This is a genomic window from Aeromicrobium sp. Root495 (assembly GCF_001426755.1).
GTDB lineage: Bacteria > Actinomycetota > Actinomycetes > Propionibacteriales > Nocardioidaceae > Aeromicrobium.
In genome coordinates this window covers 42,634-97,014 of sequence record NZ_LMFJ01000001.1, presented here as the reverse complement: position 1 = coordinate 97,014, position 54,381 = coordinate 42,634, and the positions used below count along the sequence as shown (strand labels likewise).

Annotated in this window: 59 protein-coding genes (1 of these 59 only partly in view); 22 read left to right on the top strand and 37 right to left on the bottom strand. The window is 71.3% G+C overall.

Going from position 1 to position 54,381, the window contains the following annotated elements:
* The 3 genes from ASD11_RS00500 to ASD11_RS00490 all read left to right on the top strand — a co-directional run.
* On the top strand, window positions 1-452 hold the 3' portion of the coding sequence (locus ASD11_RS00500) for an SDR family NAD(P)-dependent oxidoreductase (RefSeq protein WP_056281795.1). Its footprint begins 304 nt before the window's first position; only the last 452 of its 756 coding nucleotides appear in the window; its start codon lies off the left edge, out of view; its stop codon occupies window positions 450-452.
* 74 nt (window positions 453-526) lie between these two features.
* On the top strand, window positions 527-1,075 hold the full coding sequence (locus tag ASD11_RS00495) for an NYN domain-containing protein (RefSeq protein ID WP_056281792.1): 549 nt from the start codon (window positions 527-529) through the stop codon (window positions 1,073-1,075).
* A 14-nt stretch (window positions 1,076-1,089) separates the two neighbouring features.
* On the top strand, window positions 1,090-1,401 hold the full coding sequence (locus tag ASD11_RS00490) for a hypothetical protein (protein ID WP_056281789.1): 312 nt from the start codon (window positions 1,090-1,092) through the stop codon (window positions 1,399-1,401).
* On the opposite strand, the gene ASD11_RS00485 is transcribed toward ASD11_RS00490, so the two are convergent.
* Window positions 1,398-2,366, bottom strand: a complete 969-nt coding sequence (locus ASD11_RS00485) for a hypothetical protein (RefSeq protein WP_056281786.1) — start codon at window positions 2,364-2,366, stop codon at window positions 1,398-1,400. The genes ASD11_RS00490 and ASD11_RS00485 overlap by 4 nt on opposite strands.
* Before the next feature lie 27 nt (window positions 2,367-2,393).
* Between ASD11_RS00485 and ASD11_RS00480 the strand changes: the two genes are divergently transcribed.
* Genes ASD11_RS00480 through ASD11_RS00470 form a run of 3 tightly spaced genes read left to right on the top strand, consistent with a single transcriptional unit; the run spans window position 2,394 to window position 4,937 of the window.
* Window positions 2,394-3,599 (top strand): DUF4185 domain-containing protein, encoded by a 1,206-nt coding sequence (locus tag ASD11_RS00480; protein ID WP_056281784.1) that lies wholly within the window; start codon window positions 2,394-2,396, stop codon window positions 3,597-3,599.
* 31 nt (window positions 3,600-3,630) lie between these two features.
* Window positions 3,631-4,152 carry a DinB family protein gene (locus ASD11_RS00475; RefSeq protein ID WP_056281782.1) on the top strand — a complete coding sequence of 174 codons (522 nt, stop codon included), beginning with the start codon at window positions 3,631-3,633 and terminating at the stop codon, window positions 4,150-4,152.
* A 29-nt stretch (window positions 4,153-4,181) separates the two neighbouring features.
* The gene (locus ASD11_RS00470) at window positions 4,182-4,937 is read left to right on the top strand and encodes an SDR family oxidoreductase (RefSeq protein WP_056281779.1); all 756 of its coding nucleotides are present in this window, start codon (window positions 4,182-4,184) and stop codon (window positions 4,935-4,937) included.
* Between the two features lie 19 nt (window positions 4,938-4,956).
* On the opposite strand, the gene ASD11_RS00465 is transcribed toward ASD11_RS00470, so the two are convergent.
* The gene (locus tag ASD11_RS00465) at window positions 4,957-5,847 is read right to left on the bottom strand and encodes a sterol desaturase family protein (protein WP_056281778.1); all 891 of its coding nucleotides are present in this window, start codon (window positions 5,845-5,847) and stop codon (window positions 4,957-4,959) included.
* A gap of 78 nt (window positions 5,848-5,925) precedes the next feature.
* On the opposite strand from ASD11_RS00465, the gene ASD11_RS00460 reads away from it, so the two are divergent.
* The 3 genes from ASD11_RS00460 (at window position 5,926) to ASD11_RS00450 (ending at window position 8,585) form a co-directional block, all read left to right on the top strand.
* Window positions 5,926-6,555 (top strand): TetR/AcrR family transcriptional regulator, encoded by a 630-nt coding sequence (locus ASD11_RS00460; RefSeq protein WP_056281775.1) that lies wholly within the window; start codon window positions 5,926-5,928, stop codon window positions 6,553-6,555.
* On the top strand, window positions 6,552-7,355 hold the full coding sequence (locus ASD11_RS00455) for an SDR family NAD(P)-dependent oxidoreductase (protein ID WP_056281771.1): 804 nt from the start codon (window positions 6,552-6,554) through the stop codon (window positions 7,353-7,355). Before ASD11_RS00460 ends, ASD11_RS00455 begins: the two co-directional genes overlap by 4 nt.
* A 129-nt stretch (window positions 7,356-7,484) precedes the next feature.
* Window positions 7,485-8,585, top strand: coding sequence for a Glu/Leu/Phe/Val dehydrogenase dimerization domain-containing protein (locus tag ASD11_RS00450; protein ID WP_056281768.1), 1,101 nt, complete (start codon window positions 7,485-7,487; stop codon window positions 8,583-8,585).
* 12 nt (window positions 8,586-8,597) lie between these two features.
* Here ASD11_RS00450 and ASD11_RS00445 read toward each other — a convergent pair whose 3' ends face one another.
* The 4 genes from ASD11_RS00445 to purF form a co-directional block, all read right to left on the bottom strand.
* Entirely contained in the window at window positions 8,598-9,215 is a 618-nt protein-coding gene (locus ASD11_RS00445) for an ATP-binding protein (protein ID WP_162246445.1), read from the bottom strand.
* On the bottom strand, window positions 9,215-9,397 hold the full coding sequence (locus ASD11_RS17655) for a DUF3073 domain-containing protein (RefSeq protein WP_082554065.1): 183 nt from the start codon (window positions 9,395-9,397) through the stop codon (window positions 9,215-9,217). Before ASD11_RS17655 ends, ASD11_RS00445 begins: the two co-directional genes overlap by 1 nt.
* A gap of 132 nt (window positions 9,398-9,529) precedes the next feature.
* Window positions 9,530-10,600 carry a phosphoribosylformylglycinamidine cyclo-ligase gene (purM, locus tag ASD11_RS00440; RefSeq protein ID WP_056281764.1) on the bottom strand — a complete coding sequence of 357 codons (1,071 nt, stop codon included), beginning with the start codon at window positions 10,598-10,600 and terminating at the stop codon, window positions 9,530-9,532.
* Entirely contained in the window at window positions 10,597-12,090 is a 1,494-nt protein-coding gene (gene purF / locus ASD11_RS00435; RefSeq protein ID WP_056281761.1) for an amidophosphoribosyltransferase, read from the bottom strand. The genes purM and purF overlap by 4 nt, the downstream gene beginning before the upstream one ends.
* Window positions 12,091-12,130: 40 nt before the next feature.
* Between purF and ASD11_RS00430 the strand changes: the two genes are divergently transcribed.
* From ASD11_RS00430 to ASD11_RS00410, 5 genes are all read left to right on the top strand, one after another.
* Complete coding sequence (locus ASD11_RS00430; protein ID WP_056281759.1) at window positions 12,131-12,814, top strand: ZIP family metal transporter; 684 nt, start codon at window positions 12,131-12,133, stop codon at window positions 12,812-12,814.
* Window positions 12,815-12,847: 33 nt separating this feature from the next.
* Complete coding sequence (locus ASD11_RS00425; protein ID WP_056281756.1) at window positions 12,848-13,300, top strand: SRPBCC family protein; 453 nt, start codon at window positions 12,848-12,850, stop codon at window positions 13,298-13,300.
* 108 nt (window positions 13,301-13,408) lie between these two features.
* Window positions 13,409-14,971 (top strand): long-chain-fatty-acid--CoA ligase, encoded by a 1,563-nt coding sequence (locus ASD11_RS00420; protein ID WP_056281754.1) that lies wholly within the window; start codon window positions 13,409-13,411, stop codon window positions 14,969-14,971.
* Between the two features lie 147 nt (window positions 14,972-15,118).
* Window positions 15,119-16,462 carry a glycoside hydrolase domain-containing protein gene (locus ASD11_RS00415; protein WP_056281752.1) on the top strand — a complete coding sequence of 448 codons (1,344 nt, stop codon included), beginning with the start codon at window positions 15,119-15,121 and terminating at the stop codon, window positions 16,460-16,462.
* A complete protein-coding gene (locus tag ASD11_RS00410; RefSeq protein ID WP_056281750.1) occupies window positions 16,459-17,142 on the top strand; it encodes a glycerophosphodiester phosphodiesterase in 684 nt (227 codons plus the stop codon). The genes ASD11_RS00415 and ASD11_RS00410 overlap by 4 nt, the downstream gene beginning before the upstream one ends.
* 15 nt (window positions 17,143-17,157) lie before the next feature.
* Here the strand turns inward: ASD11_RS00410 and ASD11_RS00405 are convergent, their stop codons facing one another.
* The 6 genes from ASD11_RS00405 to ASD11_RS00380 all read right to left on the bottom strand — a co-directional run bounded on the left by ASD11_RS00405 (window position 17,158) and on the right by ASD11_RS00380 (window position 23,093).
* Window positions 17,158-17,505, bottom strand: a complete 348-nt coding sequence (locus tag ASD11_RS00405) for a sterol carrier family protein (RefSeq protein WP_056281747.1) — start codon at window positions 17,503-17,505, stop codon at window positions 17,158-17,160.
* Between the two features lie 2 nt (window positions 17,506-17,507).
* The gene (gene purL / locus ASD11_RS00400; RefSeq protein WP_056281744.1) at window positions 17,508-19,778 is read right to left on the bottom strand and encodes a phosphoribosylformylglycinamidine synthase subunit PurL; all 2,271 of its coding nucleotides are present in this window, start codon (window positions 19,776-19,778) and stop codon (window positions 17,508-17,510) included.
* 66 nt (window positions 19,779-19,844) lie between these two features.
* Window positions 19,845-20,405 carry a hypothetical protein gene (locus ASD11_RS00395; protein ID WP_056281742.1) on the bottom strand — a complete coding sequence of 187 codons (561 nt, stop codon included), beginning with the start codon at window positions 20,403-20,405 and terminating at the stop codon, window positions 19,845-19,847.
* Between the two features lie 52 nt (window positions 20,406-20,457).
* Complete coding sequence (locus ASD11_RS00390; protein WP_056281737.1) at window positions 20,458-21,537, bottom strand: NADH:flavin oxidoreductase/NADH oxidase; 1,080 nt, start codon at window positions 21,535-21,537, stop codon at window positions 20,458-20,460.
* Between the two features lie 50 nt (window positions 21,538-21,587).
* A complete protein-coding gene (locus tag ASD11_RS00385; protein WP_156464512.1) occupies window positions 21,588-22,409 on the bottom strand; it encodes an ABC transporter in 822 nt (273 codons plus the stop codon).
* 60 nt (window positions 22,410-22,469) lie between these two features.
* Window positions 22,470-23,093, bottom strand: coding sequence for a hypothetical protein (locus ASD11_RS00380; RefSeq protein WP_156464511.1), 624 nt, complete (start codon window positions 23,091-23,093; stop codon window positions 22,470-22,472).
* A gap of 35 nt (window positions 23,094-23,128) precedes the next feature.
* On the opposite strand from ASD11_RS00380, the gene ASD11_RS00375 reads away from it, so the two are divergent.
* Entirely contained in the window at window positions 23,129-23,956 is an 828-nt protein-coding gene (locus tag ASD11_RS00375) for a DMT family transporter (protein WP_056281730.1), read from the top strand.
* 108 nt (window positions 23,957-24,064) lie between these two features.
* Here the strand turns inward: ASD11_RS00375 and ASD11_RS00370 are convergent, their stop codons facing one another.
* The 4 genes from ASD11_RS00370 to ASD11_RS00355 form a co-directional block, all read right to left on the bottom strand.
* Window positions 24,065-24,664 (bottom strand): zeta toxin family protein, encoded by a 600-nt coding sequence (locus tag ASD11_RS00370; protein WP_200940024.1) that lies wholly within the window; start codon window positions 24,662-24,664, stop codon window positions 24,065-24,067.
* Window positions 24,661-25,023 (bottom strand): TA system antitoxin ParD family protein, encoded by a 363-nt coding sequence (locus tag ASD11_RS00365; RefSeq protein WP_056281725.1) that lies wholly within the window; start codon window positions 25,021-25,023, stop codon window positions 24,661-24,663. Before ASD11_RS00365 ends, ASD11_RS00370 begins: the two co-directional genes overlap by 4 nt.
* A gap of 48 nt (window positions 25,024-25,071) precedes the next feature.
* The gene (locus ASD11_RS00360; RefSeq protein WP_442854190.1) at window positions 25,072-25,926 is read right to left on the bottom strand and encodes a DNA-formamidopyrimidine glycosylase family protein; all 855 of its coding nucleotides are present in this window, start codon (window positions 25,924-25,926) and stop codon (window positions 25,072-25,074) included.
* Window positions 25,927-25,989: 63 nt separating this feature from the next.
* Entirely contained in the window at window positions 25,990-27,045 is a 1,056-nt protein-coding gene (locus ASD11_RS00355) for an alpha/beta hydrolase (RefSeq protein WP_056288196.1), read from the bottom strand.
* Window positions 27,046-27,150: 105 nt separating this feature from the next.
* Between ASD11_RS00355 and ASD11_RS17650 the strand changes: the two genes are divergently transcribed.
* Genes ASD11_RS17650 through ASD11_RS00330 form a run of 4 tightly spaced genes read left to right on the top strand, consistent with a single transcriptional unit; the run spans window position 27,151 to window position 30,229 of the window.
* Entirely contained in the window at window positions 27,151-28,623 is a 1,473-nt protein-coding gene (locus ASD11_RS17650; RefSeq protein WP_082554064.1) for an ABC transporter substrate-binding protein/permease, read from the top strand.
* Entirely contained in the window at window positions 28,623-29,396 is a 774-nt protein-coding gene (locus ASD11_RS00340; RefSeq protein ID WP_056281720.1) for an amino acid ABC transporter ATP-binding protein, read from the top strand. Before ASD11_RS17650 ends, ASD11_RS00340 begins: the two co-directional genes overlap by 1 nt.
* 55 nt (window positions 29,397-29,451) lie before the next feature.
* Complete coding sequence (locus ASD11_RS00335) at window positions 29,452-29,832, top strand: hypothetical protein (RefSeq protein WP_056281717.1); 381 nt, start codon at window positions 29,452-29,454, stop codon at window positions 29,830-29,832.
* Between the two features lie 16 nt (window positions 29,833-29,848).
* Window positions 29,849-30,229 carry a VOC family protein gene (locus ASD11_RS00330; protein WP_056281714.1) on the top strand — a complete coding sequence of 127 codons (381 nt, stop codon included), beginning with the start codon at window positions 29,849-29,851 and terminating at the stop codon, window positions 30,227-30,229.
* Here ASD11_RS00330 and ASD11_RS00325 read toward each other — a convergent pair.
* The 11 genes from ASD11_RS00325 to ASD11_RS00275 all read right to left on the bottom strand — a co-directional run bounded on the left by ASD11_RS00325 (window position 30,226) and on the right by ASD11_RS00275 (window position 41,519).
* A complete protein-coding gene (locus ASD11_RS00325; protein WP_056281712.1) occupies window positions 30,226-31,443 on the bottom strand; it encodes an Nramp family divalent metal transporter in 1,218 nt (405 codons plus the stop codon). The genes ASD11_RS00330 and ASD11_RS00325 overlap by 4 nt on opposite strands.
* Window positions 31,444-31,468: 25 nt before the next feature.
* The gene (locus tag ASD11_RS00320; protein ID WP_056281709.1) at window positions 31,469-32,893 is read right to left on the bottom strand and encodes a DEAD/DEAH box helicase; all 1,425 of its coding nucleotides are present in this window, start codon (window positions 32,891-32,893) and stop codon (window positions 31,469-31,471) included.
* A 166-nt stretch (window positions 32,894-33,059) separates the two neighbouring features.
* Window positions 33,060-33,347 (bottom strand): GNAT family N-acetyltransferase, encoded by a 288-nt coding sequence (locus ASD11_RS00315; protein WP_056281704.1) that lies wholly within the window; start codon window positions 33,345-33,347, stop codon window positions 33,060-33,062.
* A 14-nt stretch (window positions 33,348-33,361) separates the two neighbouring features.
* The gene (locus tag ASD11_RS00310) at window positions 33,362-33,580 is read right to left on the bottom strand and encodes an SCO4848 family membrane protein (RefSeq protein WP_056281701.1); all 219 of its coding nucleotides are present in this window, start codon (window positions 33,578-33,580) and stop codon (window positions 33,362-33,364) included.
* A 36-nt stretch (window positions 33,581-33,616) separates the two neighbouring features.
* Complete coding sequence (gene purQ / locus ASD11_RS00305) at window positions 33,617-34,297, bottom strand: phosphoribosylformylglycinamidine synthase subunit PurQ (protein ID WP_056281699.1); 681 nt, start codon at window positions 34,295-34,297, stop codon at window positions 33,617-33,619.
* A complete protein-coding gene (gene purS, locus ASD11_RS00300) occupies window positions 34,294-34,536 on the bottom strand; it encodes a phosphoribosylformylglycinamidine synthase subunit PurS (protein WP_056281695.1) in 243 nt (80 codons plus the stop codon). Before purS ends, purQ begins: the two co-directional genes overlap by 4 nt.
* A gap of 102 nt (window positions 34,537-34,638) precedes the next feature.
* The gene (locus tag ASD11_RS00295) at window positions 34,639-36,192 is read right to left on the bottom strand and encodes a long-chain-fatty-acid--CoA ligase (RefSeq protein ID WP_056281693.1); all 1,554 of its coding nucleotides are present in this window, start codon (window positions 36,190-36,192) and stop codon (window positions 34,639-34,641) included.
* Window positions 36,193-36,257: 65 nt separating this feature from the next.
* A complete protein-coding gene (locus tag ASD11_RS00290) occupies window positions 36,258-37,121 on the bottom strand; it encodes a phosphoribosylaminoimidazolesuccinocarboxamide synthase (protein WP_056281690.1) in 864 nt (287 codons plus the stop codon).
* 332 nt (window positions 37,122-37,453) lie between these two features.
* Entirely contained in the window at window positions 37,454-38,875 is a 1,422-nt protein-coding gene (gene purB, locus ASD11_RS00285) for an adenylosuccinate lyase (protein WP_056281689.1), read from the bottom strand.
* 12 nt (window positions 38,876-38,887) lie between these two features.
* Window positions 38,888-40,138: a phosphoribosylamine--glycine ligase gene (purD, locus tag ASD11_RS00280; RefSeq protein ID WP_056281686.1), complete on the bottom strand. Its 1,251-nt coding sequence runs from the start codon at window positions 40,136-40,138 to the stop codon at window positions 38,888-38,890.
* 94 nt (window positions 40,139-40,232) lie between these two features.
* Window positions 40,233-41,519, bottom strand: a complete 1,287-nt coding sequence (locus ASD11_RS00275) for an adenylosuccinate synthase (protein ID WP_056281683.1) — start codon at window positions 41,517-41,519, stop codon at window positions 40,233-40,235.
* Window positions 41,520-41,609: 90 nt separating this feature from the next.
* On the opposite strand from ASD11_RS00275, the gene ASD11_RS00270 reads away from it, so the two are divergent.
* Window positions 41,610-42,500 (top strand): diacylglycerol/lipid kinase family protein, encoded by an 891-nt coding sequence (locus ASD11_RS00270; RefSeq protein ID WP_056281680.1) that lies wholly within the window; start codon window positions 41,610-41,612, stop codon window positions 42,498-42,500.
* Between the two features lie 84 nt (window positions 42,501-42,584).
* Here ASD11_RS00270 and ASD11_RS00265 read toward each other — a convergent pair whose 3' ends face one another.
* Complete coding sequence (locus ASD11_RS00265) at window positions 42,585-42,989, bottom strand: DUF3151 domain-containing protein (RefSeq protein ID WP_056281678.1); 405 nt, start codon at window positions 42,987-42,989, stop codon at window positions 42,585-42,587.
* A gap of 34 nt (window positions 42,990-43,023) precedes the next feature.
* A complete protein-coding gene (locus ASD11_RS00260; protein WP_056281674.1) occupies window positions 43,024-44,508 on the bottom strand; it encodes an MFS transporter in 1,485 nt (494 codons plus the stop codon).
* Between the two features lie 85 nt (window positions 44,509-44,593).
* Here ASD11_RS00260 and ASD11_RS00255 point away from each other — a divergent pair, with 85 nt between their 5' ends.
* Window positions 44,594-45,010 carry a MarR family winged helix-turn-helix transcriptional regulator gene (locus ASD11_RS00255; RefSeq protein ID WP_056281672.1) on the top strand — a complete coding sequence of 139 codons (417 nt, stop codon included), beginning with the start codon at window positions 44,594-44,596 and terminating at the stop codon, window positions 45,008-45,010.
* A 100-nt stretch (window positions 45,011-45,110) separates the two neighbouring features.
* Here the strand turns inward: ASD11_RS00255 and fbaA are convergent, their stop codons facing one another.
* The 8 genes from fbaA to ASD11_RS00215 all read right to left on the bottom strand — a co-directional run bounded on the left by fbaA (window position 45,111) and on the right by ASD11_RS00215 (window position 52,902).
* The gene (gene fbaA / locus ASD11_RS00250) at window positions 45,111-46,130 is read right to left on the bottom strand and encodes a class II fructose-bisphosphate aldolase (protein ID WP_056281668.1); all 1,020 of its coding nucleotides are present in this window, start codon (window positions 46,128-46,130) and stop codon (window positions 45,111-45,113) included.
* Between the two features lie 37 nt (window positions 46,131-46,167).
* The gene (locus ASD11_RS00245) at window positions 46,168-47,523 is read right to left on the bottom strand and encodes an FAD-dependent oxidoreductase (RefSeq protein ID WP_056281665.1); all 1,356 of its coding nucleotides are present in this window, start codon (window positions 47,521-47,523) and stop codon (window positions 46,168-46,170) included.
* A 9-nt stretch (window positions 47,524-47,532) separates the two neighbouring features.
* Complete coding sequence (locus tag ASD11_RS00240) at window positions 47,533-48,015, bottom strand: GNAT family N-acetyltransferase (RefSeq protein WP_056281662.1); 483 nt, start codon at window positions 48,013-48,015, stop codon at window positions 47,533-47,535.
* Window positions 48,012-48,665, bottom strand: coding sequence for a TrmH family RNA methyltransferase (locus ASD11_RS00235; protein WP_056281659.1), 654 nt, complete (start codon window positions 48,663-48,665; stop codon window positions 48,012-48,014). The genes ASD11_RS00240 and ASD11_RS00235 overlap by 4 nt, the downstream gene beginning before the upstream one ends.
* A complete protein-coding gene (pyrE, locus tag ASD11_RS00230; protein ID WP_235503218.1) occupies window positions 48,652-49,302 on the bottom strand; it encodes an orotate phosphoribosyltransferase in 651 nt (216 codons plus the stop codon). Before pyrE ends, ASD11_RS00235 begins: the two co-directional genes overlap by 14 nt.
* On the bottom strand, window positions 49,299-50,018 hold the full coding sequence (locus ASD11_RS00225; RefSeq protein ID WP_056281654.1) for a class E sortase: 720 nt from the start codon (window positions 50,016-50,018) through the stop codon (window positions 49,299-49,301). The genes pyrE and ASD11_RS00225 overlap by 4 nt, the downstream gene beginning before the upstream one ends.
* A 167-nt stretch (window positions 50,019-50,185) precedes the next feature.
* Window positions 50,186-51,439: a DUF1501 domain-containing protein gene (locus ASD11_RS00220; protein ID WP_056281648.1), complete on the bottom strand. Its 1,254-nt coding sequence runs from the start codon at window positions 51,437-51,439 to the stop codon at window positions 50,186-50,188.
* Entirely contained in the window at window positions 51,436-52,902 is a 1,467-nt protein-coding gene (locus ASD11_RS00215) for a DUF1800 domain-containing protein (protein ID WP_056281645.1), read from the bottom strand. Before ASD11_RS00215 ends, ASD11_RS00220 begins: the two co-directional genes overlap by 4 nt.
* 156 nt (window positions 52,903-53,058) lie before the next feature.
* On the opposite strand from ASD11_RS00215, the gene ASD11_RS00210 reads away from it, so the two are divergent.
* Window positions 53,059-54,213, top strand: coding sequence for a pyridoxal phosphate-dependent aminotransferase (locus tag ASD11_RS00210; RefSeq protein ID WP_056281642.1), 1,155 nt, complete (start codon window positions 53,059-53,061; stop codon window positions 54,211-54,213).
* Window positions 54,214-54,381 lie beyond the last annotated feature (168 nt).

Sequence of the window (54,381 nt, the reverse complement as noted above, 5' to 3'; positions counted from 1 at the left end):
CCGAGTACCCCGAGGACGCCTGGCGCAAGGTCATCGACGTGAACCTCAGCGGCGTCTTCTACTCGATGAAGGCGCAGATCCCCGCGATGGCGTCCCATGGTGGCGGCGCCATCGTCAACATGGCCTCGGTGCTCGGCTCGGTCGGCATCGCCGGCTCGTCTGCCTACGTCACGTCCAAGCACGCGCTCCTCGGCCTCACCAAGAACGCCGCCCTCGAGCACGCCGCCGACGGCGTCCGCGTCACGGCCGTGGGCCCCGGCTTCATCACGACCCCGCTGCTCGAGGCCAACCTCGACGCCGAGGCCCAGGCGGGCCTGGCGGCCAAGCACGCACTCGGCCGCCTGGGCACGGTCGACGAGGTCGCCGCGCTGACCGCGTTCCTGGTCTCCGACGCCGCCTCCTTCATCACGGGGAGCTACCACCTCGTCGACGGCGGCTACGCCGCCCAGTGAGGTCGAGGCCCTGACCCGGTCGCCGCGTCGGCACTGGCCAGCCACCGGGCCGGATGGGCAGTAAGGTCCTGAGCATGGCCCAGACCTACGTGCTCGTCGACGGTGAGAACATCGACGCCACGCTCGGACAGTCCATCCTGGCCCGGCGGCCACAGCCCCAGGAGCGGCCGCGGTGGGACCGTCTGCTCACGTGGGCCGAGGACCTGTGGGACCAGCCCGTCTCCGGACTGTTCTTCCTGGCCGTCAACGGCGAGATGCCCATGTCGTTCGTGCAGGCCCTCACGGCACTGGGCTACAAGCCCATCCCGCTGTCGGGCTCGCCGGACCAGAAGGTCGTCGACATCGCCATCCAGCGCACGCTCGAGGCGCTCAAGGAGCGCGACGGCGACGTCCTGCTGGCCAGTGGCGACGGCGACTTCATCCCCCAGATGACCGACCTCCTGGGGTCGCGCCGCACGGGGCTCATCGCGTTCAACGAGCTGCGCAACGGCGCGTGGGCCGGCCTGGCCGACCGCGGCCTCGAGCTCTACGACCTCGAGTACGACGTCCGGGCCTTCAACACCGAGCTGCCTCGCCTGCGCGTCATCGCGATCGACGAGTTCGACCCGCTCCAGTTCCTCTGAGCGGGAGCCCTGTCATGACGTCGGTCGCGGACGAGGAGCCCCTGGCGGGCGCGGTCCTCACGGTGTCCGTGGAGGCACCCACCTCCCGGCGCCGACGCGTCCTTCGGGTCGCCACCCTGCCGCTGCGCGTCTACGCCGCCGGCCTCGGGGTCCTCGACGAGCCCTCGTTCGGCGACGTGGTCGTTCGTCGGCGCGACGACGCGTCCGAGGTGCTGCGCGTGGCGGTGCACGGGTCCGAGGAGACGGCCATCCAGGTGGCCCACGTGCGGGCCCAGCTGGAGGAGCTCACCGAGGACGAGTTCCTCGAGCGCTGGAGCATCGACTAGAGCTCCACCCCGGCGCGCTGCCGTTCCCGGCGGGCCACCGTGAGCGTCAGCACCGAGCCGACCACCCACACCAGGAGGACCGCGGCGCCGTGCAGGCCTCGGTGGTGGAGTCCGAGGACCAGGCCGTCCGCGGCGTCGAGCGCACCGCCGTGCAGCAGGTAGGGCGTCAGCCCCGACCATGGGTCGGGGAGCATCTCGGTGGCCGCCCCGGTCAGCAGCGGCCCCGCGGACAGGACGAACAAGAAGGTCGCGACCGCGATCCCGTACACGCCCAGCAGACTCTCCAGGGCCGTGGTGGTGACGGCCGCGACGAGCGCAGACGCCGCCACGACGACACCGAGCCACGGCCCGGCGCCTGCGGCGAGGCCGACGACGAGCGCCACGACCCCCAGCCCCACCGAGCCCGCTGCCAGGCGGGCGACCCGGCCCAGCCCGGCCAGGAAGGTGTCGTCGACGGGGCCCGCCCGGACGGTCGCGACGATCGCGAGCAACCAGCCGAGGACCACGGCCGCGAGGACCGAGGTCCGCACGAGCCCGCGTGACGGCCCTTCGCCCGGCGGCTCGCCGACGTAGGCGACGTCGTGCGTGGAGGTGTAGCGCGCCAGGACGTCGAGTCCCTGGTCGCGGAGCTGCGCGTCGAGGCGGCCGCCGTTGGCCGCTGACAGGAGCACGCGGGTGCGGTCGTCGCGGAGGTCGATCACGTAGCCGGCGACCGCACGACCGTCGGCCACGGCTCGCTCGGCGTCCCGCGTCGAGGCCACCGCAACCGCGTCCAGGCGACCGCCGCCGCGCTCACGGAGGTCGTCGGCCGCGAGCCGGGCGACGGCGTCGGGGCCGGCCACGACGACGTCGGCGTGGTGCAGTGACGGGCGTCCGGCGGCGAGGCTCCAGACCACCAGGGCCTGCCCCAGGACGACCACCACGAGGACCGCCGCCGTCACCGTCGAGCGGGTGCCTGCACGCATGACACGCAGCGTACTGAGAATGGGGGCATGCCCCTCGCCCGCACGCGCGCCCTCCGCGTGCCGTGGCGACTGCGGGTGCTGCTCGTGACGGTGCCGGCCATCGCCCTCATGGCGGCCGCTCTCGCGGTGGCGCCCGACCCCGATGCTCCCGCCGCCGTCTCCACGACCCCGGCGGAGCTGAGCCCGTGCCAGCCCCTGCCCGCGGCCACGACGGTGGACCAGCTGAACCTGTTCGTGGGGGCGCTGCGCGGCAGCGGGGAGTTCGAGGGCGCCGACGTCGGAGCCGACACGACGCTCCAGGACGGCCGTCGGCTCTGGGTCTTCGGCGACACCCTCCGTTCCCGCGACTACGACGGGCAGCGCTTCGTGCGCAACTCGATGCTCCTCTTCGACCCCGCCTGCGTCCGGGTGGTGACTCCGGCCGACCGCGGCGCCCTCGTCCCGGACCGCAAGGACGGGGTGGGCTACTGGCCCATGTCCGTGGCGAGCATCCCTCGCGACGGCTACGACCTCGTGGGCGTCGGCCTGCAGCGGGTCAAGGGCTCCGACGCGCCGGACGGGCCGCAGGCCTTCGACAACCTCGGTCCCTCCTTCGCCCTGTTCATCGTGCGGCGCGGAGGAACGCCTCAGCTCGTCGACGTCGAGGACTTCGGGCGCGACAGCAGCGACCCCAGCCGTCCCACGTGGGGTGCTGCAGCGGCGGTGCACGACGGGTGGGTCTACCTCTACGGGACGGCCCGCCCCCGCGACGCCGCCAAGAAGCTGGTCTTCGGCTTCTCCCTCCGGGTGGCGCGGGTCCGTCCCGACGACATCACCGACACCTCCCGCTGGCAGTACTGGAACGGCACGCGCTGGCAGGGCTCGGCGTCCGACGCCGTCCAGCTCATCGACGCGGAGGGCGGGGTCTCGCAGACCCTCAGCGTGTTCGAGCAGGACGGCCGCTGGTTCGCCGTCAGCAAGCGCGACGAGTTCCTCGGCTCCGACCTCGTCATCTGGTCCGCGCCCTCGCCCACCGGGCCGTTCACGGCGAGCGCACCGCTGGCCTCCATCCCGTCGGACGCGGGCACGGGAGCGCTCCGCTACATGCCGCTGGCCCATCCCGACCTGCTGCCCGAGCCCGGCACGGTCGTGGTGTCCTACAGCCAGAACAACACCGACCTCGCCAAGGTGGCGGACGACCCGTTCCTCTACCGGCCGCGCTTCCTGCGCGTCCGCCTCCCGGACGTCCCCTAGATGTGTGGGTCGGGCGGCATACGGTCGAGGCATGAGTGAACGCACCGACCTGCTCGAGTCCCTGCGCAAGCATCGCGAGCTTTTCCTGCTCACGGTCCGGGGGCTGACGGACGACCAGGCCCGCAGCGCGCCCACGGCCAGCGAGCTCACCCTCGGCGGCCTCGTCAAGCACGTGGCCTCCACGGAGCAGGAGTGGACACGGTTCGTCCTCGACGGCCCCGCCGACCAGAACCAGGTCGACTGGCTCGACATCGACTGGACCGACCCGCCGCCGGAGGTCAAGGCACGCCAGGAGGGGTTCCGGCTCCTCGAGGGAGAGACGCTCGACGGCGTCGTCGCCGACTACCGCGCCGTGGCCTCGGTGACCGACCGGCTCGTCGAGACCACCGACCTCGACGCCACGCAGCCGCTGCCCGAGGCTCCCTGGTTCGAGCCGGGCGCCAGCTGGAGCGCCCGGCGCGTGTTCCTGCACGTCGTGGCCGAGACCGCGCAGCACGCCGGCCACGCCGACATCATCCGCGAGTCCATCGACGGCCAGAAGTCCATGGGCTGAGCCACTCCCCCCGCGCTAGGTTCGCAGGCATGGACCTCGGACTCTCTGGACGCACGTACATCGTCACCGGCGGGAGCCGAGGCCTCGGCCTGGCCACCGCAGAGTCACTCGTGGCCGACGGCGCCAACGTCGTCGTCTCGTCCCGCTCGCAGGAGTCCGTCGACGCCGCCGTCGAGCGGCTCGGCGAGCGCGCCGTCGGCGTGGCGGCCGACAACGCCGGCGAGGACACCGCCACGGCGCTCGTGGCCGTGGCTCAGGAGCACTTCGGAGGGCTGCACGGCGCACTCGTGAGCGTCGGCGGACCACCGGCCACGAGCGTCACCGACACGACCGACCAGCAGTGGCGCGACGCCTTCGAGTCGGTGTTCCTCGGCGGCGTGCGGCTCGCCACCACCGTGGCCGAGAACCTCTCCGACGGCGGATCCATCGCCCTCGTGCTGTCCACGTCGGCCAAGGCCCCCATGCCGGGGCTCGCCATCTCCAACGGGCTGCGGCCCGGACTCGCCATGGTGGCCAAGACGCTGGCCGACGAGCTCGGTCCGCGCGGCATCCGCGTCAACGCGCTGCTTCCCGGCCGCGTCGACACCGAGCGCGTCCAGGAGCTCGACGCCCTGAGCGGCGACGCCGCGGCCACTCGCGAACGGGTCGAGAGCAGCATCCCGCTGCGCCGCTACGGGCGCCCCGAGGAGTTCGGCCGCGCCGCCGCGTTCCTGCTCTCGCCCGCCGCCGGATACCTCACGGGAGTCAGCCTCCCGGTCGACGGCGGGATCACCCGCGCGCTCTGAGCCCCATCCCGGGGTGGGGCTAGCGGCGAGGAAGGACGGCGGGCTCGGGTGCTGCCTGGTCCGCGGGCGTCCAGCCGGGCGGACCGAACACGTAGCCCCACTTGGTGCGCCAGCCACGCGCGGACCGCACGTCGCGCGCGATCTCGACGTAGTCGCCGTACTGCAGCTTGAGCAGGTTGTACGTGTCGACCTTCTTGGTGAGTCCGTACGTGGGACGCTGCTTCTCCTCGGCGAACGACCTGAAGAGCCGGTCCCAGACGATGAGCATGCCGCCGTAGTTCTTGTCGAGGTACTCCGGGTCGCTCCCGTGGTGGACCCGGTGGTGCGAGGGCGTGTTGAAGACGTACTCGACGGGCCGCCACAGCTTGTCGACGAGCTCGGTGTGCACGTAGAACTGGAAGATCAGGTTCACGCCGAAGGCCACGTAGAGCGTCCAGGGCGCGAAGCCGAGGAACGGCAGCGGGAGCCAGAAGAAGAACTCGAACCACGGGTTCCACTTCTGTCGCAGCGCGGTCCCGAAGTTCATGAACTCGCTCGAGTGGTGGGCCTGGTGGCCGGCCCAGGCGATGCGCACGCGGTGGCTGAAGCGGTGGTGCCAGTAGTAGCCGAGGTCGACCCCCAGCACCACCAGCACCCAGTACCACCACGTGTCGGTGGGCAGCTGGAACGGCGCGAGGTAGGTGAAGACGGCGATGAAGGCGAAGAAGGTGACGATCTTGAACGCCGTGAGGAAGAAGAGCGAGAGCACACCCATGGAGATGGAGGCGCGGGCGTCCTTCAGGGCGTAGCCCGTCACGTTGTCGTCGTGGTCGAGCCACTTCAGGGCGGCCATCTCGATCACGATCGTGAGCAGGAAGAACGGCGCCGCGTACGTCACGGGGTTCTTGAGCGGGTCCAGCAGGTCCTCCATGCGTGCTCCTCACGTCCGTTCCAGATATGACCTTTCGGTAAGTTACCACGAGGTCATACTGTGCGCTAGCCTGTTCCCATGGCTCGTCCCAACGCCGGAACCAAGGGCGTCCCCCGGATCGACCGCGAGCAGCAGATCCTGGCCGCAGCGTCCGAGGAGTTCGGCACGCAGGGCTACGCGGGCACGTCGGTGGCCACCGTCGCCGACCGCGCCGGGATCTCCAAGCCTCTGGTCTACAACTACTTCGGCTCCAAGGACGGCCTCTACGCCGCCTGCCTCGACCGCGCCGGCGCCATCCTCGGCGACGAGATCGAGCGCATCGCCGGGGGCGACGCCGTCGGCATCGACCGGGGCATCCGCACGCTCGAGGGCATGTTCTCGGTGCTCGAGCCGCAGCCCTACCTCTGGCGGCTGTCCTTCGACCCGACCGCCCCCGCCACCGGCGACGTGGCAGGCATCGCCGCCACCCACACGGCACGGCTGGCCAAGCTGGCGCACGAGGGTGTCGCCGAGCTCCTGGAGCTGGCCGGGGTCACCGACGAGCTCGACGTCTCGGCCATGACCGGCGTGTGGCTCGGCATCGTCGACTCCCTCGTGAACTGGTGGCTCGACCATCCCGACCAGACGGCGGAGCAGATGACGCAGCGCAGCATGCGCCTCGTCGCTGCTCTCTTCGTCGACGCCGCCGGCCAGGACCTGTCCCGATGAGGTCGGCCGCCGGGCAGGTCGTCGTGATCACCGGCTCCTCCAGCGGCATCGGCGCGTCCGCCGCCCGTCAGCTGGCCGCACGCGGCGCCGTGGTGTGCCTGCTCGCCCGCCGCGCCGACGAGCTCGAGCAGGTCCGTGCCGCCATCCAGGCCGACGGCGGCGAGGCCTACGCCTACCCGGTCGACCTCACCGACGACGCCGCCACCCACGCCACTGTCGAGCAGGTCCTGGCCGACCACGGCCACGTCGACGTGCTGGTCAACAACGCGGGCCGCTCCATCCGACGCTCCATCAAGGCCTCGCTCGACCGGCTGCACGACCACGAGCGCGTCATGGCCGTGAACTACATCGGGTCGGTGCGCCTCACGCAGGCGCTGCTGCCGTCGATGCTGGCGCAGGGCCGCGGTCACGTGGTCTTCAGCTCCACGATGTCGACCCAGCTCCCCATCCCCCTCTTCTCCGCCTACCTCGCCAGCAAGAGCGCGGTGGAGTCGTACGCGCGCTCCCTGGCCGCCGAGCTGGGCCACGACGGCATCAGCACGACCATCGTCTACTTCCCCATGGTCCGCACCGAGATGTCCGGCGCCACCGACATCTACGCCGCCATGCGGATGATGAGCGCCGACCAGGCCGGCGGATGGCTCGTCAAGGCCGCCCTCGACCGCCCCACCCGCGTCACGAGCCTCGCCGGCGCCGTCACCGAGGCCGGCATGGCCGTGCTCCCCGGCGTCATCACCAAGGTCTCCGCCCCGCTCTTCCGTCAGATGGACCGCAACCTGCGGCGCCGCACCCGCTCCTGACCGACCTCGGATCGACCTATCGGCGGACCGCCACGGCGAGTAGCATCCGAGGGAGTCCGCACCACCCCGCGGGCCGACCCCGTGGAGCGCCCACCACCGCGCTCCAGAACCTCGACAGGAAGCACCACCGTGACCACTGCACCCACGCCCGACCCGGCCGGATCCGTCTTCGGCCACCGCCACGAGCAGGTCGTCTTCTGCCACGACGAGGCGAGCGGACTCCGCGCCATCGTCGCGCTGCACTCCACGGCCCTCGGCCCCGGACTCGGCGGGACCCGGTTCTACCCGTACGCCTCCGAGGCGGCCGCCCTCGCCGACGTCCTCGACCTGAGCCAGGGCATGGCCTACAAGAACGCCCTCGCCGGCCTCGACCTCGGCGGCGGCAAGGCCGTCATCATCGGCGACCCCAGGACCCTCAAGACCGAGGCCCTGCTGCGCGCCTACGGCCGCTTCGTCGAGTCGCTCGGTGGCCGGTACTTCACCGCGTGCGACGTCGGCACCTTCAGCCCCGACATGGACGTCATCGCCCGCGAGACCTCCTACGTCACCGGCCGCACCATCGAGCACGGCGGCGCCGGCGACTCCTCGGTCCTCACCGCCTTCGGCGTCTACCAGGGCATGCGCGCGAGCGCTCAGCACGTGTGGGGCAGCCCGTCGCTCGCGGGCAGGACCGTCGGCATCACCGGTGTCGGCAAGGTCGGCAAGCACCTCGTCGCTCACCTCGTCGAGGAGGACGCCCAGGTCGTCGTCACCGACCCCAGCCCCGAGGCCACCGCCGCCATCACCGCACGCTTCCCCCAGGTGCGCGTCGTGGAGTCCGCCGAGGCGCTCGTGGCGGAGCAGCTCGACGTCTTCTCTCCCTGCGCCCTCGGGCACGCCCTGAGCGACGAGGTCGTGGCCGCGCTCTCGGCCACCGTCGTGTGCGGCGGCGCCAACAACCAGCTGGCTCACGAGGGCACCGCCAAGCTCCTGACCGAGCGCGGCATCTCCTACGCGCCCGACTACTGCGTCAACGCGGGCGGCGTCATCCAGGTGGCCGACGAGCTCGACCCCCACGGGTTCTCGTTCGAGCGCGCCCAGGCCCGTGCCACCGGCATCTTCGACACGACGCTGGCCGTCCTCGAGCGCGCCTCCTCCGAGGGCATCACCACGGCGGAGGCCGCCGACCGCCAGGCCGAGCAGCGGATGCACGCCGTCGGCCGTCTCGGTCAGATCCACCTGCCGCGCTGAGGCAGGAGCCGCTCAGGAGCCGGCTGCGTCGTCGATCGTGAGGTCGACGGCGTGGCCGGCCGCGGCCCCGCGGCACAGCGCACCCACCTGCCCGGCACCTTCGAGGGACACGAGCGACGGGTCCGGCAGGAACCGGACCAGCGTGCCTGACGTGCCGTCGGGCTCGATGCTCTCCGGGTCGCCCACCGGCAGTCCGCTCTCGTACCGCGTGCGCCAGGCGCCGTCGTCCCGTCGGTTCTCGTGGACGAGCCACGCCGACGCAGCCGTCACGACCGACATGCCGGAACGCCGGAAGCCGTCGGCCAGCACCTCGTCGCTGCCGGCGTCGAAGAACCTCAGGTCGGGCGTGGCCATCACCGGCTTGACCACCGGGACCCCACGCGCGTCCAGACGGGTGTCGGTGCCGCGGCCGTCGTCCTGCACCGACCACGAGCCGTCGTCATGACGACGCACGTGGACAGCCCGCGTGCTGCCGTGCACGGCCTCGTCGAGCGCATACGCCAGCACCTCGAGCACGAGGTGCTCGAGGCTGTCGCCCTGCCAGTGCGAGAGATCCTCGCGAACCTGCCGCACATGATCTGGATCGACGTAGGTCGTCCAGTCATGCGTGGTGCGCAGGCCCGGCAGCATCAGCTGGCGTCGCGGTCCTTGTACCGGTCCGGATCTGCGAGATCGGCATACTGCTCGGGGATCGGTTCACCCGAGTCACCGTGGAGTTCTCGTTGCAGGTTCCCGAAGTCGGTATCAGGTGTCCGATACTTCAGGTCGCGTGCAACCTTGGTCTGCTTTGCCTTTGCACGGCCGCGCCCCATGGGTCGACCCCCTCGCACAGAATAGTCAGTGATGTCGTGCTGCTCAGCCTACCCAACATCTCCACGGAACGACGCAGTACCCCCAGGTCCAGCGTGTTTCCCGGGGGTTCGGTCCTGCGGTTCAGGGCCGGATCAGGCGTGGTCCCCCGTGAGGGTGACGGTTCCGCCGGCCCCGTGGACACCGGCATCGGCGACGTCGCCGGCCACCCAGGCCTCGATGCCGTGCTCGGCGAGGAGGCGGATGGAGGCGTCGGCGTCGTCGGGTGCCACGAGCGCGACCATGCCGACGCCCATGTTGAGCGCCTGCTCGAGGTCGGCCTGCGCGACCGACCCGACCTCGGCGACGAGCGAGAAGATGGCCTGCGGCGTCCAGGTGGTGCGGTCGATGCGGACCGACACGGAGTCGGGCACGACGCGCTCGAGGTTGGCCGCCAGCCCGCCGCCCGTCACGTGGGACATGGCGTGGACGTCGAGCTTCCTGACCAGGTCGAGGCTCGGCAGCGTGTAGAGGCGCGTGGGCACGAGCAGGGTCTGGCCCAGCGCGCCGCCCAGCTCGGGGACCTCGCGGTCGAGCTCCCAGCCGGCGTGCGTGAAGAAGACGTGGCGCACGAGCGAGTAGCCGTTGGAGTGCAGGCCCGACGACTTCATGGCGATGACGACGTCGCCCGGCCGGACGAGCTCGGCGCCGATGACCTGGTCGGCCTCGACGACGCCCGTGGTGGAGCCCGCGATGTCGTACTCGTCGGGAGCGAGGAGGCCCGGGTGCTCGGCGGTCTCGCCGCCCAGCAGCGCGGTGCCGGACTCGGCGCACGCCTGGGCGATGCCCTTGACGATCTCGGCGATGCGCTCGGGCACCACCTTGCCGGTGGCGATGTAGTCGGTCATGAAGAGCGGCTCGGCCCCGCAGACCACGAGGTCGTCGACGAGCATGCCGACGAGGTCGAAGCCGATGGTGTCGTGCTGGTCCATGCGCTGGGCGATCTGGACCTTGGTGCCCACGCCGTCGGCCGACGTGGCCAGCAGAGGACGGCGGTACGACTTGAGCGAGGTGGCGTCGAAGAGTCCGGCGAACCCGCCGATGCCGCCCACGACCTCAGGACGGCGGGCCTTCTCGACCCACTCCTTCATGAGCTCGACCGCGCGGTCGCCCTCCTCGATGGAGACACCGGCAGCGGCGTACGACGCGCCGGCCTGGTCGTTCACTGGATCACCTTGAGGGGCTTGGCGTCGGTCTCGAGCAGGTGCTTGCCGATGAGGTCGTCCTCGGGGAGCGCGACGGGGTAGATGCCGTCGAAGCACGCCCGGCAGAGGTTCTCCTTGGGCACGTTGGTGGCCTCGACGAGGTTGTCGAGCGAGACGTAGGCGAGCGAGTCGGCTCCGATGGAGCGGCAGATCTCGTCGACGCTGATGCCGTTGGCGATGAGCTCGGCACGCGAGGCGAAGTCGATGCCGTAGAAGCACGGCCACTTGACCGGCGGGCTGGAGATCCGCACGTGCACCTCGGCCGCACCGAACTCGCGGAGCATGCGCACGAGCGCGCGCTGGGTGTTGCCGCGGACGATGGAGTCGTCGACGACCACGAGGCGCTTGCCGGCGATCACGTCGCGCAGGGGGTTGAGCTTGAGCCGGATGCCGAGCTGACGGATGGTCTGCGACGGCTGGATGAAGGTGCGGCCCACGTACGAGTTCTTGACGAGCCCGTGGCCGAACGGGATGCCGGACTCGGCGGCGTAGCCGATGGCGGCGGGGGTGCCGGACTCCGGCACGGGGATGACGAGGTCGGCGTCGACCGGGAACTCACGGGCGAGCTGGCGGCCAATGTCCTGACGCACCGTGAAGACGCGCTGGTCGGCGATGGTGGTGTCGGGCCGCGCGAGGTAGACGTACTCGAAGATGCAGCCCTTGGGCGCGGCCTCGGCGAAGCGCTCGGTGCGCAGGCCGTCCTCGTCGATGGCGATGAACTCGCCGGGCTCGATCTCGCGGATGTACGAGGCGCCGACGATGTCGAGGGCGGCGGTCTCGGAGGCGACGACCCAGCCGCGCTCCAGGCGGCCGAGCACGAGCGGGCGGATGCCCTGCGGGTCGCGCGCGGCGTAGAGCGTGTTCTCGTCCATGAAGACGAGGGAGAAGGCTCCGCGCAGGCGCGGGAGCACCTCGAGGGCGGCCTCCTCGACGGAGCGGTCCTGGTACGAGGCGAGCAGGCTGGCCATGACCGACGTGTCGGTGGTGGCGGTCTCGCCCTCGCCCTTGCGACCCTTGGCCTGGTCGGCCGTGCGCTCGAGCAGGAGCTGCTGGAGGTCGTGGGTGTTGGTGAGGTTGCCGTTGTGCCCGAGGGCGACCGAGCCGTTGGCGGTGGGCCGGAACGTGGGCTGCGCGTTCTGCCAGACGCTGGCGCCGGTGGTGCTGTAGCGCGCGTGGCCGATGGCGATGGAGCCCTTGAGCGACTCGAGCGTGGACTCGTCGAAGACCTGCGAGACGAGGCCCATGTCCTTGTAGACGAGGATCTGGCGCCCGTTGCTCACGGCGATGCCTGCCGACTCCTGCCCACGGTGCTGCAGCGCGTACAGGCCGTAGTACGTGAGCTTGGCGACCTCCTCACCGGGAGCCCACACACCGAAGACGCCACAGGCGTCCTGGGGTCCGACGTCCTGGGGGTCGATGTCGTGCGTCAGCCGACCGTCACCACGTGCCACGGGTCCAGTGTAGGGGGCTCGCAAGGCTTACCGTGACCACATGGTGCTTGCACTCGCCTATGGCCTCGCCACGGCCGTGCCGCTCGTGGGCGGCGCGGCGATCGGGCTGCGCTGGAAGCTGCCCCAGGAGGTGCTGGCCGCGCTCATGGCCTTCGGCGCCGGGACCATGGTCGCCGCGGCCGGCGAGGAGCTCTTCGGACCGGCCTTCGAGGCCCTCCCGCACCTGGAGGCGGGAGGCGCGCTGCTGCTCGGCGCGGGCGTCTACGTGACCGCCAACCACTGGCTCGACCGGCGGGCCGCCGGCGGGGCCGTGGGCCTCGGACTTCTCCTCGGTGCCGTGCTCGACGGCGTGCCGGAGAACGCGGCGCTCGGCGTCAGCCTCTCGGACGGCGGTCTCGCCCTGCTCGTCGCGATCGCGGTCGGCAACATGCCGGAGGCCATCGGGAGCGCGTCGACCCTGCGCGACGACCCGAGCATGGGCGCCCGCAAGGGGCTGCTGCTGTGGACCGTGACCGGAACGGTCCTGGTCGTCGTCACGGTGGTCGCCCACGCGGCCGCCGACGTCGTGAGCCCGGACGCGATCGCGCTCACCCAGGCCTTCGCGGGAGGGGCCACGATCGCGGTGCTCGCCGACACCCTCATGCCCGAGGCGTACCGCGACGGTGGCTGGTGGGTCGGGCTGGCCACCGCGGCCGGGTTCCTCGCCGCGTACCTGCTCGGCTGAGCCGACCGGGCCGACCTCGGCCAGGATGGGGTCATGGACAACGACACCCTGAGCGTGGAACGGACCATCGCAGCGCCGGCCTCGGCGATCTTCGCCTATCTCTCCGACGCGGCCAAGCACCAGGAGATCGACGGGTCGGGGACCGTGCGGGGAACGCGCGGGGACTCAGAGCCGCTCTCGATCGGGTCGGTGTTCGGCATGGCGATGCACATGGGCGTCGGCTACCGCACCAGAAACACCGTCATCGAGCTCGTGCCCGACCAGCGCATCGCGTGGCAGACCACCGGCCTGGGCGGACTCGTCGGGGGCCGGATCTGGCGCTACGAGCTGGAGCCGGCGGGCGAGGGCAGCACTCTTGTCCGGGAGACCTGGGACGTGAGCCGGGACAAGCAGAAGTTCTTCCTGAAGCGCAGCAAGATCCCTGCCGCCAACCAGGCCGGCATGCGGAGGACGCTCGAGCGGATCGCCGGTCTCGTCGAGCGCTGACCGCAGCGCATTCCTGTGCGGCGGGCAACGACCATGGCGCCGGTCGTGCCGCGCGGCCTAGGGTGGGCGTGACCCCCGTCACACCGCCCGACCACGAGGAGCCCCTCCATGGCCGACCTGCCCGCCGCGACGTTCCTGACCGACTTCCACGCCTACCGCGCGGAGCACCAGCCCGACGACCCGTGCTGGACGTACCTGGAGCGCACCTGGACGTGGGCCGAGGCCTGGGACGACGTTCGCGCCTTCGCCGGCGCCCTGCAGGCCGAGGGCATCGGCCGGGGCGACCGCATCGCCTTCCTCGACAAGAACAACCCCGCCACGCTCACCGCCACCCAGGCCGTGTGCCTGCTCGGCGCGGCCAACGCCATCGTGAACTGGCGCCTCGCAGGTGACGAGCTCGACTACGTCATCAACGACGCCGGCGCACGGATCCTGTTCGTCGGCCACGAGCTGCTGCCCTCGATCGAGCTGATCCGCGACAAGCTCACGACCGTCGAGCGGATCATCGTCGTGGGTGGGGAGTCCGACGAGCTCGAGGCCTGGGTCGCAGCGGCGTCGCCGGTCGAGCGCCAGGACGACGTCGACCCCCACGACACGTGCCTCGTCATGTACAGCTCGGGCACCACGGGGCGCCCCAAGGGCGTCATGCTCAGCCAGCACAACATGGTGGTGCACACCCGCTACGCCGGCGGCGACGTCGAGTACGGCGAGGGCGACATGATGCTCATCGCCATGCCGATGTTCCACGTCGGAGGCTCGTCCTACGCGCTGTTCGGCCCGGCCACCGGCACGCACGGCTTCATCATCCGTGAGGTCGACGCCACGCTGCTCGCGGGCGCCATGATGGCCGGCGTCACGCACGCGTTCCTCGTGCCCGCCGTCGTCGCAGGTCTCCTGCAGGCCGGACCGCAGGCCATGGGCCTGTTCAGCCGGCTCAAGGTGTTCAGCTACGGAGCGGCGCCCATGCCGCTCCCGGTGCTGCGTGGGGCGCTCGAGCACTGGCCCACCACCACGTTCATGCAGGTGTACGGCATGACCGAGATGGCTGGTGTCGTCACGATCCTCGACGACGCCGCGCACCGCGACGCCGACCACCCCGAGCGGCTCGTGAGCGCCGGCAAGCCCATTCCCGGCGTCGAGGGACGCGTCGTCGACGCCATCACCCTGGAGGACGTCGCCCCCGGCGAGTCCGGCGAGCTGTGGTGGCGCACCGAGCAGGCCACGAGCGGCTACCTGGGCCGGCCCGAGGCCACCGAGGAGCTCCTCACGCCCGACGGGTGGCTCCGCTCCGGCGACATCGGCCGCGTCGACGACGAAGGGTTCGTCTTCATCGAGGACCGCGTGAAGGACATGATCATCACGGGCGGCGAGAACGTGTACTCGCCTGAGGTGGAGCGGGTCCTGGCCGAGCACCCGGCCGTGCTCGAGCTGGCCGTCATCGGCGTCCCCGACGACCGCTGGGGCGAGACCGTGAAGGCCGTCGTGGCGCTCAAGCCCGACCAGAGCGCGTCGGCGGAGGAGCTCATCGCCTTCGCGCGCGAGCGGCTTGCGCACTACAAGGCGCCGTCGTCGATCGACGTCATCGAGGCCCTCCCCCGCAACCCCTCCGGGAAGATCCTCAAGCGCGACCTCCGCAAGCCCTACTGGGCCGACCGCGACCGCCAGGTCTGACCCCCGGACGGTTTACCACGGTGTGTTGGCAACCTGACCCATACCTCCGGAAGCTTCCGGAGGTATGGGCATGTCTACCGACTTACCGTGGTAAACCGTCTCGCCAGACGTGTGACAGGTGGGACTCGTGGGACGTACCCTCGGTCCATGCGTCTGGTGCCTTCCCCCACCGCGCGGCTCGTCGGAACGCTCGTCGCCGCGCTGTTGACCGCTGTCCTGACCCCTCTCGGGTCCTCCACCGCGTCGGCGGTCACCCCTCAGGCCCCCGGCAGCCACCGCGGCTACGCCTTCGACGCCTGCCAGGCGCCGAGCCAGAAGGTCATGGACGCGTGGGGCCAGTACTCGCCGTACCAGGCCATCGGCATCTACGTCTCCGGCAACTCGCGCTACTGCGGCGACAAGTACCAGCCCAACCTGAGCAGGACGTGGGTCATGGCCAACGCCGCCAAGGGCTGGCAGTTCATGCCCATCCACGTCGGCTACCAGTCGCCGTGCTTCAAGAACAACCCCAGCAGCCGGGTCCAGAAGAAGAAGCTCCCCACCAGCACGGTCAAGGCGCGTGAGCTGGGCATCAGCGACGCCAACGAGACCATCGCCGCGTTCGCCAAGTACGGCCTCGGCAAGAACAGCGTGAGCTACCTCGACCTCGAGTGGTACGCCCGCACCACCACGTGCGACAACGCGATCCTCGCCTTCATCGACGGCTGGACCGACCGCCTCCACGCCAAGGGCTTCCGTTCCGGCGTGTACTCCAGCGGCTCCGCGGCCATCGCCCTGCTGAACGAGGTCCGCGCGGGCAGGAAGAAGGTCTCGTTCGTCAAGATGACCAACCCCGACCAGGTGTGGGTGGCCTGGACCAACAAGAAGGCCGACACCGACGCCGGCCCCTACCTCGCCGACAGGTACTGGGCCAAGCAGCGCATCCACCAGTTCCACAACGGCACCGACGAGACCTACCGCGGGCACACGATCAACATCGACCGGAACTTCATGGAGGTCGGGAACGGCTGGCAGTACTCGGCCGACCCCAAGGCGTGCGGCAACGTCACCATGACCTACAAGACGTACCCGCTCCTGGCGAAGGGTTCCACGGCCCCGCAGGTCCGCGCCCTGCAGTGCGCCCTGAAGCAGCTGGGCCTCAAGAAGGACGTCACGAGCGAGGTGGGGGCAGGCACGATCGCCGCCGTCAACGCGTACCGCAGGAAGAAGGGCTGGGCGCAGACCGGCCAGACCACCCCCGGCTTCTGGACCGCCCTGCTGGCCGAGGGAAGCACGCCCTACGTGCTCAAGTACGGCGCGACGGGTGAGCGCGTCTGGCGTCTGCAGCGCTCGCTGCGGGCCGCCGGGTGCGACTACATCTCCACGGGCGTCTACGACCACGCCACCGAGCGCTGCGTCTCCCGGTACCGCAAGGCCAACGGGCAGACCGGCTACATCACGGTGACCACCGACGTCTGGGCCAAGCTGCGGGCAGCTCACCGCCTGTCATGACCGTCCTGGTGTCGGCGCACCGCGGAGGCTCCGGCAACAACCGCCCGGGCGAGAACACGATCGCGGCGGTCGAGCGGGCCGTGCGGATGGGTGCCGACTACGTCGAGTTCGACGTCCACCGGTCCCCCGCCGGTCGACTCGTCGTCGGACACGACGCACCGGTGGACGAAGGCGGTGTCCTGCTCGCCGACGTCGTCGCAGTCCTCCGCGCCGGTGAGAAGGTGGGCGCGCACGTCGACCTCAAGCTGGCCACGGGCGAGCACGAGGCGGTCGCCCTGGTCGTCGCGGCGCTCCCGCTCGAGCGCATCGTCGTCACCACGTCGGAGGACGCGAGCATCCCGCGGCTGCGGGCCTGGTCGGCCGCCCACGCACCGGGCCTGAGGCTGGGCCTCTCCACCGCGGCGCGCTCGCACCGCGGCACGCTCCCGTCGCGCTGGCTCGCGCGGACCGCCGCCTGGTTCCCCCGCGCCCGCATGCGCCGGGCCGGGGTCGACGTGGTGGTGAGTCACCAGCTCATCGCGCGGTACTGGCTGCGCTCCTGGGCCCGCCGACGCGGCCTGCCACTGCTCGTCTGGACCGTCGACGGCACCGACGCCCTCCGCTACTGGACGTCGGACCCGCACACCTGGATGGTCACCACCAACCACCCCGACGTCGCCCTGGCCCTCCGCCCCCGCTGAGTGTGGTGGGGTGAGTCAGGTGAGGGGGAGGTGGGGGCTGAGGTCGGAGCGCTCGCCGCTCGCGCGGACCGAGGCGTCGGCCCATTCGAGTGTGCCTCGGGCCAGGCCGATCCAGGTGAGGGCGTCGGTCTCCACCACGGCCGGCGGCGTGCCACGGGTGTGGCGGGCTCCCTCGATGCACTGCACCGCCGAGTAGGGCGGGACGCGGACCTCGACGCTGCGACCGGGCGACCTCTGCGCAAGGACGGCGAGGAAGTGCTTCACGAGGGGCTTGAGCACCTCGCGCCCGGACTCTCCGGCGTCGAGCCGAGCGAGCAGGTCGGCGACCTCGGCGTCGGGCAGGGGCGTGAGGAGACGGGCCATGCTCAGCCCAGCGTGGCGCCGAGCACGGCGGGCAGCGTGGCCTTCCACTCCGCCATGAGCTCGTTGACCGGGACGGAGAACTGGCCCTCGACGGTGATGTCGGTGCCACCGGTGCGACCGATCGACGTGAGCGTGACACCGTGCTTCTCGGCCAGGGCGACCAGCTCGTCGTGCCGGTCCTCCACGACCGTCACGACCGCGCGGGCCGTGGACTCGCTGAAGAGCTCGACGAAAGGGTCCTCCAGCGCGACCGTGACGCCGACACCGTTCCGGAACGACGCCTCCGAGATGGCCTGCGCCAGGCCGCCGTCGGAGAGGTCGTGCGCACTCGTGACGAGGCCCAGCTTCGAGGCCTCCTGCAGGACGGCCGCGAGAGCCTGCTCGGCCTCGAGGTCGACGACCGGCGGCAGGCCACCGAGGTGGTCGTGCACCACGCCCGCCCACGCCGAGCCGGAGAGCTCGTCGCGCGTCTCGCCCAGCACGACGACGTGCTCGTCGGGGCCGGCGAAGCCCTGCATGACGCGGCGACGGACGTCGTCGATCACGCCGAGCACGCCCACGACGGGGGTCGGCAGGATGTTCGTGTCGCCGGTCTGGTTGTAGAAGCTCACGTTGCCGCCGGTGACCGGGATGCCGAGCACGGCGCAGGCGTCCTTGAGGCCGTGGGTGGCCTGCTCGAACTGCCACATGACGTCGGGGTCCTCGGGCGAGCCGAAGTTGAGGCAGTCTGTGACGGCGAGGGGCAGCGCGCCGCTCACGGCCACGTTGCGGAAGGCCTCGGCGAGCGCCAGCTGCGCGCCCGCGTAGGGGTCGAGCTTGGCGAATCGGCCGTTGCAGTCGGTGGAGATGGCGACCCCGAGGTTCGTGTCCTCGTCGACGCGGACGATGCCGGCGTCCTCCGGCTGCGCGAGGACGGTGTTGCCCTGCACGTAGCGGTCGTACTGGTCGGTGACCCACGACTTGTCGGCCAGGTTGGGCGAGGAGACCATCGCCCGCAGCGCGGCCAGCAGCTCGTCGCCCGAGGCGGGACGGGCGAGGGAGTCGGCCGTGTCGGCCTGCAGGGCGTCCTGCCAGGAGGGGCGGGCGTAGGGCCGGTCGTAGGTGGGGCCGTCGTGCGCCACGGAGCGCGGGGGCACGTCGACGACGGTCTCTCCGTGCCAGTCGATGACGAGGTGGTCGCCGTCGGTGACCTCGCCGACCACGACGGCCTCGACGTCCCACTTCTCGCAGATGGACATGAACGCGTCGAGGTGCTCGGGCTCCACGACCGCCATCATGCGCTCCTGGCTCTCGCTCATGAGGATCTCCTCCGGCGAGAGGGACGAGTCACGCAGCGGCACGGTGTCGAGCTCGACGTGCATGCCGCCGTCGCCGGCGGAGGCGAGCTCGGAGGTGGCGCAGGACAGGCCCGCTCCGCCGAGGTCCTGGATGCCGTTGACGACCTTGGCCGCGAACAGCTCGAGGGTGCACTCGATGAGGAGCTTCTCCATGAACGGGTCGCCGACCTGCACCGCGGGACGCTTGGACGGGCCGGTCGACTCGAAGGTCTCCGACGCGAGCACGCTCACGCCGCCGATGCCGTCGCCGCCCGTGCGGGCGCCGTAGAGCACGACCTTGTTGCCCACGCCAGATGCGAACGCCAGGTGCAGGTCCTCGTGGCGGAGCACGCCGACGCACAGCGCGTTGACGAGCGGGTTGCCGAGGTAGGTCTCGTCGAAGACGACCTCACCGCCGACGTTGGGCAGGCCGAGGCAGTTGCCGTAGCCGCCGACGCCCGCGACGATGCCCGGCAGCACGCGCAGGGTGTCGGGCGCGTCGAGCGGGCCGAAGCGCAGGGGGTCCATGACGGCGACGGGACGCGCGCCCATGGCCAGGATGTCGCGGACGATGCCGCCGACACCGGTGGCCGCACCCTGGTACGGCTCGACGTAGCTGGGGTGGTTGTGCGACTCGACCTTGAAGGTGACGGCGTAGCCCTGGCCGATGTCGATGACTCCGGCGTTCTCGCCGATGCCGGCGAGCGTCTTGCCGAGCGGGGTCTCCTGCGGCAGGTCGCCGAACTTCTTGAGGTGCACCTTGGAGGACTTGTAGGAGCAGTGCTCGCTCCACATGACCGAGTACATGGCCAGCTCCGCGCCGGTGGGGCGTCGACCGAGGATCTCGCGGATGCGCTGGTACTCGTCGGGCTTGAGTCCCAGCTCCTCCCACGGCTGCTCACGATCGGGGGTGGTGGAGGCATGCTCCACGGTGTCCAGGGTGGGGGCGTCAGGCACGGGGCCAGCCTACCGGCGTGGGCCCCGGCGGAAGAATCTGCACCGGGCCGCGAGCACGGGGGACGGTCAGGCGCCCATGCCCGCCCACGTGGCCTCGATGCTCGCCCCCACGTCGACGAGCTGGGTCTTGGTCACCTCGGGCTTCTCCAGCTCACGCTCCACGTACTTCACGACGAACCGCTTCACCTCCGCGTCGATCCCGGCCACCTTCTGGAGCATCGACGCGCGCAGCCCGGACGCCTTGAGGTCCAGCTTCACGTCGCGGGCCTTGGGCGGCTCGATGTCGATCACGATCTTCAGGTCCTCCGTGGCGCGGGCCTGGATGTGGAGCGGGATGACCATCTCGCCGTGGAACCGGTGCTTGTCGACCTGGAGGTTCACCTCGAAGTCGAGCGAGACGGGGATGGTGACGCGGTAGCGGATCATGTCGCCGTCGAGGCGCTCCGCCGAGGCCTCGCCCATCTGCCCGGTGGCCGTGGCCTCGGCCGCGCGGCCGGGCCCGACGCCGATGGGACCGAGCTCGACGGGGGCGCCTGCCATGCCCTGCACGACACCGAGGATGCGCTCCTTGCTCACGGCTTCCTCGAAGAACAGCCGACCGAACTCCTCGTACGTGCAGGGCTTCATGCCGAGACGCTACCGCCGCGAGCACCTGGGTGTCTCGGCTCGATGGGAGCTGTCAGTGCCAGGCGCCGCGCGTGTACTGCTCGGGGTACGGCGCCTCACGCCAGGGGACTCCCAGCTCGTGGGCCGCGCGCAGCGGCCACGCCGGCTCGCGCAGGGCGACGCGGGCGAGCAGCACGACGTCGGCGGCACCGTCGACGAGCAGCTGCTCGGCCTGCTCCGGCTCGGTGATGAGGCCGACCGCGCCGGTGGTGAGGCCCGAGGTGGCGCGGACCTCACGGGCGAACGGGACCTGGTAGCCGGGCCCGACCTCGATGGGAGCGGGCAGCAGTCCGCCGGAGGAGATGTCGACGACGTCGACGCCGCGGGTCTTGAGCGTGGCCGACAGGCGGGCCGTCTCCTCGACCGTCCAGCCGTCGTCGAGCCAGTCGCTGGCGGAGAACCTGACGATGACGACCTTCTCGTCGTCGAACGCCTCGCGCACCGCGTCGACGACCTCGAGGACGATCCTGGTCCGGTTCTCGAAGGATCCGCCGTACTCGTCGTCCCGCCGGTTGGAGAGCGGCGACAAGAACTCGTGGAGCAGGTACCCGTGGGCGGCGTGGACCTCGACGGCGTCGAAACCGGCCTCGTCGGCGCGGCGGGCGGCGGCCGCGAAGTGGCCCGGCAGCGCCTTGACCTCGTCGAGCGTGAGGGCGCGCGGCTCGTCGTAGCCGGGGAACGCGACGGCCGACGGTGCGACCGCGGTCCATCCGCCGTCGGCCTCGGGCACCGTGCCCTCCTCGCCCGCGAACGGGGAGAACGTGGACGCCTTGCGACCTGCGTGGGCCAGCTGCACGCCGATCGGCACGCCCTGGGCATGCACGAAGTCGACGATGCGGCGCCAGGCGTCGGCCTGGTCGTCGTTCCAGAGGCCGGTGTCTTCGGGGCTGATCCGGCCCTCGGGGACGACGGCGGTGGCCTCGGTGAGGATCAGGCCGAACCCGCCGGTGGCACGGGCGCCGAGGTGGGCGAGGTGCCAGTCGGTGGGCACACCGTCCTGCTCCGTCACGGAGTACTGGCACATCGGGGCCAGCCAGATGCGGTTGCGGGCGGTGACGCCGCGCAGGGTCAGGGGCTCGAGGAGTCGGGGCACATCAGGTCAGAACGCGGCCGACGCCGAGCGTGTTCCCGGCCCTGCTCGCTTCAGTCGCCGTAGGGCTCCGCCTCGGGGGTGGAGCCGACGGCCAGGGTCCGTCGACGTCCGCCGGGCAGCCGCTGGGCGAGGTGGCCGAGCGGCTCGACCGCTCCGCTGAGGATCGCGACGGCGGAGTTGAGGTTGGGGATCGCGGCACCCAGCGCCTCGAGGCGCGGCAGCAGCTGGTCGAAGGTGTTGCCCAGCTCGACGAGCTGGTCGAGCGTGCCGCCGGGCTGGAGGAGCTTCTCGAGCATCCCCTCCTCCTTGACGAGCTGCTCCAGGAGGCCGCCCGGCTCGAGGATGCGCTCGACGGCGCCGTCCGCAGCGAGCAGGTGGTCGAGCGGACCGTCGGGCGCGAGCATGCGGTCGATGGGGCCGCCGTCGACAAGGAGCCGCTCGAGCGGGCCCTCCGGCGAGAGCAGCTTGTCGAGCGCACCGCCGGGCGCCAGGAAGCGGTAGAGCGGGCCGTCCTCGGAGAGCGCACGGTCCAACGCACCGCCCTCCTCGAGGAGCCGGACGAAGGGCCCCTCCTCCGAGGCCATCCGGTCGACGAGACCGTCGCGCGCGAGCGCCTTGCCGAGCGGCCGGTCGTCGGCGGTGAGGTCGGCGATCATGTTGCCGAGCGCGACCACACCGTGCTCGTCGGACAGCAGCTTGGCCACCTGCTCGAGGAGCCCGCCCTCGCCGATGAGCTCACCGATGCGACTGCCGTACCCGCCCTCGCGAAGGATGGGACCGTCCGGCGCCGCGAGCTGGCCGAGGGCCAGGGTCGTGCGCGTGGCGGAGATCGTGATGCGCAGCGGCAGGGTGGCGAGACCGACGAGGTTCATGCCGGTCAGCATGGACCATGCCATCGGCCGTTGTCACGGTATGGCCGCAACGGCGCCCGGTCAGGCGCGCGCGACGGCCGCGATGATGGTGAAGACGGCCGCGACGAACGAGACGGGGAGCAGCCACAGGGCCGCCACCACGACGGTCACGGTGGTGCCGATCTTGGGCGGCAGGAAGTAGCGCGCCCGGGGCAGGTCGCCGATCCCGTCGATCCAGCGGCCCGTCATGCCCACGCCGCTCCACAGGCCCTTGAGCCGGGAGAACGCGCGCCAGCCCCCGCCACCGGCGACGGCCTCGAGCACGCCCCGGGTCTCGTCGGCGCGGCCGCTCAGGTTCACGGCGATGCCCAGCTCCGTGGCCAGTCCGACCGGGTCCTCGACGGCCTTCAGGACCTTGTACCTGCGCCCCGCGAAGGCGGCGGAGACCAGCGCCATGGCGATGCCGACGGCGAGCACCACGAACCGCCCCGGTCCGTCGAAGGTGGGTGCGAGCGCCAGCACCGTGATGATCAGGGGCAGCGGCAGGACGAGCAGCGCGAGCGTGGGCCAGCGCAGCACGCGCGCGGCGAGCACGATGACCTGCGTCGCCCGCTGCGCCGCCTGCTCGGTCTGCCCGTCGACGCGCGACGTGACACCGTCCACGGCGCGGTTCGCCCGCGTTCCCCACGACTTCCTGCCTGCCATGCCACCACTCTAGGCAAGCGCCCTAGGCTCCTGCTGTGGCTGTCGTCCTCTCCTTGCTCTCCGCCCTCGCGTACGGCGTCTCGGACTTCCTGGGCGGCCTGTTCTCCAAGCGGTCGGGGCCGTGGCAGGTGGGCGTCGTCGGCCAGTCGTCCTCCACCGTGGCCAACCTCGTGGTGGGCCTCCTCATCGGCGGGACGGTCACCGGCCAGGACTGGGCCTGGGCCGCCGCAGCAGGTGTCGGCGGCGGGATCGGCACGGCCTTCCTCTACCGCGGTCTCGCGGGCGCGCGCATGGGCGTCGTGGCACCGCTGTCCGCCGTCGGCACGGCGCTGCTGCCCGTCGTCGTGGGAGTCGCCACCGGCGACCGGCCGTCGACCCTCGCCGTCTTCGGTGTCGTGTGCGCCTTCCCAGCCATCTGGCTGATCTCCCTGGTCACGGAGGAGGACCCGTCGCACCGCGGCGGCGTCGTCGACGGGATCCTGGCCGGCCTCGGGTTCGGCCTGCTCTTCGCCTGCCTGGGGCGGATCGGGGAGGACGCCGGCATCCTGCCCCTCGCGCTCACACAGCTCGTGTCCGTGGGTGCGATCATCCTGACGGCGGTGTCGTTCCGACAGGCCTGGGTCCCCCGCGACCGGGCCGCCTACCGCGCCGTCCTCATGGGACCGCTCGGCGCCGCAGCCACGGGCTGCTTCCTCTTCGCGACCCACCACGGCCTGCTCTCGGTCGTCGCCGTGATCTCCGCGCTCTACCCCGCCTCGACGGTGCTCCTCGCCTCGCTCGTCCTGAAGGAGCGGATCCAGGCGTGGCAGGGCGTCGGCCTCGCCCTCGCCGCTGCCGCCGTCACCCTCGTCGCCCTGGCCTGACCCGCCGCCACGCATCGGGTGGCGCAGAGTGGGTCCCGACTGGCGCACATTGGTCCGACACGCCGTCTCGAAAGTGCCCTTTTGCGCCACTCGCGGGGGTTGGGGGGGTCAGAGGAGGGCGGACGGGGTCCAGGCGGGCCAGCGCGCCGGGCTCACGAGCACGCCCGCCTCGTAGACCGCGACGACGCGGTAGGGGTCCCGCGCGCTGGTGTTGTCGTAGAACGTCGTGGAGGTGGCGAGGTCGCGGGCCAGGGCCACGAGCGACCAGAGCCGTTCGTACCGCTCCCGGATCTTGCGCTCCGGCACCGAGTGCCCGCCGCGGGCCACGCGGAAGCCGACCCGGGCCACCGACGTGCCCTCCGGCACGAGCACGACGTGCAGCTCCACCAGGTACCCGGCGGCCAGGGCGCGCCGCACCAGGTCGACCTTGCTGGGGTGGCTGAAGACGGTCTCGGTGATGAATGACGACCGCGCCGCGAGCAGCCGGTCGCGTTCCTCCGCGGCCAGCTGGGAGGCGTCGTACGCGTGGGACTCGGCGTCGTCGGGCCAGAGACGGGCGGCGATGACGTCGGCGTTGACGAACGGCAGGTGCGTCCGAGGCTCCAGGACGCGCTCGGCGTAGGCGCTCTTCCCCGACCCGTTGGGTCCGGCCAGCAGGTGGAGGACGGGGGCGGACGGCGGGGCGCCCGGTGGCAGGGGCTCGGTCACTCCTCGGAGGCTGCCGAGCCGTGCACGACGGTGACGCCGGCTGCATCGGCCTCGACCCAGCCTGTGATCCCGGCCGCCTCGTACTCGGCGGCGAAGTCGAGCTCCTCGCGAGACTCGGCGATGCGCTCGACCCACTCCGCGCGGACCAGCGCCTGCTCCTGGCCGTTGAGGTCGTCGTAGGGCTTGAGACCCGCAAGGACCCGTCCGACGTCGCGGTGACTCACGGCGCCGGAGGCCTCGAGCTCCCGGCCGATCCGCGCCCAGTGGTTGAGCTGCTGCGCAGCGCTGCGGCTCATCACCGCGCCGACTGCCTTGGCAGCGTCGTACAGGTCGTTCTCGATGCGCATCGGTGTCGCCATGGCAGAGCCTCCTGACGGCAAGCGTAGCACTCTGCTACACCGCGTGGCTCACTTGAGGAACTTGCTCGTGCTGCGGTCCTTGAGCGCCTTTCCACCGGTCTGGCAGGTGGGGCAGTACTGCAGCGAGGAGTCGGCGTAGACCACCTCGGCCACGGTGTCGCCGCAGACGGGGCAGGCCTCGCCCGTGCGTCCGTGGACACGCATGCGGGTGCGCTTGCTGTCCTTCAGCTCGGACGCAGGCTTGCCCGCAGCCTCGGCCATGGCCTCGGTGAGGACGTCGTGGATCGCAGCCTGGAGCCGCGCCACCTCGTCGTCGGCGAGCTCGGAGGCCAGGGCGAACGGGGACATCCTGGCCGCGTGCAGGATCTCGTCGCTGTACGCGTTGCCGATGCCCGCGAGGATCTTCTGGTCGCGCAGGAACCGCTTCACCTGCATGCGTCGGCCCTCGAGCAGCGGTCGGAGCTCGAAGCCGTCGGCCAACGGGTCCGGGCCGAGCGCGGCGATGCCCGGGACGTCCTGCGGGTCGCGCACGGCGTAGATGGCCAGGCCCTTGCGGGTGCCCGCCTCCGTGACGTCGAAACCCGTCTTGGGTCCGTCGCCGACGTCGAAGCGGACCCGCGCCGCGATGGGACCGTTGCCGATCTTGAGCCGCTTGTCCGCGAGGTTCTCCGACCACCGGAGCCAGCCCGCCTTGGCGAGGTGGATCACGAGGTGGAGCCCGTCGACGTCGATGTCGATGAACTTGCCGTGCCGCGTGACGTCGGTGACCTGCAGGCCCGCGAAGGCCGACACGGGCGGGTCGAACGTCTTGAGCACGGCGAACGACGCCGGCTCCACCTCCACGAGCACCGCTCCGTCGAGCTTCTCGCGCAGGAATCCGACGAGCGCGTCGACCTCCGGCATCTCGGGCACGGTCCCAGCCTAGCCCCGCCCGACGCCGCCCCGCCGGCAAGATCTGCGGACCGCCTAGGCGTCGTGACGGGCGAGGAAGCCCTCGATGGCGGGCCACGTGGTGCGGCGGGCGCCCCGGCCCGAGAGCACGCCGAGATGACCTCCCGGCGCCTGGACGAGCTGGACGTCGGGCGAGCCGGTGAGCAGGTCCACGAGGTGCCGGACGGCCTTGAGCGGGGCCAAGGTGTCGTTGAGCCCGGCCACGACGCACACCGGCTTGTCGACGGCGGCGAGCCGGACCGAGCGTCCGCCCAGCTCCATGGCGCCCGTCGCGAACTCGTTGCTGCGCATGATCACGTGGTAGAGCTGCCCGAACGTGCGGCCCGGGTAGGCGTACATGTTGGACATGAACCGGTCCACGCCCTCCAGCTGGGCGAGGAAGTCGCGGTCGTCGGCGTGCATGAGCATCGAGACCGGCTTGGTGAGGTACTTGTCGAAGGCCGAGAGCTGGAAGCCCAGACGCGTGAGGGGCGCCGGCACGCCGCCCAGCGTGCGGTACGTGGCGCCGACCAGCTGACCGCCCACGGCGTCGAGAGGCCTCGCGAGGGCGAGCAGCGGCACGGCCCGGAGGTCGAACGGGCTGGCCACGGCGGTGGCCGAGGCGATGGGCAGCAGCGGGTGTGCCGCCGTGGTGAACATCGTGAAGATGCCGCCCAGGCTCCAGCCGGCGAGGTGCACCGAGTCGGCGCCGGAGTGCTCCACCGCCGTCTCGACCGCGGCCGGGATCACGGTGTCGACCCAGTGCTCGATGCCGAGGTCCTTGTGGCGGAAGTTCACCGGCCCGTAGTCGACGAGGTAGACCGTGCGGCCCTGCTGCACGAAGTACTCGACGACGCTCCCGCCACGGCGCAGGTCGAACGCGAGGGCCGGCGCGGCGAGCGGCGGCACGAGGAGCAGCGGCCGGCCGTGCGTCGTGACCCCGGGCGCGGAGTCGTAGCGGTAGAGCGTGGCGTGCTCGGTGCGCTCGATGCGGGTGCGGGGCATGGGGCGGAGGTCGGCGATGGGCCTGCGGCGCACCTTGTCCCCCAGGTTCGCCGCAGCGGCTCCGAGGTCGCGCGGGAAGCGAGGCATGAGGTCCACGGGTGCATCCTCCCAGGAAGGTCCGCATCGTGGGCACGAGAGGCGTGCGGCGGACGTCGGCCCTAGGTTCGAGGGATCGTGAAGACAGGGGAACGCATGAGACGCCTACTGGTCCGCTCGCTGGCGGCCGTCGTGGTGGCACTCGCCGTCACCGCCGGCCTCGGCGCTGCCTCACCGGCCTCCGCCGCCGACGAGCCGGTCGTCGTGGTGGGCACCGAGGGCACGTACCCGCCCTTCACGTTCCACGACCCCGACACCGACGACCTCACGGGCTACGACATCGAGGTCGTCAAGGCAGTCGCCAAGGAGGCCGGCTGGCGCCTCACGTTCGTCGAGTCATCCTTCGACTCGCTCTTCGTGGCGCTCGACTCCCAGCGCATCGACGTCATCGCCAACCAGATCTCGATCAACCCCGAGCGGGAGGCGAAGTACGGGCTCAGCACGCCGTACACCTACTCGCGCGGCGTCATCGTCACCCCGTCCGACGTCGACGACATCACCACGCTCAAGGACATCAAGGGCCTGCGGGCCGCACAGTCCACCACCAGCAACTGGGCGGGGGTGGCCAAGGAGGCCGGGGCCAAGATCGAGGCCGTCGACGGGCTGTCGCAGGCCGCCAAGGTGCTCGAGCAGGGCCGTGCCGACGTCATCGTGAACGACAACATCGCGATTCTCGACTACCTCGCCACGAGCGGCACGAAGAAGATCAAGATCGCCGGCGAGGCCGAGGGACAGCAGACCCAGCAGGCGTTGATGTTCCGCAAGGCCGACTCCCAGCTCAAGGAGCAGGCCGACGCCGCGCTCCAGACGCTGCGTGACGACGGCACCCTCAAGCGCATCTCCGAGGACTACTTCAAGGCCGACGTCTCCATCGAGGACGGCGGCGAGGCGCAGGCCGAGGGCCGAGCCGGACGCAGCGCGCTCGACGTCGTGAAGGACCAGGCCTGGCCGGTGCTCAAGGCCCTCGTCAAGGTCACCATCCCTCTCACGGCCATCAGCTTCGTCGTCGGCCTCGCGCTCGCGCTCGGCGTGGCCCTGGCCCGCATCTCGCCGCGGAGGCTCCTCTCGGTCCCGGCCGGTGTCTTCATCTCGATCGTCCGCGGCACCCCGCTCCTGCTGCAGCTCGCGATCGTGTTCTACGGACTGCCGGAGATCGGGCTCAACTTCGACCGGTACGTGGCGGCCGTCCTCGCGTTCAGCATCAACATCGCCGGGTACGCCGCCGAGATCATCCGGTCCGCGATCCTGGCCGTGCCGAAGGGACAGACCGAGGCCGCCCGCACGATCGGCCTCGACTACCGCCAGACCCTGCGTCGCGTCGTCCTTCCCCAGGCCCTGCGCACGGCCGTCCCGCCACTGTCCAACTCGTTGCTGTCGCTCGTGAAGGACACGTCGCTGGCCTCGACGATCCTCGTGGTCGAGGCCTTCCGCGTCACGCTCAACGCCGCCAACGAGAGCACCGAGTACCTCGCCCTGCTCATCCTTCTGGGCTTCTACTACTGGGTCGTGTGCTGGATCCTCTCGATCGGACAGCGCCGGCTCGAGACCCGATTGGACCGGTACGTCTGATGACCACTCCCCTCGTCCGCGTCAGCGGACTCACCAAGACGTTCGGCGACACGGCCGTGCTCAAGGGCGTCGACTTCGAGGCGGCGGCCGGCACGTCCACCGTCCTGCTCGGACCGTCCGGCTCGGGCAAGACCACCGTGCTGCGGAGCCTCGACACCCTCGAGATCCCCGACGCAGGCGTGGTCGGGATCGGGGACGTCGAGGTCGACTTCGGGACGCTCCCCGCCCAGGGTCGCGACCGCGAGGCCCGGCTTCGGGCGCTCCGGGCGCAGTCCGGCATCGTCTTCCAGCAGCACCACCTGTTCCCGCACAAGACGGCACTCGAGAACATCATCGAGGGCCCGCTCGTCGCCCAGCGACGCCCGCGGGACGAGGTGGTCGCCGAGGGGCGCGCCCTGCTCGCGCAGGTGGGCCTCGAGGACCGCGAGGACTCCTACCCGTCGCAGCTCTCGGGCGGCCAGCAGCAGCGGGTGGGCATCGCCCGCGCGCTCGCCATCAAGCCACGGGTCGTGCTGTTCGACGAGCCGACGTCGGCGCTGGACCCCGAGCTCGTGGGCGAGGTGCTGGCGGTCATCAAGGACCTGGCGACGCAGGGGTGGACCACGCTCATCGTGACGCACGAGATCCGCTTCGCCGAGCAGGTGGCCGACCAGGTGCTCTTCCTCGACGGCGGCGTCGTGGTGGAGCACGGCCCGCCCGCCCAGGTCATCGGCGATCCTCAGCAGGAGCGGACCCGCACGTTCCTCCGCCGGGTCCTTCACCCCGGAGCCTGAGGTCCGCTAGCCTCGTCTCAAGTGGTACGGCCGTCCAAGACCAACGGGGGATGACATGGGACTGCTCGACGGGATCGGCGGGTTCCTCACCGGAGCGAGTCGCTCCGCCTACGGCTGGATGGACGTGCCCGGCACGACGACCCTCGACCTCCCGGCGGGGGAGGTCAGCATCTACTACTGCGAGGTCGGTCAGCGCAGCGACAACGGGCGGCGGTTCGAGCCGCCGTCGTCGCTCGAGGTCGGCCTCGGTCCCGAGGGTGGCCAGCCCGTGCCCATCGTCCCCGGCCGGATGCCGCTCAGCGGCGAGCAGCCCACGCAGGACGGCGTCTACCAGTTCGTGAAGCTGGGCGAGGTCGTCGTCGACGCCCCGGGCCGCTGGGTGGTCACGGCCACCGGCGGTGAGGGCGGCCGCCCGCACCTCCGTCTCGGCACCTGAGGAGCGTGGCCCAGCCATGAGCACGTCCGACTACAGCCTCCAGGGACTGCACCACGTCCAGCTCGCGGTCCCGGAGGGCGCCGAGGACGAGTGCCGACTCTTCTGGGGCCAGGTCCTGGGCATGACCGAGGTGCCGAAGCCGCCGGTCCTGGCCGCCCGGGGCGGCTGCTGGTTCCGAGGCGGAGGACTCGAGGTGCACCTCGGCGTGGAGCGCGACTTCGCACCCGCACTCAAGGCCCACCCCGGGATCCTCGTCGGCTCGATCCAGGCCCTCGCCGACCGGCTCGAGCGGCACGGACACCAGGTCACGTGGGACGACCACTTCCCCGGCCACCACCGGTTCTACGCTGCCGATCCCTGGGGGAACCGGCTGGAGTTCCTGGAGCCTCACGCCTAGCCGAAGGTCAGCACGAGCAGCGCCACGTTCAGCGTGATCACGATGGCGGCCACGACGCTCGCCGCCAGGGTGGTCGAGCGCCGGTTCACGTGCTGGCCCATGACCGAGCGCCGAGCGGTGAGCACCACGAGGGGCACGAGCGCGAACGGGATCCCCATGGACAGGATCACCTGGGAGACGACGAGCGCCCGGCTGGGATCGACGTCGAGCAGCAGCACGACCAGCGCCGGGATCACCGTGATCACCCGCCGGACCACGAGCGGGATCCGAAGACCCAGCAGGCCGTCCATCACCTCCGCACCGGCGGCCGCACCCACCGACGTGGAGGCGAGGCCCGACCCCAGCAGCGCGACGGCGAAGAGGAGCGCCACCCCCGCCCCCAGCTCCGAGGACACGACGTCGTGCACGCCGGTCAGGGTGTCGGTGCCCGGCAGGCCCGCGAGCGAGCGCGCGGCGACGAGCAGGAGCGAGAGGTTGAGCAGCCCCGCCACCACGAGGGCGGCCACCACGTCGACACGCGTGATCCGGAGCAGCTGCGGGACGTCGTAGCCGCTCCCCCACCGCTCGACCCGGTGGCTCGTGAGGCTCGAGTGCAGGTAGATGACGTGCGGCATCACGGTGGCGCCGATGATGCCGGACGCGAGCAGGACGCTCTCGGACCCGTCGAACCGCGGCACCAGGCCGGCGACGGTCTCGCCCGCGTCGGGCGGCGCGACCACGAGGCCGGCGAGGAAGCCGACCGCGATCAGGGCGAGGAAGCCGATGATCGTGCGCTCGAGGACCTTCTGCCCCCGGGCGTCGCCGACGAGGAGGAGGACGAGCGAGACCGAGGCGGTCAGCACGGCCCCGACCACGAGCGGCAGGTCGAAGATCAGGTACAGCGCGATGGCGCCGCCCACGACCTCGGCGAGGTCGGTGGCGATGGCGATGGCCTCGGCCTGGCCCCAGAAGGCCAGCCGTGCCGGCCTCGGGAGCCGGTCACCCAGGTTGCCCGCGAGCGAGCGTCCCGTGACGAGGCCGAGCTTGGCCGACAGGTACTGGACGAGCACCGCCATGACGTTGGCGAGCACCACGACCCAGACGAGCGTGTACCCGAACTCGGCCCCCGCCGTGACGTTGGTGGCCACGTTGCCGGGGTCGACGTACGCGACCGCAGCGATGAACGCGGGGCCGAGCAGACCGAGCCGGACGGCCAGGCGGGACGGGACGAGCACGCCGACAACCTAGCCAACCGGCACGTCAGCGGTAGGAGGGGCGTCCGCCCTGCGAGCTGCCACGCGAGGACGATCCGGCCGCGGATCCCTGGCTGCGACCTCGGCCGCCACCCTGGCCGCGGGACTGTCCGCCGCCCTGGCTGCGCGGCTGGCCGCCGCCCTGGCCACCGGAGCGGCTGCGGTTGCGGTTGCGGTTCTGGCCCTGCGAGCCGCCGCCGGAGCTGCGGCCCTGGCCACCGCCCGACGAGGGCTGCACGGCGACGATCTCGCCGGACTCGGCCAGCGTCGAGGCCGTGAGCGTGGCCGGGAGACGGTCGGCGCGGTGCTGACGAGCAGCGACTCCGGCCTTGCGCTGCAGCGCCACGACCTCGCGGAGGTCCTCGGGCGTGGTGAGCGTGATGACGGTGCCGGCCTCGCCCGCGCGCGCCGTGCGGCCGGAGCGGTGCGTGTAGGCCTTGTGCTCGGCCGGGGCGTCGTAGTGCATGACGAGCTTGACGTCGTCGACGTGGATGCCACGGGCCGCGATGTCGGTGGCCACGATGACGGCCGCGTCGCCCTTGCTGAACCGGGCGAGGTTGCGCTCGCGGCGCGACTGGTTGAGGTCGCCGTGCAGGTCGACCGCGTCGATGCCGCCGGTGGTGAGCTGACGCGCCAGGCGCGACGCGCCGCGACGGGTGCGGGCGAACACGATGGTGCGCGGGTTCTGCTCGAGCAGACGGTGCGCGGTCTGGAACTTGTTGGTGCGCTCGGCCACGATCAGGTGGTGGTCCATGGGGCCCTCGAGGTCCTTGGACGACTCGATCTCGTGCAGCACGTGCTCGGGCAGGTGGCGCTTGACGAGACGGTTCACGTCGCCGTCGAGGGTGGCCGACAGCAGCAGGCGCTGGGCCGCGCGCGGCGTGGCGGCCAGGAGCGCGTCGACGGGCTTGAAGAAGCCGAGGTCGCACAGGTGGTCGGCCTCGTCGAGGACGGTGATCTCGACCTGGTCGAGGCGGCAGTCGCCGCGCTGCACCAGGTCGCCGAGGCGTCCGGGCGTGGCGATGACGACGTCGACGCCCTCGCGCAGGCGCTGGGCCTGACGGTTGATGGGCATGCCGCCGAGGACGGTCATGAGGCGCAGGTGCAGCGGCTCGGCCAGCGGCGAGAGCGCGCGGTGGACCTGGGTGGCGAGCTCACGGGTGGGCACCAGGATGATGGCGCGCGGCGACTTGGGCTGACGCTTGCCCTCGGCGAGGCGCGCGAGCACCGGGAGGCCGAACGAGAGCGTCTTGCCGGAGCCGGTCTTGGCACGGCCCAGGACGTTGCGGCCCTTGAGCGCGGGCGGCAGGACGGCGATCTGGATGGGGGTGGGCGCGGTGATCTCCTGGCGGGCGAGCGCACGCTCGAGCGGGACGGAGAGACCGAGGGAGGAGAAGGTGGGCACGGCGGTGCCGGGGACGGACGGATTCATGGAAGAGCTCTCAGACAATGTTGTGTGCCCGAGATTCCGAACGTCGCGCGATTCGCGACACGTGGTCGGGCCGAGCGCCTCACCGACGGTGACGTCGGGGCGGTCGTGACTCATGCAGTCTAGCGGGCTGCGCGCGGTTCCGACGAATCCCTGGGAGGGACGTTGGTCACGCCAGGAGGTCGGCGTACTCGCTGTGCTTCTCCACGAAGCGAGCCACGTAGGGGCACTCCGCGACGATCTTCTTCCCTTGCGCCCGCACGTCGTCGAGCGCCCCGGAGACGAGCTTCGAGGCGAGACCCTGCCCCTCGAACTCGTCGAAGACCTTGGTGTGGGGGAAGACCAGCACGTCGGCGTCGTCGGCCGACGGGACCGCCTCGGTGAGGCCGGCGAAGGTGCCGTCGACGGCGATCTCGTAGCGGTGCTTCTCGGCGTTGAACGTCACGGTGTGGCTCATGCCTGCCACAACGTTCAGACGAGGGTGAGGATTCCCAGGACGCCCACCGCCACGGCCAGCACGAGGGACACCCCGATCAGGACGGCGTGCACACGGAAGAAGGCCGTGGGACGCCCGTCCGCGTCGCGGGCGCGACCGTCCTTCGTGACGCGGCGCCAGAACTGGGGCCAGATGAACAGGTTCCAGGCGGCGACGACGAGCAGGAGCAGCGACCAGGCGACAGGAAGTTCCACGCCGGGAGCCTATCCGCGCCGTGGGAGCGACAGCGGTCAGGCTGACGCCAGCACCTGCCGGACGGCCGACGTGAAGAAGCCCAGCCCGTCGGTGCCGGGACCGCAGAGGTCCTCGACGGCGTGCTCGGGGTGGGGCATGAGTCCGACCACGTTGCCGCGCTCGTTGGTGATGCCGGCGATCCCGCGCAGCGACCCGTTGGGGTTCACGTCGACGTAGCGGAACACCACGCGACCCTCCCCCTCGAGCATGTCGAGCGTGGCGTCGTCGGCGACGAAGCCGCCCTCGCCGTTCTTCAGCGGGATGGTGATGCGCTGGCCCACCTCGTAGTCGGAGGTCCAGGACGTGGAGGCGTTCTCGACCTCGAGCACCTGGTCGCGGCAGATGAACGTGCGGTGGTCGTTGCGGATGAGCGCACCGGGCAGCAGGTGCGACTCGCAGAGGATCTGGAAGCCGTTGCAGATGCCGAGGACCGGCAGGCCTCCCTGTGCCGCCGCGATGACCTCGGTCATGATCGGGGCGAAGCTCGCGATGGCTCCGCAGCGCAGGTAGTCGCCGTAGGAGAAGCCGCCGGGCAGGATGACGGCGTCGACGCCCTGGAGGTCGTGGTCGCCGTGCCAGAGAGCGACGGGCTCACCGCCGGCCAGACGGACGGCGCGCTGGGCGTCGGTGTCGTCGAGCGACCCGGGGAACGTGACGACCCCGACCCTCTGGCTCATGCATCCACCCGGACGGCGAAGTCCTCGATGACGGGGTTGGAGAGCAGCGTCTCGGCGATCGTGGCGATCTCGGCGAGGGTGGACTCGTCGACGTTCTCGACCTGGAGCTCGAAGCGCTTGCCCTGACGGACGTCGCTGATCCCGGAGAAGCCCAGACGGGGCAGGGCGCCGTGGACGGCCTTGCCCTGCGGGTCGAGAATCTCAGGCTTGGGCATGACGTCGACGATCACACGAGGCATGGCTTGATCCTACTGGTCGGCGTCGAGGGGCCGGAACGCGGAGAGGAACGCGCGGGCTTCCACGCCCGGCGTCCGACTCACGCCCCTGCTGCGCGACCGGTCTCAGAGCTCGCGCTTGAGGATCTTGCCGGTGGACGTCATGGGCAGCTCGTCGCGGAACTCCACGACGCGCGGGTACTTGTAGGCCGCGAGCTGCTCCTTGCCCCACGCCACGAGGTCGGCCTCGGAGACGTCGTCGTGGTCCTTGTTCTTGACCACGACGGCCTTGATCTCCTCGCCGTGCGACTCGTGCGGCACGCCGATGACGGCCACGAGCGAGACGGCCGGGTGGCTGATGAGGATCTCCTCGATCTCGCGCGGGTACACGTTGAAGCCGCCCCGGATGATCATGTCCTTGGAGCGGTCGACGATGAAGTAGTAGCCGTCGGCGTCCTTCTTGGCGAGGTCGCCGGAGCGGAACCAGCCGTCGTGGATGGCCTCCGCCGTGGCCTCGGGGCGGTCGTAGTAGCCCTTCATGACGTTGTGGCCCTTGATGGCGATCTCGCCCACGGCATCCACGTCGTCGGGGACGTCGGACCAATCGTCGTTGATGAGCTTCATCTCGACGCCCGGGATGGGCTTGCCGATGGAGCCGACCCGGGGCTCCTCGCCGAAGACCGAGAAGGAGGCGACCGGCGAGGTCTCGGACAGGCCGTAGCCCTCGAGGATCGTGACGCCGAAGCGCTCCTTGAACTGACGGTGGATGTCGACCGGGAGCGCCGACCCGCCCGCAGCGGCGACGCGGAGGTTCTTGGCCAGGGTCTCGACGTCCACGCTCTCGTCGAGCGCACCGAGCAGGCCCCAGTACATCGTGGGGACGCCGGCGAAGTAGGAGACCTGGTGCTTGGCCATGAGGCCGAGCGCGGCCTTGGCCTCGAAGCGAGGCAGCATGACGATGGTGCCGCCGAAGGCGATGGCGCCGTTCTGGATGCAGGTCTGGCCGAAGGAGTGGAAGAGCGGGAGCACGCAGAGATACGTGTCGGGGTTGGTGGCGTCGGCGCCGAAGAGGTCCTTGCCGGCCAGCGCGTTGTCACGCATGTTGCGGTGCCGGAGCTCGGCGCCCTTGGGCTGGCCCGTGGTGCCCGACGTGTAGAGGATGACGGCGGTCTCGTCGTCGTCGACCTCGACGGTCTCGAACGTCGGGGGCTGCTCGGCCACGAGGGGGGCATAGTGCTCGGGGCCCTCGAGCGGCGCCGGCGCAGCCGAGTCGAGCTTGATGAGGAAGAACTGCTCGCACGACTCGGTGGCCTCGAAGCCCTCCCAGGCCGCCTCGCCGATGGGCAGGTCGGCCGTGCCCTCGAACGCGAAGTAGGCCTTGGCGTCGGAGTCGGCCAGGTGGTACGCGACCTCGCGACCCTTGAGCAGCACGTTGAGCGGGACGACCGTGGCGCCGGCCTTGAGGATGCCGTAGTAGACGATCGTGAAGTACGGGAGGTTGGGGCACGAGAGCGCCACCTTGTCGCCGGGCTCGATGCCGCGCGAGACGAGGAGGTTGGCCACCTGGTTGGCCGCGCCGTTCACCTGCGGGAACGACAGCTCCGTGTCGCCGAAGATGATGGCGGTGCGGTCGGGGTACTGCTGGGCTGAGGTCTCCAGGAACGACGCAAGATTGGCCATGATGACTCCTCGGTGCAGGCGGGGGTGAGGTCTGGCTCACACCCTACCGAGGGTACGGTCGTGCGTCAGAACCGCTCTCCCGTGAGCTGTTCGTAGGCCTGCACGTAGCGCTCACGCGTGACCTCGACGACCTCGGCGGGCAGGTCCGGGGGCGGCGTGTCGGACGCCCGGTCCCAGCCGCTCTCGGGCGACACGAGCCAGTCACGCACGTACTGCTTGTCGTACGACGCCTGGGCGCGCCCCGGCTCCCACGTGTCGGCGGGCCAGAAGCGAGAGGAGTCGGGCGTGAGCACCTCGTCGGCCAGCACGATGGTGCCGTCGGGGCGGCGGCCGAACTCGAGCTTGGTGTCGGCCAGGACGATGCCCCTGGCCCGCGCGACCGACTCGGCCCGGGCGTAGACCTCGAGGGTCAGCGTCCGGACGTCCTCGGCGGCCTCACGGCCGATGGTCTCGACGATCGCCTCGAAGCTCACGTTCTCGTCGTGCTCGCCGAGGTCGGCCTTCGTGGCGGGGGTGAAGATGGGTTCAGGCAGCCGCGATCCGTCGACGAGCCCCTCGGGGAGCGCGACACCGCACACCTCGCCCGTGGCGCGGTAGTCCGCGAGCCCGGAGCCGGTGAGGTAGCCCCGCACGACGCACTCGACGGGGAACATCTCGAGCTTCTCGCACACGAGGGCCCGGCCGCGGACCCGCTCCGGGACCTGGGTGGAGATCACGTGGTTGGGCACGATGTCGAGCAGCTGGTCGAACCACCACAGCGACATGCGCGTGAGGATCTCGCCCTTGTCGGGGATGCCCGGCGACAGCACGAAGTCGAACGCCGAGATGCGGTCGGAGGCCACCATGAGGAGCTCACCGCCCTCGAGCTCGTAGAGGTCTCGGACCTTGCCCGAGTGGAGGTGCTGGGCACCGGGGACGTCAAGAGGCACGGGAGACAGCCTAGCGGCGCTCCCGCTCCGGGCGGGTCCGCGGGCGAGCCGCTGAGACCCGCCGACCCGGCCGGCCGTGGCCCTCGTGCCCGGCCTCTCGCGGCTCAGGAGAAGACGTCCCACCAGGCGGGGTCGTAGAGCACCGCGGCGAGCACCGCACCGACGGCGACCACGAGACCGACCCAGCGGTACGGAGGATCCGGTGCAGCCATGGCGCAGACAATGCCAGACTCGTGGCCCGGCGGACAAGGCGCGACCGGGCGCGGCCACCGGTCGGGTCTCGGCTGCCCCAGCTCCTCGACCCGGTCAGGCGAACAGCGCCCGGAGAGGGCTCAGAGGATGTCGCCGGGGGCGTAGGCGGCAGCCTCCGGGTAGCGGCGGGCCAGCTCCTCGATGCGCGAGACGACGTCGCCCACCTGCGCGACGGCCGCGCCGGTGAAGGTGAGGGGATCCGCGACCTGGGAGGAGATGTCGCCCTCGCTGAGGCCCAGGCGGGAGTCGGCACCGAGCCGCTCGAGGAGGTCGTTGCGGGCCGTGCCCTTCTCGCGCATCTCGAGCGCGACGGCGACGGCGTGCTCCTTGATGGCCTCGTGGGCGACCTCGCGGCCCACTCCCGCCCGCACCGCGGCCATGAGCACCTTGGTGGTGGCGAGGAAGGGGAGGTAGCGGTCGAGCTCGCGCTGGATGACGGCCGGGAAGACGCCGAACTCGTCGAGCACGGTCAGGAACGTCTCGAAGAGGCCGTCGGCGGCGTAGAACGCGTCGGGGAGCGCCACGCGCCGGACCACGGAGCACGAGACGTCGCCCTCGTTCCACTGGTCGCCGGCCAGCTCGCCCACCATGGAGGCATAGCCCCGCAGGATGACGGCGAGGCCGTTGACGCGCTCGCACGAGCGGGTGTTCATCTTGTGCGGCATGGCGCTCGAGCCGACCTGGCCGGGCTTGAAGCCCTCGGTGACGAGCTCGTTGCCTGCCATGAGCCGGATGGTGGTGGCGAGGTTGGACGGCGCCGCCACGAGCTGGACGAGGGCGGTGACCACCTCGTAGTCGAGCGAGCGCGGGTACACCTGTCCGACGCTCGTGAGGACATTCTCGAAGCCGAGGTGGCCGGCGACGCGACGCTCCAGCTCGGCCAGCTTCTCGGCGTCGCCCCCCAGGAGGTCGAGCTGGTCCTGCGAGGTGCCGACCGGCCCCTTGATGCCCCGCAGCGGGTAGCGGACGAGGAGGTTCTCGAGGCGGTCGACGGCCACGAGCAGCTCGTCGGCCACGGTGGCGAAACGCTTGCCGAGGGTGGTGGCCTGGGCGGCGACGTTGTGGCTGCGGCCGGCCATGACCAGCTCGGCGTGCTCGGCCGAGAGCCGTCCCAGCCGCACGAGGGTCGCGACGGCGCGACCGCGCAGCACCTCGAGCGAGGCCCGCACCTGGAGCTGCTCCACGTTCTCCGTGAGGTCGCGCGACGTCATGCCCTTGTGGATGTGCTCGGTGCCGGCGAGGGCCGCGAACTCCTCGATCCGCGCCTTCACGTCGTGGCGGGTGACCCGCTCGCGCTCGGCGATGGACGCGAGGTCGACCTGGTCGACGACGGACTCGTAGGCCTCGATGACGCCGTCGGGCGTCTCGATGCCGAGGTCGCGCTGTGCCTTGAGCACGGCGATCCAGAGCTGACGCTCCAGCACGATCTTGTGCTCGGGCGACCAGATGCGGGCGATCTGCTCCGAGGCGTAGCGGGAGGCCAGGACGTTGGGGGTGCTCACGCTCCTATTCTCTCAGGCGTCCTGCGAGGCCCGGAGCGCGATGTCCGTGCGGTGGTGGGCGCCTCGCACGGAGATGAGCTCGATGCCGGCGTAGGCGCGCTCCCGGGCCTGGGTCAGGTCGTCACCCACGGCCGTGACGGCCAGGACACGGCCGCCGGCCGTGACGAGCCGGCCCTCCGCGTCGCGTGCCGTGCCGGCGTGGATGACGTCGACTCCCTCGAGTGCGTCAGCGGCCTCGACGCCGTCGATGACGTCGCCCGTGACCGGGGCGGCCGGATAGTTCTCCGAGGCCACGACCACCGTGACGGCGGAGGCGTCCTTCCAGGCCGGCAGTCCCACCTCGGCGAGCGAGCCCGTCGCCGCTCCGTGCAGCAGCGTGGACAGCGGCGTGTCGAGCAGCGCCATGAGCGCCTGGGTCTCGGGGTCGCCGAACCGGGCGTTGAACTCGATGACCCGCACGCCGCGGCTCGTGAGCGCGAGCCCGGCGTAGAGGAGGCCCTGGAAGGGAGTCCCGCGGCGCGCCATCTCGTGGACGGTGGGCACGAGCACGCGACGCGTGACGTCGGCGACGAGGTCGTCCGGCGCCCACGGCAGCGGGGTGTAGGCCCCCATGCCGCCGGTGTTGGGACCTGCGTCGGCGTCGAGGGCACGCTTGAAGTCCTGAGCAGGCTGCAGCGGCAGGACAGTGGAGCCGTCGGTGATGGCGAACAGGGAGACCTCGGGTCCGTCGAGGAACTCCTCGATGACCACGCGGTCGCAGCGTGCGGCGTGGTCGACGGCCTCCTGGCGGTCGTCGGTGACGACCACGCCCTTGCCGGCGGCGAGGGCATCGTCCTTCACGACGTACGGAGCGCCGAAGGCGTCGAGCGCGGCCTCGACGGCCTCGGCGGTGTCGCACACGCGGGCCAGGGCCGTGGGCACCTCGGCCGCCGCCATGACCTCCTTGGCGAACGCCTTGGAGCCCTCGAGCTGGGCGGCCTCGCGGCTGGGGCCGAAGCACGGGATCCCGGCGGCGCGGACGGCGTCGGCCACCCCTGCGACGAGCGGCGCCTCAGGGCCGACGACGACGAGCTCGGCACCGAGCGACACCGCCAGCGTCGCGACGGCCTGGCCGTCGAGCGGGTCGACCGCGTGCAGGGTGGCCACGCCCTCGACGCCGGGGTTGCCCGGCGCCACGTGCACCTCGGTGACGTTGGGGTCACGCGAGAGTGCGAGGGCGAGGGCGTGCTCACGGCCGCCGGTTCCGATGACGAGGGTCTTCACGGGACGTCAGCCTAGTGCCCGGCGGACGCCCGGGAGGTATCGAGGCAGGGACCTCGAGACCTGCTCGGGCTGCTGCGGCGCTGGGTGTCCCTGCTCAGTCGAGCAGGTCGTGCACCAGGATCGTCTGCTCGCGGTCGGGACCCACGCCGATGGTGGAGATCCTGGAGCCGCTGATCTTCTCCAGCGCCGCCACGTAGGCCTGGGCGTTGGCCGGCAGGTCCTCCAGCGAGCGCGCTCCGGAGATGTCCTCGGTCCAGCCGGGGAAGTACTCGTAGACCGGCTTGGCGTGGTGGAAGTCGGTCTGCGTCATGGGCATCTCCTCCACGCGCTCGCCGTCGATCTCGTACGCCACGCACACCGGGATCTGCTCGAAGCCGGTGAGGACGTCGAGCTTGGTGAGCACGAAGTCGGTGACCCCGTTGATGCGTGCGGCGTAGCGAGCGATGGGGGCGTCGTACCAGCCACAGCGGCGGGGCCGGCCCGTCGTGGTGCCGAACTCGCCACCGTTCTGGCGCAGGGTCTCGCCGTCGTCGTCGAAGAGCTCCGTGGGGAACGGGCCCTCGCCCACGCGCGTGGCGTAGGCCTTGACGATGCCGATGACCCGCGTGATCTGGGTGGGCGCGATGCCGGAGCCGGTGCAGGCGCCGCCGGTGGTGGCCGACGACGACGTGACGAACGGGTACGTGCCGTGGTCGACGTCGAGCAGCGTGGCCTGGCCCGCCTCGAGCAGCACCGTCTCGTTGCGCTCGAGCGCCTCGTGGAGCAGCAGCGGGGTGTCGGCGACCATGGGCCGCAGGCGCTCGACGTAGCCGAGCAGCTCCTCCACCACCTCGTCGACGTCGACGGAGCGACGGTTGTAGACCTTGGTGAGGATCTGGTTCTTGAGCTCGAGCGCGCCCTCGACCTTGGCTCGCAGGATCTTCTCGTCGAAGAGGTCCTGCACGCGGACGCCGAGGCGGTTCATCTTGTCGGCGTAGGTGGGGCCGATGCCGCGTCCGGTGGTGCCGATCTTGCGGCTGCCGAGGAAGCGCTCGGTGACCTTGTCGAGCGTGCGGTTGTAGTCGGCGATGACGTGCGCGTTGGCGCTCACCACGAGACGGCTCGTGTCGATGCCGCGCGCCTCGAGACCGTCGATCTCGTGGAAGAGCACCTCGAGGTCGACGACGACGCCGTTGCCGATGACGGGCGTGCAGCCCGGGCTCAGGATGCCGCTGGGCAGCAGGTGCAACGCGTACTTCTCGTCGCCGATGACGACGGTGTGACCCGCGTTGTTGCCGCCGTTGAACTTGACCACGAGGTCGACGCGGCTGCCGAGCAGGTCGGTCGCCTTGCCCTTGCCCTCGTCGCCCCACTGAGCCCCGACGATCACGACTGCAGGCATGGGATCGCACCACCTCGCACAGAAGACAAGCCCCGGTCACGGGGCTCTTACCGACGCAGCCTATCGGTTGTGCACCTACGCTGACCATTGATGACGACTCCCGACAGGCCATGGGTGCTGGTGGCCAACGCAGCGGCCGGTGGCAACGACGACGAGATCGTCGACGCGGTGGTCGCCCTGCTGCGCCCCGAGATCGACGTCGTGCTGCACCGGACCTCGAGTCCCGAGGAGCTCGAGCCGGTGGTCAAGGAGGCGGTCGGCGGCACGGTCCTGGTGCTGGGCGGCGACGGCAGCATCCACGCCGTCGTGTCCGCGCTCGACCGGTTCGACCTGCTCGAGGACGTGGCCGTGGCCGTCGTCCCCCTCGGCACGGGCAACGACTTCGTGCGCACCATCGGCATGGCGGAGGACACCATGGAGGCCGCCGGCCAGGTGCTGTCGTGCACCGAGCGCCGCGCCGACCTCGTGCGCGACCAGGACGGCGAGATCGTCATCAACGCCGTGCACGTGGGTCTGGGCGTCCACGCCAACGTCGCCGCCGAGCCGTGGAAGAAGGCGCTCGGCCCGGTGGGCTACGCCATCGGCACGATCGTCGCCGGAGTCACGGGGCGCGGCGTCGACGCCGTCGTGGAGATCGACGGCCAGCGCGTGAAGTCGCCCCGGCGGCTGCTGCAGGTGGCGGTCGGCAACGGCAAGTACGTCGGTGGCGGCGCTCCGCTGCTCCCCGACGCCGACCCCTTCGACGGGCTCCTGGACGTCGCGGTCTCCTGGTCCACTCCGCGCTGGCACCGGCTCGGCTACGCCTGGCGCCTGCGCCGCGGACGCCACCCCATGCGCGACGACGTGGTCTACCGCCAGGCCACCACCGTGACGGTGCGCGGCGAGAGCATGGCCGCCAACCTCGACGGCGACATCGGCGAGCCCGGCCGCACGCACACCTGGACGGTCCAGCCCGGCCGTCTTCGCCTTCTCGTCCCCTAGCCCGGTTCACCACGGGGTCGGGGGAGACGTGACGCCCCACGGGAGATCTCCCGTGGGGCGTCAGCGCTTGCCGTGGGGCGTGAGTCAGTCGACGAGCTCGGCGTACGCCTCGGGGCTCGACTCGTGCAGGAACTCGCGGCAGCGGTGCGCCTCGGCGTCGTCGCCCACGCGGACCGACGCCTCGGCCAGTGCCGCGAGCGAGCGCAGGAAGCCCTGGTTGGGCTCGTGCGACCACGGCACGGGGCCGTGGCCCTTCCAGCCGTTGCGGCGCAGCAGGTCGAGCGAGCGGTGGTACGAGGTGCGCGCGAAGGCGTAGCCCTCGAGGTCGAGGCCGTCGTCCAGCGCGCCCTCCGCGAGGAGGGCCCACCCGAGGGTGGAGTCGGGGTGCGCGGCCACGACGTTGCGCACGTCGGTGCCCTCGGCGATCTCGGCGGCTCCGGGGTCGGCCGGCAGCAGGGTCTCGGGCGGCTCGCCCAGCAGGTTGCTCATGCCCTGACCCTAGCCAGCCGACCCCGGAGGTCGTTCACGCGCAGCAGACGCTGTCCGCGACGACCGGTGCGGCGGCGACCCGGCGACGACGGACGGCGGACGTCGCGAGGAGCGCGACCGTGCCGGCCAGCCCCACCGCGGCGAGCCCGCTCACCAGCGCCACCGCTGCGTCCATCCCCGGCAGCGTGTCGGCGGGTCCCGTGGCCGACCCGAGGATGGCCGTGACGACGGCGATGGTGACGGCGCCGCCCACCTGGACGCTCGTGTTCACGAGGCCCGAGGCGAGTCCCTGCTCGTGGTCGGCCACGCCGGACGTGGCCTGCGAGTTGATCGACGGGAAGCACAGCGCGAAGCCGACCCCGAGCAGGACGATCGTCGGCAGCAGGAACGCCGCGTACGACATGCCGGCCGTCGCCCGCAGGAAGAGCAGGTAGCCGCCGAGGAACGCCGCCATGCCGAGCCCGATGAGCGGCACCGTGCCGAACCGCTCCAGCACGGCGTCGATCTTGAAGGCACTCAGCACCACGAGCAGGCCCGCCGGCAGGAAGCCGAGCGCCATGGCCGTGGGCGACCAGCCGAGCACGTCCTGCAGGTAGAGGGTCACGACGAACTGGAACGCGGCGTAGCTGCCGAACATGAGGGCGCCGATCGCGTTGGCGTGCAGGATGTGCGCCGACCGGGCGATGCCGAGCCGGAAGAGCGGGTGGTCGTGCCGGGACTCGACGGTGAAGAACGTCGCGGCGAGGGCGAGGCTCACGACGAGCGACCCGACGGTCTGCGCGCTCGTCCAGCCCACCTCGGGCGCCTGGACGACGGCGAAGACGAGGAGCAGGAGCGCGGCGGTGCTGGTGACGGCACCCACGACGTCGAAGTGGGCGAGGGAGAAGCGCTCCTTGGCCGCGCGCGGCACGACGGTCCAGCCGGCCGCGAGGATCAGGAGGGCCAGCGGGCCGGGGAGCAGCATCGTCGCGCGCCAACCGACCTCCGTGAGGATGCCGCCAAAGACGAGGCCGAGGGAGAAGCCGCTGGCGCCGCACACCGTGTAGATGCTCAGGGCGCGGCTGCGCGCGGGGCCCTCGGCGAAGGTCGTGGTGATGATCGAGAGGCCGGACGGGACCGTGAACGCTGCGGCCACGCCCTTCACGAAGCGCAGGGCGATGAGGAGGGACGGGTCGCTCACGAGGGCGCTGGCCACCGAGGCCACGCCGAAGACGGCCACCGCAGCCAGGAACACCTGGCGCCGGCCGACGAGGTCGGAGACGCGCCCGCCCAGCAGGAGCAGGCCGCCGTAGCCGAGGACGTAGCCGCTCACGATCCACTGGAGCATCGACGGTGCCATGTCGAGCTCGGCGCCGATGGAGGGCAGGGCCACGCCGACCATGGAGATGTCGAGTCCGTCGAGGAAGAGGGCGCCGCAGAGGACGACGAGAAGGATCCACGTGGACCGGGTCCAGCCGTCGCGCTCCGTGAGGTGCAGCGGCGGGACGTCGGTCCCGGGGCGGGTGAGGAGTGAGGTCATGTCGGCCACGTTATATGCATGTGCATTAGATTCGCAAACAAATATTTCGTTAACATATTGTGCACGTGGATGTTAAGGTGATCACATGACGAAACGCGCCGACGACGCCCTCGCGACGTCGTGGCACGAGCTCATGGCGCGGTACAACCGGCTCGTGTGCCGCCTCGACCGCGAGCTCCAGGCCGAGCACGGACTCACGTCGTCGGAGTTCGAGGTGCTGCAGCAGCTGCGGGGCTCGGACGAGTCGCTCAGCATGAGCCGGCTCGGCGAGCACGCCCACCTCACGCAGAGCGCGCTCTCCCGGCTCGTCAGCAAGCTCGAGGCGGCGGGTCTCGTCTCGCGAGCCATGTGCGCCGACGACCGCCGCTCGGTCCGCGTGTGCATCACGCCGGCCGGCACGGAGCGATTCGACGCCGCCCGGCCCACCCAGCGCGCCATCCTGCGCGACGAGTCCTCGGAGTGCGCCACGGCCGCCGAGGGTCTGCTGCTCCCCCGTCCCTGAGGTCGCCGGCCCACACCCCACGGAAAAGACTCACTCCCCACGGCCTGCAGGCCGTGGGGAGTGAAGTCTTCCGTGGGACCGTGGTGAACCGGGCCTGGGGTCAGAGCTGGGTGCCGGCGGAGCGGAGGTCCTGGCAGGCCTGGACGACGCGGGCCGACATGCCGGCCTCGGCAGCCTTGCCCCACGCGCGCGGGTCGTAGACCTTCTTGTTGCCGACCTCGCCGTCGATCTTGAGGACGCCGTCGTAGTTGGCCAGCATGTGGCCCGCGACGGGGCGCGTGAACGCGTACTGCGTGTCGGTGTCGACGTTCATCTTGACGACGCCGTAGTCGACGGCGTCGGAGATCTCCTGGGGCAGCGAGCCCGAGCCGCCGTGGAAGACGAAGTCGAACGGGGCGTCCTTGCCGTACTTGCCGGCGACGGCCTCCTGCGCGGCCTTGAGGACCTCGGGGCGCAGCTTGACGTTGCCCGGCTTGTAGACGCCGTGCACGTTGCCGAACGTGAGGGCGGTGAGGTAGCGGCCCTTCTCGCCGAGGCCCAGGGCCTCGACGGTGGCCAGCGCGTCCTCGGGGGTGGTGTACAGGTGCTCGCCCATGCCACCCTCGACGCCGTCCTCCTCGCCGCCGACGACACCGATCTCCACCTCGAGGATGATGTTCGCCGCCGCTGCCTGGGCGAGGAGCTCCTGGGCGATGACGAGGTTCTCGTCTAGCGGCACGGCCGAGCCGTCCCACATGTGCGACTGGAAGTACGGCAGGCCGCCGCCCTTGACCCGCTCGAGCGAGGCGGCGATGAGCGGCCGCACGAAGCCGTCGAGCTTGTCCTTGGGGCAGTGGTCGGTGTGGAGGGCCACGTTGATCGGGTACTGCTTGGCGACCTCCTGCGCGAAGGCCGCGAAGCCCAGCGAGCCCGACACCATGTTCTTGACGGTGGGGCCGGAGAAGTACTCGGCGCCGCCCGTGGAGACCTGGATGATCCCGTCGGACCCGGCCTCGGCGAAGCCGGCGAGCGCGGCGTTCAGGGTCTGGGACGAGGAGACGTTGATGGCCGGGTACGCGAACGACTCGCGCTTGGCCTTGTCGAGCATCTCGGCGTAGATCTCGGGGGTTGCGACGGGCATGCAGGCTCCTCCAGAGGGGTAAGGCTTGCGTCGCAGCCTAGTACCCCAGCTCCTTGGCCATGGCACGGGCAGCCACCTGGATGGGGCTCCACACCGACGAGAACGGCGGCGCGTAGGCCAGGTCGAGCATCACGACGTCGTCGACCGTCATGGCGGCGGTGATGGCGACCGCCGCGGCATCGATCCGCAGCCCCGCCCCCTCGCCACCGACCACCTGGACACCGAGGAGCCGACGGGTGCCGCGGTCGGCGACCATGAGGACCGTCATGGGCCGGGCCGTGGAGAGGTAGCCGGCGTGCGTGGTGGTGTCGATGGCCACGACCGCCGGGTCGAAGCCCGCGTCCTCGGCCTGCTTCCGGCCGAGCCCCACGCGCGAGACCTCGAGCGAGCAGAACCGGGTGATGGCCGTCTGCACGACGCCCGGGAAGGCCCAGTGCGGCTCCTCGCCGAGGAGCTCGGCCGCGAGCGCACCCGCCACGACCATGCCCTGCTTGTTGGCGTGGGTGCCCAGCGCGACATGGACCCGCTCGCCGGTGGTGCGGTCGACGCTGGCGACGCAGTCGCCGGCGGCCCAGAGACCCCGATGGCCCTCGACCCGTCCGTGGGGGTCGACCAGAAGAGCGCCCTTGGGGCCCGTGGCGACGCCGGCGTCCTGGGCCAGCCGGGACCGGGCGCCCACGCCGAGGCCGAGGATGACGAGGTCGGCGGACAGCTCCTTGCCGTCGACCACGACGGCCGACACCCGGCCGTCCGTGACCCGGAACTCGCTCACCGCGGAGCCGGTGCGCAGCTCGATGCCACGCGCCCTCATGGCGTCGGCCACGTGCTCGCCCAGCTGGGGCTCGATGAGTCCCAGCGGCACCTCGCTGCGCTCCACCACCGTGGTGTCGAAGCCCCGGGTGGTGCAGGCCTCGGCCATCTCGAGGCCGATGTAGCCGCTTCCGACGACGACGACGTGCCGGGGACGGTCGGCGAGCGCGTCGAGCACCGCCCGGCCGTCGTCGAGCGACTGGACGCCGAGGATCCCCTGGGCCTCGATGCCGGGGAGGTCTGGTCGGACGGGCTCCGCCCCGGTGGCCAGCACCAGGTGGTCGAACGCGACGTCGCCGTCGCTCGTGCGGACCGTCCTGCCCTCGAGGTCGAGCGAGAGCGCCTCGACGCCGAGCCGCAGGTCGATGCCGTGACGCACGTGCTCCTCGGGTGTGCGCGCCACGAGGTCCTCGGCGGAGTCGACCTCGCCCGCGACCCAGTACGGGATGCCGCACGCCGAGTAGGAGACGTCGTGTCCGCGCTCGAGCACCACGACCTCGTGCTCCTCGGGCAGCTGACGCCGCAGTCCTGCCGCGACGGACATGCCCGCTGCGTCCCCACCGATCACCACGACTGTCGCCATGGCCCGAGCCTAGGAGGGGCGGCCCACCTCCGCAGCGCGGATCGTCTTCTCGAACCAGAGCGCCGCGTAGGGGTTGTCGTTGTACGCGGGGACCTCCCGGTAGCCCGAGCGGTCGTAGTGACGGCGCGCGGCCGCGAGGCTCGCGTGCGTGTCGAGCCGCAGCAGCGTCGAGCCGGTACGCGCCGCAGACTCCTCGGCCGCCTGCAGCAGCCGGCGCCCCAGGCCGCTCCCCCGCGCGTCCTCGCGGACCCAGAGCCGCTTCACCTCGGCCGTGCCCGGCTGGAGGGTCCGCACCCCGACGCAGCCCAGCACGTCGTCCCGCGAGAGCGCCAGCAGCAGGGCGCCGCCGGGAGGTCGGAACGGCTCGACGTCGTCGGGTCCGGGGTCGAACCCCTCGGGGAACGTGGCCGCCAGCTCGGCGAAGTACTGGTGCGCCGCCTCACGCGCCGCCCGGGAGCCCGGGTCGACGGCGGAGATCCCGACCGCGCTCATGAGTGGCCGGCGTGGAGCCGTACCCAGGCGTGCATCGCGATGGCGGCCGCGGCACCGGCGTTGATGGAGCGCGTGGAGCCGAACTGGCCGATCGCCAGGGTCGTCCCGCAGGCGGCCACGGCCTCGTCGCTCAGGCCGGTCCCTTCCTGCCCCAGGACGAGGGCGCACGACCTCGGCAGCCGAGCGGTCTCGAGCGGGACGGAGCCCGCCACGTTGTCGACGCCCCACAGCGGCACGCCGTCGGCCTGCGCCCAGGCCACGAGGTCGTCGACGTCGGGATGGTGCTCGACGTGGAGGTAGCGATCGGTCACCATCGCTCCCCGCCGGTTCCAGCGTCGCCTCCCCACGACGTGCACGGCCGCGACGTTGAAGGCGTTGGCGGTCCTCACCACCGAGCCGATGTTGAGGTCGTGCTTCCAGTTCTCGATCACCACGTGGAGCGGGTGGCGCCTCGTGTCGAGGTCGGCACGGATGGCCTCGACGGTCCAGTAGCGGTAGGCGTCGACGACGTTGCGCCGGTCGCCGTCGCGCAGCAGCTCGGGGTCGAGCCGGTCGTCCTGGGGCCAGTCCCCGACCCAGGGACCGACGCCCACCTCGAGCGGCGGCCCTTCCTCGGGCCCTGCCTCAGGCCGTGCGTCAGGCCCCGACACCGAACTCGGCCCGGTAGGCGCGCATCGCGTCGAGGTGCTCGGCGTGCCGGCCGGTCTCCTCGAGGTAGGCGACGACGTCGGACAGCGTGATGATGGCGTGCACGGGCACGCCGGTGTCGCGCTCGACCTCCTGGATGGCGGAGAGCTCGCCCTGCCCGCGCTCCTGGCGGTCGACCGCCACCACGACGCCCGCCACCTCGGCACCGGCGGCGGCGATGATCTCGAGGACCTCGCGCACGGCCGTGCCGGCGGTGATGACGTCGTCGATCACGAGGACCCGGCCCTGCAGCGGCGAGCCGACGATGGTCCCGCCCTCACCGTGGGCCTTCGCCTCCTTGCGGTTGAAGCACCACGGGACGTCGCGGTCGTGCTGCTCGTGCAGCTGCACGGCCGTCGCCGCCGCGATGGGGATGCCCTTGTAGGCCGGGCCCAGGAGCACGTCGAAGGCAGGAGCCCGGTCGACGACGGCGGAGGCGTAGAAGCGTCCGAGGCCGGCCAGCTTGGCGCCGGTGTCGAGCTGGCCGGCGTTGAAGAAGTAGGGCGAGCGGCGCCCGGACTTGAGCGTGAAGTCGCCGAAGCGCAGCACCTCGTGCTGGAGCGCGAACTCGATGAACGCGCGCTGGTAGTCCTGGATCACAGCCCCAGCCACTCCTTCTTGGCGGGCAGCGGATCGACCTCGGCGTTGGGGTCGGCCTTGTCGGTGATCTTCAGGAGGTCTCCGACCACGACGTTGCGGTTGTCGGTGTGGAACAGCTCCGAGCACGTGAGCATCGTGAGGAGGGGCTCGGTGGGCGGCTCGCCGCGCAGGTCGGGATCGGGCACGGGCTGCAGGGGCCACGACGTGGTGAAGGGGACCGTGATCTTGTCGCCGGCGTTGCGGAGCTTGTAGGTGAAGACGTACTTGCGCGTCTCGACGACGACCTTGTCGCCCTTGCGCAGCTTCAGGAAGTCGCGGAACGGCTCGCCGTGCGTGACGCGGTGCCCGGCGATCACGAAGTTGCCGATCTGACCCGGCTTGGCGCCCTTCTTGTACCAGCCGACGCCCTCGGCGAGTGCCTTGTCGCTGAAGCCCCGCACGATCGGGACCTCGTAGTCCTTGCCGAAGCGCTCGACGCGCAGCAGCCCGATGGCGTTGCCGTCCTTGCCCTGGCCCCACGCGTCGGCGATGAGCCGCTTCTCCTCGGCGTGGTGCTGCTTGGCGACGATGTTGGTGCCCCAGTACTGCCACGCGCCGTAGCCGAGCACCCCGAGACCTGCGAGCAGGAGGAGGACGCCGATCATGCGACGGACGCCGAAGCGCCGTCGGCGCCGTGGCGCGGACGGGGGGAACGTGGAGGGATCGGCGGTGGTCATCGTCGCCCATTGTCTCATCCGGATGCGAACCGTGGGGCGCAGTGACGGAGGTCTCGCCCCCTTGCGACACCTGACCCCTCGGATGTCCTATGATCATGTCGACACCCCGCCGTTTCACCCCCCGAGAACGGCGGGGTGCTTCCATGCCCGGGGAGCCCAGCGGCCGTTCAGGCCATGAAGCCCAGCGGTGCGGCCGCCACTCCCGGGAAGACCTTCGAGCGGTCGACGGTCGGGAAGCGGCTCGCCAGGATCTCGCCCAGGACCGAGCGGTAGTCGGTGGTGACAGCGAGGTCGCCGTCGACCTGCTCACCCGCGTCGAGACCGGGCCAGCGAGCGTAGTACTGACCGCCCCGGACGCCTGCGCCCATGGCCAGGACGCAGTTGCCGTAGCCGTGGTCGACCCCCGCGGAGCCGTTCTCCTGCAGCCGCCGCCCGAACTCGCTCAGGGTCACGACCGTCACGCGGTCGCCGGCCGCACCGAGATCGGTGAAGAAGGCCGCCAGGTTGGTGGCCAGCTCCTTGATGGTGGCCTTGACGTTCCAGGACAGCCCCACGTGGTGGTCCCACCCGCCGGCGTCGATCGCCACGGCCTTGACCCCGACACCGGCCTTGATGAGCTGCGCGCCGTGCTGCAGCGCGGTCCCGGCGTCGGAGTACTGGGCGTACGTGGCCCTGCTGGGCTGGTTCTTGACGGCTGAGCCGATGGTCCTGGCGCGCGTGGCCAGGTCGAGGGCGTCGATGCCGGCCGCGCCGACCATCCCACCGGCCTTGGCGTAGGAGCTGCGGATGAGCGCCGACGACGCCTGGAGCAGCCGGGCGTCCTCCGCCAGCGGCATCGCGAGGTCGTCGAGGCGCACCGCGGAGAGCGACGGCGCCGACCCGATCATGGCGGTCGGCGTGGTGGTGGTGCCGAGCTGCAGCTGGTCGAGGACGTCGGGCGAGGACGAGAGGCCCGAGATCATCCGGTTGATCCAGCCCACGCGCGCGGAGCTGCCCGGGTCGGCGTCCTCGACGGCCTCCATGGCCTCGAAGTGGCTGCGGTTCGGTGCCGGCAGGCCGATGGCGTGCAGGGCGGCGAGCTTCCTGGCCTGCCACCACGGCGAGAGCGGGGCGAAGGCCGGGTGCAGGCCGAAGGTCTCGTCGGCGTGCAGGAGCGTCGACGTCGCGACCTTGGTCGTGGGCCGCGCCCGGGCATAGGCCGCCTCGGCGTGCGGAACGACCATGGAGAGACCGTCGGCGCCCCCGCGCAGCGACAGCACGACGAGCACGTTGCCGTCGGTCTCGCCGTAGACGGTCGAGGTGAGCACGTCGCCGACCATGGACGTGACGACGCCGGCCATGGTGGCCAGCCCCGCCGCCCTGAGCAGCGAGCGGCGCGACACGGAGTAGTCGGGGCAGCCGCAGTCGATGGGATCGTTCACTTCAAGACTCCTTGCGGTGTGTTGAGCAGGACGCCCCTGATGACGGTGAGCTCCCAGTCCGACACCTCGGACACGGTCGTGAAGCGGTCGTCGGGCTTCCGCCCGAGCATCGCCGAGACCGTGGAGACGACGCCGGCCTCGGGCACCCGGCCCAGCAGGATCCGCGACTGGTGGTCCACGAGCTCGTCGAGCCTGCGCGGCCAGGCCGCCGGGAGCGAGCCTGCGACGCTCGGGCGCGAGAGCGACGACGACTTCCACCAGTTTCCGCTCAGCGCATAGTGGGTCTGCCAGCTGCGCACCATGCGGGCGGCCGACGCGTAGGTGGCCGTGGTCTCGGGGAAGCCGTCAGGACGCGGCCAGCGGTAGGGATCCTGACCGATGCTGCTCGACATCCACAGGGCGTGCTGCACGAAGGAGGACTCGTCGTCCGTCGGACGTGTGGGGCGCAGGCCCAGGACCCGGGCGGTGGCCACGACGTCGTCGACCGGGGCTCGCATGCGCCGGCGCCGGGACGCGAGGAACTCCGGGTGCGTCCGCAGCGCTCGGAGCGTGGCCTTCACGTCGCTCCCCGACCTCGTGTAGGCCGAGGCCACCGCGCGGACGAGCGTGCTCGACGGGGTGTCGGACACGAAGCGCTGGCACAGGCGCAGCGAGACGCGACGCGCCGTGGCCGGGTGGAGCGCGAGGTAGGACAGCAGGGCCTGGAGGGCGGGGCGGCCGTCCGCGGAGGTGTTCCTGTGCGTGAAGCCCAGCACCCTGACGGTGCCGGTCCAGTGGTCGCGGGGGTCGTAGGACGCCGCGAACCCGTCGAAGACCTTGACCTTGAAGCCGGTGAGCAGCCGGGCCGCGTTCTTGACGTCGGACTCGGTGTACCCCGTGGTGCGTCCGACCGTGAAGAGCTCGAGGAGCTCCCGGCCGAGGTTCTCGTTGATGCCGTTCTTGGTGTTGTCGTAGTTGGTCAGCCAGCCCGACATGGCAGGGTGCACGACCGCCTGCTGCAGCAGCGTCCGGTAGCTCGTGAGGGCGTACCGCCGGATGAGGTTGTCGTAGCCGTAGCGCCACGGGAAGGACTTGTCCTCGTGTGCCGGGACGTAGAGCAGGTTGCTCCAGAAGTCGACCATGACCTCCTGCACGTGGCGGCGCGTGAGCAGCTTGCGCGCCATCGAGTACCGGTTGAACGCGAGGCCGTACTCCCACGCGCTCGACCTCTCGCTCTTGACGTTGGCCCACGCCGTGGCCGGTGAGTGCTTGAGCTCGGGGTACCAGCCGATGACGGCCTCGGCGGCGGTGTCGGCGGTCCTGGACGGGGTGAGCTGCTTCTCGAACCACGCCACGCCCGAGCCCGCTGCCCGGACGTCGCTCACGAGCTGGTGGTCGACACCGAGGCCGAACCGGCTCACGAGGTGCCGATTGGCCTCGGAGAGGACCGAGGGCTTGGTGGCAGCACTGCGTCGAGTGGCCATGGGGGCTCCCTCCCCTGGACGCGTCGCTCGGACGTCGCGTACGTGACTCAGCACCGTCTGTCGACGGCGTGATCCCTCGGAGGACTCCCAGCCTCGTCGGTGGCACCATCCTCGCACCGGCAGGTCGGCCTGTCGACGGGTCTAGGCTCATGGGTCATGAAGACTCAGAGTCGACGTCTCGACGGCCTGGGCACGACGATCTTCGCCGAGATGAGCGCGCTCGCCGCCCGGACCGGAGCCGTGAACCTCGGGCAGGGCTTCCCCGACACCGACGGACCCGACGCCGTCGTCGACGTCGCGGTGGCCGCGCTGCGGTCGGGTCGCAACCAGTACGCCCCGGGCATCGGCGTGCCCGAGCTGCGCGCCGCCGTGGCCGACCACCAGTCCCGCTTCTACGGGATCGCGCTCGATCCCGACCGCGAGGTCGTGGTGACCACGGGCGCGACCGAGGCGATCGCCGCCGCCGTCCTCGGCCTGGTCGACCCGGGCGACGAGGTGCTGGTGCTCGAGCCGTACTACGACTCCTACGTGGCCGTCATCCAGATGGCCGGCGGCGTGCGCCGCCCCGTCACGCTCCGGGCACCGGACTTCCGTCTCGACGTCGAGGCGCTGCGCGCTGCCGTGACGCCCCGCACGACGGCCGTGCTGCTCAACACGCCGCACAACCCCACCGGCACGGTGCTCACACCGGACGAGCTGGCTGCGGTCGCCGCCGTGGCGGTCGAGCACGACCTGGTGGTCATCAGCGACGAGGTCTACGAGCACCTCACCTTCGGCGTCCCGCACGTGCCGATCGCCACGCTGCCCGGCATGGCGGAGCGGACCCTCACGATCTCCAGCGGTGGCAAGTCGTTCGCCTTCACGGGCTGGAAGGTCGGCTGGGCGAGCGGTCCGGCTCACCTCGTCGACGCCGTCATGGGTGCCAAGCAGTTCATCACCTACACGTCGGGCTCCCCGCTGCAGCCCGCCATCGCGGCCGCCCTGAGGATGGACGACGCGTACTTCACGTCGTTCACGGACGGGATGCGGGAGCGCCGCGACCTCCTGTGCGCGGGGCTCGAGGCCGCCGGCCTGAAGGTCTTCGTGCCGCAGGGCACGTACTTCGCCACGACAGACATCCGCCCGCTGGGCTTCGACGACGGCCTCGACTTCTGCCGGCGCCTGCCCGAGCTGGCCGGCGTCGTGGCTGTGCCGCACCAGGTGTTCCACGACGACCAGGACGCCGGCCGTCCCCTCGTCCGCTGGGCCTTCTGCAAGCGCCCCGAGGTCCTCACCGAGGCCGTCACCCGCCTCACCCGCGCCTTCACCTGACCCGAGCCCGTCGGGCGGTGACTTGGCGTCCGCTCCGCGGGGCCACCCCGTCGGGCGGTGACCTGGCGTCCGTTCCGCGGGGTCCACCCGTCGAGCGGTGACCTGGCGTCCGTTCTCGTGCTTGAGCTGACGCCGAACGGACGCCAGCTCACCGCCCTGGGCTGCGAA

Coding starts and splice junctions, on each gene's coding strand:
- ASD11_RS00495 (WP_056281792.1), top strand. CDS start 527: ATGGCCCAGACCTACGTGCTCGTCGACGGTGAGAACATCGACGCCACG.
- ASD11_RS00490 (WP_056281789.1), top strand. CDS start 1,090: ATGACGTCGGTCGCGGACGAGGAGCCCCTGGCGGGCGCGGTCCTCACG.
- ASD11_RS00485 (WP_056281786.1), bottom strand. CDS start 2,366: ATGCGTGCAGGCACCCGCTCGACGGTGACGGCGGCGGTCCTCGTGGTG.
- ASD11_RS00480 (WP_056281784.1), top strand. CDS start 2,394: ATGCCCCTCGCCCGCACGCGCGCCCTCCGCGTGCCGTGGCGACTGCGG.
- ASD11_RS00475 (WP_056281782.1), top strand. CDS start 3,631: ATGAGTGAACGCACCGACCTGCTCGAGTCCCTGCGCAAGCATCGCGAG.
- ASD11_RS00470 (WP_056281779.1), top strand. CDS start 4,182: ATGGACCTCGGACTCTCTGGACGCACGTACATCGTCACCGGCGGGAGC.
- ASD11_RS00465 (WP_056281778.1), bottom strand. CDS start 5,847: ATGGAGGACCTGCTGGACCCGCTCAAGAACCCCGTGACGTACGCGGCG.
- ASD11_RS00460 (WP_056281775.1), top strand. CDS start 5,926: ATGGCTCGTCCCAACGCCGGAACCAAGGGCGTCCCCCGGATCGACCGC.
- ASD11_RS00455 (WP_056281771.1), top strand. CDS start 6,552: ATGAGGTCGGCCGCCGGGCAGGTCGTCGTGATCACCGGCTCCTCCAGC.
- ASD11_RS00445 (WP_162246445.1), bottom strand. CDS start 9,215: ATGCTGCCGGGCCTGCGCACCACGCATGACTGGACGACCTACGTCGAT.
- ASD11_RS17655 (WP_082554065.1), bottom strand. CDS start 9,397: ATGGGGCGCGGCCGTGCAAAGGCAAAGCAGACCAAGGTTGCACGCGAC.
- ASD11_RS00430 (WP_056281759.1), top strand. CDS start 12,131: ATGGTGCTTGCACTCGCCTATGGCCTCGCCACGGCCGTGCCGCTCGTG.
- ASD11_RS00425 (WP_056281756.1), top strand. CDS start 12,848: ATGGACAACGACACCCTGAGCGTGGAACGGACCATCGCAGCGCCGGCC.
- ASD11_RS00420 (WP_056281754.1), top strand. CDS start 13,409: ATGGCCGACCTGCCCGCCGCGACGTTCCTGACCGACTTCCACGCCTAC.
- ASD11_RS00415 (WP_056281752.1), top strand. CDS start 15,119: ATGCGTCTGGTGCCTTCCCCCACCGCGCGGCTCGTCGGAACGCTCGTC.
- ASD11_RS00410 (WP_056281750.1), top strand. CDS start 16,459: ATGACCGTCCTGGTGTCGGCGCACCGCGGAGGCTCCGGCAACAACCGC.
- ASD11_RS00405 (WP_056281747.1), bottom strand. CDS start 17,505: ATGGCCCGTCTCCTCACGCCCCTGCCCGACGCCGAGGTCGCCGACCTG.
- ASD11_RS00395 (WP_056281742.1), bottom strand. CDS start 20,405: ATGAAGCCCTGCACGTACGAGGAGTTCGGTCGGCTGTTCTTCGAGGAA.
- ASD11_RS00385 (WP_156464512.1), bottom strand. CDS start 22,409: ATGAACCTCGTCGGTCTCGCCACCCTGCCGCTGCGCATCACGATCTCC.
- ASD11_RS00380 (WP_156464511.1), bottom strand. CDS start 23,093: ATGGCAGGCAGGAAGTCGTGGGGAACGCGGGCGAACCGCGCCGTGGAC.
- ASD11_RS00365 (WP_056281725.1), bottom strand. CDS start 25,023: ATGGCGACACCGATGCGCATCGAGAACGACCTGTACGACGCTGCCAAG.
- ASD11_RS00360 (WP_442854190.1), bottom strand. CDS start 25,926: ATGCCGGAGGTCGACGCGCTCGTCGGATTCCTGCGCGAGAAGCTCGAC.
- ASD11_RS00355 (WP_056288196.1), bottom strand. CDS start 27,045: ATGCCTCGCTTCCCGCGCGACCTCGGAGCCGCTGCGGCGAACCTGGGG.
- ASD11_RS17650 (WP_082554064.1), top strand. CDS start 27,151: ATGAGACGCCTACTGGTCCGCTCGCTGGCGGCCGTCGTGGTGGCACTC.
- ASD11_RS00340 (WP_056281720.1), top strand. CDS start 28,623: ATGACCACTCCCCTCGTCCGCGTCAGCGGACTCACCAAGACGTTCGGC.
- ASD11_RS00335 (WP_056281717.1), top strand. CDS start 29,452: ATGGGACTGCTCGACGGGATCGGCGGGTTCCTCACCGGAGCGAGTCGC.
- ASD11_RS00330 (WP_056281714.1), top strand. CDS start 29,849: ATGAGCACGTCCGACTACAGCCTCCAGGGACTGCACCACGTCCAGCTC.
- ASD11_RS00320 (WP_056281709.1), bottom strand. CDS start 32,893: ATGAATCCGTCCGTCCCCGGCACCGCCGTGCCCACCTTCTCCTCCCTC.
- ASD11_RS00315 (WP_056281704.1), bottom strand. CDS start 33,347: ATGAGCCACACCGTGACGTTCAACGCCGAGAAGCACCGCTACGAGATC.
- purQ (WP_056281699.1), bottom strand. CDS start 34,297: ATGAGCCAGAGGGTCGGGGTCGTCACGTTCCCCGGGTCGCTCGACGAC.
- purS (WP_056281695.1), bottom strand. CDS start 34,536: ATGCCTCGTGTGATCGTCGACGTCATGCCCAAGCCTGAGATTCTCGAC.
- ASD11_RS00295 (WP_056281693.1), bottom strand. CDS start 36,192: ATGGCCAATCTTGCGTCGTTCCTGGAGACCTCAGCCCAGCAGTACCCC.
- ASD11_RS00275 (WP_056281683.1), bottom strand. CDS start 41,519: ATGCCTGCAGTCGTGATCGTCGGGGCTCAGTGGGGCGACGAGGGCAAG.
- ASD11_RS00270 (WP_056281680.1), top strand. CDS start 41,610: ATGACGACTCCCGACAGGCCATGGGTGCTGGTGGCCAACGCAGCGGCC.
- ASD11_RS00265 (WP_056281678.1), bottom strand. CDS start 42,989: ATGAGCAACCTGCTGGGCGAGCCGCCCGAGACCCTGCTGCCGGCCGAC.
- ASD11_RS00260 (WP_056281674.1), bottom strand. CDS start 44,508: ATGACCTCACTCCTCACCCGCCCCGGGACCGACGTCCCGCCGCTGCAC.
- ASD11_RS00255 (WP_056281672.1), top strand. CDS start 44,594: ATGACGAAACGCGCCGACGACGCCCTCGCGACGTCGTGGCACGAGCTC.
- fbaA (WP_056281668.1), bottom strand. CDS start 46,130: ATGCCCGTCGCAACCCCCGAGATCTACGCCGAGATGCTCGACAAGGCC.
- ASD11_RS00245 (WP_056281665.1), bottom strand. CDS start 47,523: ATGGCGACAGTCGTGGTGATCGGTGGGGACGCAGCGGGCATGTCCGTC.
- ASD11_RS00240 (WP_056281662.1), bottom strand. CDS start 48,015: ATGAGCGCGGTCGGGATCTCCGCCGTCGACCCGGGCTCCCGGGCGGCG.
- ASD11_RS00225 (WP_056281654.1), bottom strand. CDS start 50,018: ATGACCACCGCCGATCCCTCCACGTTCCCCCCGTCCGCGCCACGGCGC.
- ASD11_RS00215 (WP_056281645.1), bottom strand. CDS start 52,902: ATGGCCACTCGACGCAGTGCTGCCACCAAGCCCTCGGTCCTCTCCGAG.
- ASD11_RS00210 (WP_056281642.1), top strand. CDS start 53,059: ATGAAGACTCAGAGTCGACGTCTCGACGGCCTGGGCACGACGATCTTC.